This is a genomic window from Nostoc sp., assembly GCF_036916735.1.
Lineage (GTDB): Bacteria > Cyanobacteriota > Cyanobacteriia > Cyanobacteriales > Nostocaceae > Nostoc.
Genome location: NZ_JBALFV010000053.1, coordinates 57672 through 101026 on the forward strand (window position 1 = coordinate 57672; position 43355 = coordinate 101026).

Annotated in this window: 40 protein-coding genes, 1 other RNA gene and 2 pseudogenes (1 of these 43 only partly in view); 27 read left to right on the forward strand and 16 right to left on the reverse strand. The window is 40.8% G+C overall.

Annotated elements, in window-relative coordinates; genetic code table 11:
• From groL to rnpB, 4 genes are all read left to right on the forward strand, one after another.
• Window positions 1-592: the final stretch of a chaperonin GroEL gene (gene groL / locus V7L20_RS13370; protein ID WP_334744545.1), read on the forward strand. 1109 nt of this gene lie to the left of the window's left edge; the window shows 592 of its 1701 coding nt (coding positions 1110-1701); its start codon lies beyond the left edge, outside the window; its stop codon occupies window positions 590-592.
• A 291-nt stretch (window positions 593-883) separates the two neighbouring features.
• On the forward strand, window positions 884-2020 hold the full coding sequence (gene corA, locus V7L20_RS13375) for a magnesium/cobalt transporter CorA (RefSeq protein ID WP_334744546.1): 1137 nt from the start codon (window positions 884-886) through the stop codon (window positions 2018-2020).
• 60 nt (window positions 2021-2080) lie between these two features.
• Complete coding sequence (locus V7L20_RS13380) at window positions 2081-2767, forward strand: hypothetical protein (RefSeq protein WP_334744547.1); 687 nt, start codon at window positions 2081-2083, stop codon at window positions 2765-2767.
• Window positions 2768-3044: 277 nt separating this feature from the next.
• An RNA gene (gene rnpB, locus V7L20_RS13385) (RNase P RNA component class A) lies at window positions 3045-3476 on the forward strand.
• Window positions 3477-3529: 53 nt separating this feature from the next.
• Here the strand turns inward: rnpB and V7L20_RS13390 are convergent.
• Window positions 3530-3730 (reverse strand): DUF7453 family protein, encoded by a 201-nt coding sequence (locus V7L20_RS13390; RefSeq protein WP_334744548.1) that lies wholly within the window; start codon window positions 3728-3730, stop codon window positions 3530-3532.
• 463 nt (window positions 3731-4193) lie between these two features.
• Between V7L20_RS13390 and rnc the strand changes: the two genes are divergently transcribed.
• The 3 genes from rnc to V7L20_RS13405 all read left to right on the forward strand — a co-directional run bounded on the left by rnc (window position 4194) and on the right by V7L20_RS13405 (window position 7063).
• A complete protein-coding gene (gene rnc / locus V7L20_RS13395; RefSeq protein WP_334744549.1) occupies window positions 4194-4913 on the forward strand; it encodes a ribonuclease III in 720 nt (239 codons plus the stop codon).
• Between the two features lie 175 nt (window positions 4914-5088).
• Window positions 5089-6243 carry a Gfo/Idh/MocA family protein gene (locus V7L20_RS13400; protein WP_334744550.1) on the forward strand — a complete coding sequence of 385 codons (1155 nt, stop codon included), beginning with the start codon at window positions 5089-5091 and terminating at the stop codon, window positions 6241-6243.
• A 55-nt stretch (window positions 6244-6298) separates the two neighbouring features.
• Entirely contained in the window at window positions 6299-7063 is a 765-nt protein-coding gene (locus V7L20_RS13405; RefSeq protein WP_334744551.1) for a class I SAM-dependent methyltransferase, read from the forward strand.
• A gap of 43 nt (window positions 7064-7106) precedes the next feature.
• On the opposite strand, the gene V7L20_RS13410 is transcribed toward V7L20_RS13405, so the two are convergent.
• Window positions 7107-9236: a sensor histidine kinase gene (locus tag V7L20_RS13410; protein WP_334744552.1), complete on the reverse strand. Its 2130-nt coding sequence runs from the start codon at window positions 9234-9236 to the stop codon at window positions 7107-7109.
• A 291-nt stretch (window positions 9237-9527) separates the two neighbouring features.
• Between V7L20_RS13410 and V7L20_RS13415 the strand changes: the two genes are divergently transcribed.
• The 3 genes from V7L20_RS13415 to V7L20_RS13425 all read left to right on the forward strand — a co-directional run bounded on the left by V7L20_RS13415 (window position 9528) and on the right by V7L20_RS13425 (window position 12051).
• On the forward strand, window positions 9528-10268 hold the full coding sequence (locus V7L20_RS13415; protein ID WP_334744553.1) for a RibD family protein: 741 nt from the start codon (window positions 9528-9530) through the stop codon (window positions 10266-10268).
• A gap of 130 nt (window positions 10269-10398) precedes the next feature.
• On the forward strand, window positions 10399-11577 hold the full coding sequence (locus V7L20_RS13420; RefSeq protein WP_334744554.1) for a GNAT family N-acetyltransferase: 1179 nt from the start codon (window positions 10399-10401) through the stop codon (window positions 11575-11577).
• Window positions 11578-11667: 90 nt separating this feature from the next.
• A complete protein-coding gene (locus tag V7L20_RS13425; RefSeq protein ID WP_334744555.1) occupies window positions 11668-12051 on the forward strand; it encodes a DUF4346 domain-containing protein in 384 nt (127 codons plus the stop codon).
• A 66-nt stretch (window positions 12052-12117) separates the two neighbouring features.
• Here V7L20_RS13425 and psb32 read toward each other — a convergent pair whose 3' ends face one another.
• Window positions 12118-12855, reverse strand: a complete 738-nt coding sequence (psb32, locus tag V7L20_RS13430; RefSeq protein WP_334744556.1) for a photosystem II repair protein Psb32 — start codon at window positions 12853-12855, stop codon at window positions 12118-12120.
• A gap of 377 nt (window positions 12856-13232) precedes the next feature.
• Here psb32 and surE point away from each other — a divergent pair, with 377 nt between their 5' ends.
• From surE to V7L20_RS13455, 5 genes are all read left to right on the forward strand, one after another.
• Window positions 13233-13913, forward strand: a complete 681-nt coding sequence (gene surE, locus V7L20_RS13435) for a 5'/3'-nucleotidase SurE (protein WP_334744557.1) — start codon at window positions 13233-13235, stop codon at window positions 13911-13913.
• Between the two features lie 225 nt (window positions 13914-14138).
• On the forward strand, window positions 14139-14543 hold the full coding sequence (locus V7L20_RS13440) for a hypothetical protein (protein WP_334744558.1): 405 nt from the start codon (window positions 14139-14141) through the stop codon (window positions 14541-14543).
• Window positions 14534-14761 (forward strand): hypothetical protein, encoded by a 228-nt coding sequence (locus tag V7L20_RS13445; RefSeq protein ID WP_334744559.1) that lies wholly within the window; start codon window positions 14534-14536, stop codon window positions 14759-14761. Before V7L20_RS13440 ends, V7L20_RS13445 begins: the two co-directional genes overlap by 10 nt.
• A gap of 86 nt (window positions 14762-14847) precedes the next feature.
• Window positions 14848-15495 (forward strand): PAP/fibrillin family protein, encoded by a 648-nt coding sequence (locus tag V7L20_RS13450; protein WP_334744560.1) that lies wholly within the window; start codon window positions 14848-14850, stop codon window positions 15493-15495.
• Window positions 15496-15525: 30 nt separating this feature from the next.
• Window positions 15526-16302 (forward strand): MGMT family protein, encoded by a 777-nt coding sequence (locus V7L20_RS13455; protein ID WP_334744561.1) that lies wholly within the window; start codon window positions 15526-15528, stop codon window positions 16300-16302.
• 193 nt (window positions 16303-16495) lie between these two features.
• On the opposite strand, the gene V7L20_RS13460 is transcribed toward V7L20_RS13455, so the two are convergent.
• From V7L20_RS13460 to V7L20_RS13470, 3 genes are all read right to left on the reverse strand, one after another.
• Window positions 16496-17263: a hypothetical protein gene (locus V7L20_RS13460; protein WP_334744562.1), complete on the reverse strand. Its 768-nt coding sequence runs from the start codon at window positions 17261-17263 to the stop codon at window positions 16496-16498.
• A 554-nt stretch (window positions 17264-17817) separates the two neighbouring features.
• Window positions 17818-18213, reverse strand: a complete 396-nt coding sequence (locus V7L20_RS13465; RefSeq protein ID WP_334744563.1) for a hypothetical protein — start codon at window positions 18211-18213, stop codon at window positions 17818-17820.
• 710 nt (window positions 18214-18923) lie between these two features.
• Complete coding sequence (locus V7L20_RS13470) at window positions 18924-19604, reverse strand: RibD family protein (protein WP_334744564.1); 681 nt, start codon at window positions 19602-19604, stop codon at window positions 18924-18926.
• Between the two features lie 342 nt (window positions 19605-19946).
• On the opposite strand from V7L20_RS13470, the pseudogene V7L20_RS13475 reads away from it, so the two are divergent.
• A pseudogene (locus V7L20_RS13475) lies at window positions 19947-20084 on the forward strand (DUF1499 domain-containing protein); the annotation flags it as partial.
• Between the two features lie 2 nt (window positions 20085-20086).
• On the opposite strand, the gene V7L20_RS13480 reads toward V7L20_RS13475, so the two are convergent.
• Window positions 20087-20968 (reverse strand): succinate--CoA ligase subunit alpha, encoded by an 882-nt coding sequence (locus V7L20_RS13480; RefSeq protein ID WP_334744565.1) that lies wholly within the window; start codon window positions 20966-20968, stop codon window positions 20087-20089.
• A 121-nt stretch (window positions 20969-21089) separates the two neighbouring features.
• Window positions 21090-22316: a succinate--CoA ligase subunit beta gene (locus V7L20_RS13485; protein WP_334744566.1), complete on the reverse strand. Its 1227-nt coding sequence runs from the start codon at window positions 22314-22316 to the stop codon at window positions 21090-21092.
• A gap of 646 nt (window positions 22317-22962) precedes the next feature.
• Between V7L20_RS13485 and V7L20_RS13490 the strand changes: the two genes are divergently transcribed.
• From V7L20_RS13490 to V7L20_RS13505, 4 genes are all read left to right on the forward strand, one after another.
• On the forward strand, window positions 22963-24738 hold the full coding sequence (locus tag V7L20_RS13490; RefSeq protein ID WP_334744567.1) for a hypothetical protein: 1776 nt from the start codon (window positions 22963-22965) through the stop codon (window positions 24736-24738).
• Window positions 24739-25027: 289 nt separating this feature from the next.
• Window positions 25028-25774 (forward strand): bacteriorhodopsin, encoded by a 747-nt coding sequence (locus V7L20_RS13495; protein WP_334744568.1) that lies wholly within the window; start codon window positions 25028-25030, stop codon window positions 25772-25774.
• 174 nt (window positions 25775-25948) lie between these two features.
• A complete protein-coding gene (locus tag V7L20_RS13500) occupies window positions 25949-26818 on the forward strand; it encodes a formate/nitrite transporter family protein (protein ID WP_334744569.1) in 870 nt (289 codons plus the stop codon).
• Window positions 26819-26848: 30 nt separating this feature from the next.
• Window positions 26849-27454 carry a DUF421 domain-containing protein gene (locus tag V7L20_RS13505; protein ID WP_334744570.1) on the forward strand — a complete coding sequence of 202 codons (606 nt, stop codon included), beginning with the start codon at window positions 26849-26851 and terminating at the stop codon, window positions 27452-27454.
• A 483-nt stretch (window positions 27455-27937) separates the two neighbouring features.
• Here the strand turns inward: V7L20_RS13505 and V7L20_RS13510 are convergent.
• From V7L20_RS13510 to V7L20_RS13520, 3 genes and pseudogenes are all read right to left on the reverse strand, one after another.
• Window positions 27938-28327 (reverse strand): annotated as a pseudogene (locus tag V7L20_RS13510) (ABC transporter permease); the annotation flags it as partial.
• The gene (locus V7L20_RS13515; RefSeq protein ID WP_334744571.1) at window positions 28321-28935 is read right to left on the reverse strand and encodes a hypothetical protein; all 615 of its coding nucleotides are present in this window, start codon (window positions 28933-28935) and stop codon (window positions 28321-28323) included. The pseudogene V7L20_RS13510 and the gene V7L20_RS13515, both read right to left, overlap by 7 nt.
• Window positions 28936-28963: 28 nt before the next feature.
• A complete protein-coding gene (locus tag V7L20_RS13520; RefSeq protein ID WP_334744572.1) occupies window positions 28964-29740 on the reverse strand; it encodes an ABC transporter permease in 777 nt (258 codons plus the stop codon).
• Window positions 29741-30068: 328 nt separating this feature from the next.
• On the opposite strand from V7L20_RS13520, the gene V7L20_RS13525 reads away from it, so the two are divergent.
• Window positions 30069-31217, forward strand: coding sequence for a DegT/DnrJ/EryC1/StrS family aminotransferase (locus V7L20_RS13525; RefSeq protein WP_334744573.1), 1149 nt, complete (start codon window positions 30069-30071; stop codon window positions 31215-31217).
• A 63-nt stretch (window positions 31218-31280) separates the two neighbouring features.
• Here the strand turns inward: V7L20_RS13525 and V7L20_RS13530 are convergent, their stop codons facing one another.
• From V7L20_RS13530 to V7L20_RS13540, 3 genes are all read right to left on the reverse strand, one after another.
• Window positions 31281-32024 (reverse strand): DUF561 domain-containing protein, encoded by a 744-nt coding sequence (locus V7L20_RS13530; RefSeq protein ID WP_334744574.1) that lies wholly within the window; start codon window positions 32022-32024, stop codon window positions 31281-31283.
• A gap of 177 nt (window positions 32025-32201) precedes the next feature.
• On the reverse strand, window positions 32202-32744 hold the full coding sequence (locus V7L20_RS13535; RefSeq protein ID WP_334744575.1) for a Uma2 family endonuclease: 543 nt from the start codon (window positions 32742-32744) through the stop codon (window positions 32202-32204).
• A 167-nt stretch (window positions 32745-32911) separates the two neighbouring features.
• Window positions 32912-35269: a tetratricopeptide repeat protein gene (locus tag V7L20_RS13540; protein WP_334744576.1), complete on the reverse strand. Its 2358-nt coding sequence runs from the start codon at window positions 35267-35269 to the stop codon at window positions 32912-32914.
• 439 nt (window positions 35270-35708) lie between these two features.
• Here V7L20_RS13540 and V7L20_RS13545 point away from each other — a divergent pair, with 439 nt between their 5' ends.
• Window positions 35709-35936, forward strand: coding sequence for a hypothetical protein (locus V7L20_RS13545; RefSeq protein ID WP_334744577.1), 228 nt, complete (start codon window positions 35709-35711; stop codon window positions 35934-35936).
• Between the two features lie 278 nt (window positions 35937-36214).
• Here the strand turns inward: V7L20_RS13545 and V7L20_RS13550 are convergent, their stop codons facing one another.
• On the reverse strand, window positions 36215-37117 hold the full coding sequence (locus V7L20_RS13550; RefSeq protein ID WP_334744578.1) for a hypothetical protein: 903 nt from the start codon (window positions 37115-37117) through the stop codon (window positions 36215-36217).
• A gap of 314 nt (window positions 37118-37431) precedes the next feature.
• On the opposite strand from V7L20_RS13550, the gene mnmA reads away from it, so the two are divergent.
• From mnmA to V7L20_RS13575, 5 genes are all read left to right on the forward strand, one after another.
• The gene (gene mnmA / locus V7L20_RS13555) at window positions 37432-38496 is read left to right on the forward strand and encodes a tRNA 2-thiouridine(34) synthase MnmA (RefSeq protein ID WP_334744589.1); all 1065 of its coding nucleotides are present in this window, start codon (window positions 37432-37434) and stop codon (window positions 38494-38496) included.
• Between the two features lie 352 nt (window positions 38497-38848).
• Complete coding sequence (uvrA, locus tag V7L20_RS13560; protein WP_334744579.1) at window positions 38849-41734, forward strand: excinuclease ABC subunit UvrA; 2886 nt, start codon at window positions 38849-38851, stop codon at window positions 41732-41734.
• 76 nt (window positions 41735-41810) lie between these two features.
• Window positions 41811-42143 (forward strand): DUF6883 domain-containing protein, encoded by a 333-nt coding sequence (locus V7L20_RS13565; protein ID WP_334744580.1) that lies wholly within the window; start codon window positions 41811-41813, stop codon window positions 42141-42143.
• Between the two features lie 17 nt (window positions 42144-42160).
• Window positions 42161-42379 (forward strand): DUF4926 domain-containing protein, encoded by a 219-nt coding sequence (locus V7L20_RS13570; protein WP_334744581.1) that lies wholly within the window; start codon window positions 42161-42163, stop codon window positions 42377-42379.
• 231 nt (window positions 42380-42610) lie between these two features.
• Entirely contained in the window at window positions 42611-42829 is a 219-nt protein-coding gene (locus tag V7L20_RS13575; RefSeq protein ID WP_334744582.1) for a hypothetical protein, read from the forward strand.
• 92 nt (window positions 42830-42921) lie between these two features.
• Here V7L20_RS13575 and V7L20_RS13580 read toward each other — a convergent pair whose 3' ends face one another.
• Window positions 42922-43173, reverse strand: coding sequence for a helix-turn-helix domain-containing protein (locus tag V7L20_RS13580; RefSeq protein ID WP_334744583.1), 252 nt, complete (start codon window positions 43171-43173; stop codon window positions 42922-42924).
• Window positions 43174-43355: the final 182 nt, after the last annotated feature.

The following is a 43355-nucleotide window of genomic DNA, read 5'->3' on the forward strand; positions in this document are numbered from 1 at the left end:
CGCTGGCGGTGTGGCAGTGATTAAAGTGGGTGCGGCAACCGAAACCGAACTCAAAGACCGCAAGCTGCGGATTGAAGACGCGTTGAACGCAACTAAAGCCGCCGTGGAAGAAGGTATTGTTCCTGGTGGTGGAACTACTCTAATTCACTTAGCTAAAAGGGTAGAAGCAATTATAAACAGCTTTGAAGACGAGGAAGAAAAAATTGGGGCTGATATTGTTGGACGAGCGCTAGAAGCTCCCTTGCGCCAAATAGCAGAGAACGCTGGTGCTGAAGGTTCTGTGATCGTTTCTAGAGTCCGGGATACCGACTTCAACATTGGCTACAACGCCGCTACTGGCGAATTTGAAGACTTGATCGCTGCGGGTATTATCGACCCTGCCAAAGTCGTGCGTTCAGCTTTGCAAAACGCTGGCTCTATTGCTGGTTTGGTTTTAACCACTGAGGCGATCGTTGTTGAAAAGCCGGAGAAGAAATCCGCAGCTGCTGCCCCTGATATGGGCGGTATGGGCGGTATGGGCGGCATGGGCGGCATGGGCGGCATGGGTGGCATGGGTGGCATGGGCGGCATGGGCGGCATGGGCATGTTCTAACTTCTGCTCACCCAAATAAATATTTTTTAAGCAGTTTGTCTTGTCAAGGCAAACTGTTTTTTTATATGATTGCTGATTCAGAGACGATATGCTATATCAATTCGTAATTCGTAATTGAGATTCTTCAGACTAAATCTTCTTAATAAGCAAACTAGCTGCCTAAATAATTATGTAATTTAGAAATTACTCTGTTTATATTAAATTTTGTAAAATTATATATAAACGGTTATTAGTAACTAGTCAATTATTTTTACTAATGACAAATGACAAATGACTATTAGGTAATATTGTATGGCACGAAAACTGCATCGCCTTCCCAAAACAGAGCTATACGAAGACGAGTTCTATCACCAACCGGGTACTCTACCTGGAACTATTTTTATTAATGCAGATGCTCCACCGCCGATAATTTTTTTGATTGACTATAACCAAACCAATTTCACCCGTGAACAAATAGCAACTCCAGAAGAATGTATCCCATATCTGGAGAAGGAATCGATTTCTTGGATAGACGTACAAGGTTTAGGCAGTCAAGATATATTACAACGATTGGGTAAAGTTTTTAAGTTACATCCTTTAGTTTTAGAAGATGTAGTAAATGTACCAGAACGCCCTAAAATAGAGGATTATGAAGACCAATTGTTATTCATTGCCCGCATGGTAGTACCAAAGGAAAGAACATGTGGTTTTTACAGCGAACAAGTGAGTTTGATATTAGGGAAAAACTATTTGCTGACAGTCCAAGAAGAACCAGATCATGATTGCTTTGAACAGGTGCGATCGCGGATTGAAAAAAGCAAAGGTACCATTCGCAAACAGGGAGCCGATTATTTAGCTTATGCTCTATTAGATGCGATTATTGATGGGTTTTTCCCAGTACTGGAGCTTTATGGGGAGCGAATCGAGGAGTTAGAAGAGGAGGTAATAGTTAAACCTACCCCACAAACACTACAAAATATTTATCAAATTAGGCGAGAATTACTGCAACTACGTCGTGCTATCTGGCCCCAGCGAGATGCAATTAATTCCTTAATTCGAGATGCTTCAGATTTGATTAGTGAAGAAGTACGAATTTACCTACGAGATTGTTATGACCATACGGTGCAAGTGATGGACATGGTGGAAACTTACCGAGAACTAGCATCTGGATTAATGGATGTGTACCTTTCAGCAGTGAGTAATAAAATGAATGAAATCATGAAGGTATTAACGATAGTTTCAACAATTTTTATTCCACTGACTTTTATTGCTGGAGTATATGGGATGAATTTCAGTACTGAAAAATCGCCATATAATATGCCTGAATTGAATTGGTATTGGGGCTATCCACTTTGCTGGGCAGTGATGTTAGCGATCGCATTTGGTTTGTTATTCTTTTTTTGGCAACGAGGCTGGCTACAAAATTCTGTAACAATTAAGCGTAATTAAAAATTGTAGATGGAGCATGACTCAAGTATACATTAGCACCGGGAGTTAATATTTTAAGTTATGAGGAGTAGCGACCAGAATTTAGTAGTTTTAACGATTTATATTATCGGTGTTTCCTATGTTTTTAACCGCATGGTTGAATCCATTGATGATCAAATTAAATTTGAGTTTAAAAAAGGAATCGTTGATGAGCAACTCAAAGAACAAAATCTCGATGATAAAATTGGGATTTCCTTTAAACTCAAATCTTCATACCCAATTGACGATTTGAAAGATTTAGGAATTAGCATTGAAAATAAATCTGATAATGTTGCTGTATACGTTGACTGGGACAACAGTTCTTTAGTAGTTGAACATAGCAAGCAATCGCGCCGTGTAATTCGGAAATCACCAGACTTAACCCGCGACTTAGCAGTACCCCAAAGTCCTAGCCTGATTGCCCCTAAGAAAACACTTTCTGAAACCGTGACAGCAGAAGATGTTTTCCAGCGCGATCAAGTAACTGGAACTTATTCAGCAAAAAAACCACTAATTGATATCAAGGGGCTGCAAAAAAAATTGTACAACGACTTTATTAACAGAAGAAAGGAGTTGGACTTTTCCCTGCAACTAGTGATCAGGATATCTGAGGTGCGTTTAGGTCTAGCTCCAGGTCGTGATTTTCCTCCCATTAGCATTATCAATTGTCCTTTCACAGTCAGGAAACTACCTTGGACTTACGCTTTACCTTGGAATAAAAAAAAGTAATGCCATGTCAACCCCTTCCCCACGGGACGCACTCGCGTTCGGGGAAGTCACGCATTCACGCATTCACGCATTCAAAAATTTTGAACCTTATAAATAAATTTACTTGCTCTGTAACAATGAGCTTCGGCAAAGACACTCCGCCTTTGCGCTGTATTTCTTGCGCTGTGCCACTTGTTATACATTTTTTATTTTTCTATAAATAAATTTACCTGCTCTGTACCTTTTTCTTTCTGGTCAACATACTACGTCAACCAAAGATTACACTGGATCTAAGGAAAGAGTAGGCGCAGGCGGTTGCAGATCAGTCATAGTTACTGATTTGAGGAAAGTCCGGACTCCCGAAAGACCAAACTTGCTGGATAACGTCCAGTGCGAGCGATCGTGAGGATAGTGCCACAGAAAGATACCGCCAAAACAGTTAGGAGTTAAGAGTTAGGAGTTAGGAATTATTAATTCTTAACTCTTAACTCATCACTCATAACTCCTAACTAAATTTGGTAAGGGTGCAAAGGTGCGGTAAGAGCGCACCAGCAGTATCGAGAGGTGCTGGCTCGGTAAACCCCGGTTGGGAGCAAGGCGATAGGAACTATGGTTGGTCTTTTACCAGTTCCGCTCAATGAGAGCCGCTAGAGGCGTTTGGTAACAAGCGTCCCAGATAGATAACTGCCCTCGCAAGAGAACAGAACCCGGCTTATGTCCTGCTCTCTCCTTTCAAATGGAGTATTAAACTTTTTAGGTTTGTACTCCATTATTTTTTGTTTTTCAGTTTGCCCTGAGCATGAAACCTGCACCAAAAGCACCAGAAGCTAATATGCTTGAGACTGAAGAAGGTTCTGAGACTGGGACAAGTGTTGCAATGTAGATTCCTTCGGAACCGTCTGTAAAGTTGGCAGTAAAGGCTATTTGATTGCCGCTTAGACCCTCTCTTCCAATACGTAAATCCTTGATCTGCTTACTATCCAAAAGTTCGTCCGAAGCAATGACTTTCGCCAGCTCGCCGCTAATAGTTGTGTAGATGCCGAACTGCTCAAAATTACCACCTCTAAACGCTACATTCCCATTGTTCAGTGAAGGGCTATCCAGGGCGAAAAAAACTTCTTCAAAGTTTCCTGTTATCTAAAGAGATGTGAGTTGCACGGGTTGAAAAAAATGGCACAAAAAAGGTGTTCGTCTGTAATAAAAATTTTGAGTAAACTGATTAATAGCATACTTATACCAAAGATATGCTACACATATTACTGGTAACATTAATTAATAGCCCAACATTACGATTAATTTACACAAAATTTGTAAGTTTTGAAAAATAGTAAGCCCAAATGTGTGTAATATCGTTAATCTGTAAGTCACCCGGCTTACTAGCAACTCTCTCTTTAATTGTGAATAACCAATAACTAATTAATTATTAATCACTTTTGACTAATAACTGATGACCCTAGCTTATCCACGCCGTCAGCGACAACTCGAAAGCCTAGTCAAAAAATTTGGTTTGCCAACAGAAGCACCAATAAAATGGCAACTATTAGACTTAGCACTAACTCATCCCACTGTTTCTGAGTCAGCAAATTATGAACAGTTGGAGTTTGTCGGCGATGCAGTGGTACGCTTGGTGTCGGCTGTTGTGTTATGGGAAAATTATCCCGATTGTCCAGTAGGGGATTTTGCGGCAATTCGTTCGGTATTGGTGAGCGATCGCATCCTCGCCCAATTGGCCAGAGTTTATGGTTTAGAGTTATACTTACTAGTCGCAGGTAGTGCTACTGCCGATAAAGTTGGTCAAGAGTCACGACTAGCAGATGCTTTTGAAGCAGTTCTGGGTGCGCTTTACTTAAGCACTCAAAATCTGGAACTGATCCGCTCTTGGCTAGATCCCCACTTCCAACAACTAACAACAGAAATTCGCCTCGATCCTGCCAGACTTAATTACAAAGCTGCTCTCCAAGAATGGACTCAGGCACAATTTAAAGTTTTACCAGAGTATCGGGTTGTGGAAGTCACCCAATCGTACCGAAATCAAGAACGTTTCGTAGCTGAAGTATGGCTGCACGGAAACAAGCTTGGAGTTGGTAAAGGACGCTCAATCAAAACTGCTGAACAAGCCGCAGCTAAGGTAGCCTTTTTAGCAATTCCTCAACCGGAAATACCCTGAACCAAAAATACTGCTGATAAACTGATAATTCAGTTGATTGTCAGTGGTCATTTGTCCCAAGTCCCTTGCATACTAATGACAAATGACTAATACTTCGGCTTCTTTCGACTTACCTTAGCAACGCTTGGCACAAGCCGCTCAGTACAAGTCGCTCAGTACAAGTGACAAATAACAAATGACAAACCAAATTAAAATTGCTGTCATCGGAGTTGGGCGTTGGGGAGTACATCTGCTGCGGAATTTCTTAGCACATCCCCAAGTAGATGTAGTTGCTGTAGTAGACCCCCATCCAGAACGATTAGCGGCGATAAAACAGCAGTTTAAGTTAGACGATACTGTAGTATTAACAACGCAGTGGCAGGATTTAAAGAAAGTTGCAGGGTTGACAGGGGTGGCGATCGCAACTCCAGCTACTACCCACTATGCTTTAATTAAAGATGCTCTCCACCAGGGATACCATGTTTTAGCTGAAAAACCCCTAACTCTCAACCCAGCAGAATGTCGGGAACTTTGCCATTTGGCAGAGCAGCATCATTTAATACTAATGGTTGACCATACTTACTTGTTTCACCCAGCAGTTGAGCGAGGAAAAACTGTAGTACAAGCGGGTAAATTAGGTAATTTACGCTATGGCTATGCGACGCGCACCCATTTGGGGCCTGTTCGGCAAGATGTTGATGCACTGTGGGACTTAGCTATTCACGATATAGCTATCTTTAACGCTTGGCTAGGTCAGACTCCTGTGAAAGTACAGGCAACGGGTACGGTGTGGCTACAGGGAGCAGGGGAGCAGGGGAGCATACTTCGACTGCGCTCAGTAACCGGGGGAGCAGAGGAGCGGGGGAGCAGGGGAGCAGAGGGGAAAAAAGATACAAATTCTCCTCTGCCTCAAGGTTTGGCTGACCTAGTGTGGCTGACACTTACATATCCAGATGGCTTTCAAGCTTATATTCACTTGTGTTGGCTAAATCCTGATAAGCAGCGACGGGTGGGGATTGTGGGGAGCCTTGGTAGTTTGATTTTTGATGAGATGTCGCAATCATCACCTCTCACCCTATTACATGGAGAGTTTCAACAGCAGGGCAATCAATTCCTTCCTGTAAATCAAAAGCAGGTGGTGCTGGAATTAGAGCCAGGTGAACCATTGGGGCGGGTTTGCTCCTGCTTTATTGTCTCTGTTCTCAACAATACTCTCTCAGAGATTTCGTCTGGCTGGGTAGGTACTGAGTTAGTAGAAATTCTTGCTGCTTTAACAGAATCTCTTCAGCAAGGTGGTCAACCTGTTTTTCTGAATGATAATCAAGGAGTAAAAGTCACAAATTACAGATGACCCGACCATTGTTCACGATACATTCAAACAGTTTTAGCGTGACAGATTTTCTCTTGTGGCCCAAAAATATGATGAAGCGATCGCTGCTATAACTTCTCAGGTGAATGAAGCCATATTGGATGCCGTAGGAGCAAAGTGTGATTTGAGATTGCTGGATGTAGCTTGCAAGACTGGCTGGCTTAGTGCCGCAGCATTAAAGCGGGAGGCTATAGTAACAGGATTAGACTATACAGAGAATATGGTGGCTATTGCCAGAGTGCGATGCCCTCAAGCATCATTTTATAACGGGGATGCTGAGAATCTTTCTTTTGAGTCGGGCCAGTTTGACGCGATTGTTTGTAGCTTGGGCATCCTCCATTTCCCTAACCCAGAACGAGCGATCGCCGAATCCTTTCGCGTACTAAAATCGGGAGGACGCTATGCCTTTACCTGTTGGACACCACCAACGTGCAATCCGTTTATGGCTCTAATACTGGGTTCGATTCAAACTTATGGCAGCATGGATGTGGATCTACCTCCGGGACCACCCTTGTTCCGCTTCGGCGAAAGAGGCGAATGTGAAAGGGTTTTGCTCGCTAAGGGATTCACTGAGGTGTTTGTCACTGAGTTGCCTGTGAAGTGGACTTTTTCTACACCTGAAGATGTGATGGCAAAGGTTGTTGTAAGTACCGCACGTCTTGGCCCAATGTTGGCAATGCAAACCCTTGAGCAACGGCGCAATATCGAGAATGCTATTATCGACGGAGCATCAAAGTATGCCACGGACAGTGGTGTAGAAATTCCCGCTTCTATGATGCTAGCTGTAGGTTACAAACCATGAGGTAGAACAACTCTAGTTAAATTACTTAAAGTAGTTGAGAAAATTACCTCTTTAAAGTGAGGCTTGCACAAACTCCCCCTTTTGGAAGGCTTACTAAGAGAGTTTGCTGCGGCGAAAGACTAATTTCGTAAGTCTCGTTCCCCAGTAACACCTGGAACTTTGAGGACTTCTCTTTGTCTACATCTGCTTTTACAGATTTGTTAATACTCAAGGAAGGACTTATCTCAGACTCCTGTAGGCTAAGGTAGTGACTTGCTTTTGCCGCATCATTCACAGAGGAAAATCCAAGATCCCCTATATTTTCTTCTTTCTTGGGAACAGGTAACAGCGAGATATCAATCAAAGGTAAGGTAATCTTTAGTGTCGTACCTTGATGAAGTCCCGTACTCTCAAGAGTAATGCTACCTCCCATCAGTTCAATTAAGTTTCGTGAAATTGCTAGTCCTAGTCCAGTCCCTTCAAACTGGCGGCTGGTTGTACCATTCACCATTACAAAGGGGCGAAATAGTTTGTGCTGTTGAGTGGGATCAATTCCTATACCTGTATCTTTAACTATTACCACCACTTGAGATTTACCATTACTATGTTGAATTTCTGTAGCAATAGTGATGCTTCCTACGTCAGTGAACTTAGTGGCGTTGCCGATAACATTAATCAGCACTTGCTTCAGTTTTGCTGCGTCTGCCTTAATTGGTATTGCTTGAGAATCTAACTCGCATTTCAATTGCAAGCCCTTTTGCTGAACATTAACTGATTGTAAATTAATCACCTCTAACAATATTTGTCGGAGGTCAACAGGTGTAGTGACTACAGAAAGCTTACCTGCTTCGATTTTAGAAATGTCGAGTAAATCATTAATAATATTTAGCAAATGAAGTGTTGTTTCATCGGCACGTTTGAGAAACTCCATTTCTTCTTCCCGGCTATCACATAAGCCATCTTCAACCAGGCGAATACAGTTAATAATAGTATGTAATGGGTTTCTCAATTCATGGGAAGTTGTAGCCAAAAACTGGCTTTTAATCTGGTTAGCATTCTTTGCTTCTTTCCAAGCTATTTCCAATTCTTCTGACCCAGCTTTGAGCCGTTCTACCATTTGGTCTAATGCTTGGGCCAGTTGATTGAATTCCCGGATTTGAAAATTGTGTGGAACTGGTTGTGCAGCGTGGTGAGAGTGAATATTTAGAGCGTAGTCTCGCAACTCTTCTACAGGACGCGCCAAGTAAGGAGCTAGATATAAAGATGCTAACAAACTTGCACCAATCAAACCAACCGTCAAAACGATGAGAATTAGTTTGATTTCCTCTAAACCAAAAAGTGCATTATCGACACTAGTAACAGCTAAGACTATCCATTTTTGGTGCTGCTGTTGGGTAAGTGGATTTGCAATAGCCGTATAACCAGCTACTAATTCGTTTCCCTGTATAAAAGACAAATTTATCGAATTGTTTTGCCCCACAATTGCATTTTTAATTATGCTCTTGAGTTGGGAAACATTTGGGTGCTGATTAATATTAGTTCCCACCCAGTCTGTGAATGGGTGTGCCAAAATTGTGCCATCTTCAGCAATCACTACCATAGCGCCTGTGAGCGATCCCGGCGGATTTTTGATTTGTTGGTACAATGCAGACTGAATACTTAACCTGTAAACCAAATTTTTTCGGCTATCGGAGACTGGTGCAGATAACACTACTTGCAATTGATTTTGTGTGTTTCTTTTTCCAGTGATTCCTGCCTTTGGCGGAAAGATTGCTTTGACATCAACTCCGTCGCTAGGCAAAGGTAACGTCAATTCTCCAATTGCTTGCTCCCCACAGCTACTAGCAATTATTTTCTGGCTTAACAGATTTGTTAATTGGATGCATTCAATACTAGCTGGAAGTTGTTGCCTTAACTGCGTGAGAATTTCTTGCTCTTGTATAGGCGAATCTGACGGAATAACCGTTGTTTTACTTACACTCAGCAAATTAGCTTTTAAGATAGCGATCGCATCTCCAATTCTCTCTCCTTTACTGATAGCACTTTCTGTTAAATTTTGCCGTGCATTTCCCAATATACTAGAACGTGCCTTATTTAAGGCAACAATCTCGCCTATAAGTAAAACTGGAACGAACAGAAGCAGTATTCTCGTTACTAAAATTCGACGAAAGGAAGATTGATGGTAATTAGTCATCGAGTGTCTCACTTTGCATCTGCAAACCACAACAGCAAAGATATGTAATTAGATAAGCTAGATGAGACATTTTATTAAATAATCAGAATTTTATTTTCAATGTTTAAAATTAACAAATTGCTATGATTTAAAAAGAAACGTGGTATACCAAAATTAAGATATGCTAGATTTAAAAGCGTTTTGTATTGCATAGAAATAGAGTGGTAAGTTGTAAAACAGTAGGTTGCAGGCATGGATTTTTTTTGAGAATCTACACACTAGCAAAGAAAATATTTAAATCAAATCAATTTAATGTTGCAACATCGTCCTCACACTACAGTTGTTTTAGCAATGAGTGCAGATGGTAAAATAGCAGATTTTAGGCGATCGCCTGCTCGGTTTGGCTCAAAGGTTGATAAAGCACATTTAGAAAAACAAATCGCTGCTTCTGATGCGGTTTTATTCGGTGCTGGTACTCTGGCCGCCTACGGAACAACACTTACTATATCAAATCCAACTCTAGTCAAACTTCGGGCGCAAGGAGGGAAGCCTCCGCAGCCAGTTCATATAGTGACTACACACTCTGCAAACCTCAATCCGGAAATTAAATTTTTTAAGCAATCGGTTAGACGCTGGCTACTCACGACAACAGCAGGATCGCTTTCATGGAAAGAACGTTTAAGGACGCTTCCCTCAACTCTGGAAATCAAAGCACAGGAATGCTTTCCAGAATTTGAGCAAATTCTGGTTTTTGAAACACCAACGCGAGAAATTGACATTTCCGCAGCTTTAAAGCATCTAGCCACTCTACATATAACACGCTTGGCGGTTTTGGGTGGAGGTGAATTAGTCGCTTCCTTGCTGGGATTAAATTTAATTGATGAATTATGGCTGACTGTCTGTCCGTTGATTTTAGGTGGTAATAACGCACCCACACCCGTAGATGGGAAAGGATTTTTAGCCGATTTAGCTCCCAAGCTACAACTTCTAGAAGTTCATGCAGTCGAGCAAGAAGTGTTTTTGCACTATCGCCTGCAACGACCAGCAGATTAGATTACGCTAAATAAGGGATTGGGGACTGGGGATTGGGGATTGGGTATTCTCCTTATTCTCCTACTCCTAGTCCCCAGTCCCCAGTCCCCCAATCCCTAGTCCCCAATCCCTAGTCCCCAGTCCCTAAAAAGTGGAACAACTTAAACCTCGTTATTCAGTCGTTTGGACGAACAAAATTGCTGAAGTACCCCAAAATGCCTGGAATGCTTTGGCAATGCCACTCAAAACACCGTTTTTAGAATGGGAGTGGCTAAACAATATCGAAACCTCCCATAGTGCTACTGCTAAAACTGGTTGGTTGCCTAATCACTTAACATTGTGGCGAGATAGAACGCTGATTGCTGCTGCGCCACTTTATCTCAAAGGACATAGTTCTGGTGAATTTATTTTCGATCATCAATGGGCAGAGTTAGCCGATCGCATCGGAATCCAATATTACCCAAAATTGCTGGGAATGACACCATTTACCCCAGCTGAAGGTTATCGGTTCTTAATTGCCACAGGAGAAGATGAGGACGAAATCACCGCGATTATAGTGCATGAAATTGACACTTTTTGCTCCAAAAATCGAATTTCTGGGTGCCATTTTCTCTATGTCGATCCCCAATGGCGTCCAATGCTGGAACGACATGGTTTTACAACATGGCTGCACCACAGCTACGTCTGGGAAAATGCTGGCTTTAAAACTTTTGATGACTACTTGAAAGTTTTCAACGCCAATCAGCGCCGCAATATCAAGCGGGAACGCAAAGCTGTGGAAAAAGCTGGTTTACGATTGCAACCTCTAACTGGTGATGAAATTCCTCAGTCTTTATTTCCCTTGATGTATCGGTTCTATGTTGACACCTGTGATAAGTTTGGCTGGTGGGGTAGCAAGTATCTCACACGGCGGTTTTTTGAGCAGTTACACGCCGATTATCGCCATCGAGTCTTGTTTTTTGCTGCATATAGCGAACAAGATAACTCTCATCCTTTAGGGATGTCTTTTTGTTTGTTTAAAGGTGACAAACTTTATGGACGCTATTGGGGAAGTTTTCAAGAAATAGATTGCTTACATTTTGATGCTTGCTATTATGCGCCGATTGAATGGGCGATCGCTAACAATATCCAACTTTTTGATCCTGGCGCGGGTGGGCGTCACAAAAAACGCCGTGGTTTCCCTGCTATGCCCAATCATAGTTTGCACCGCTTTTACAATAATCGTTTAAGACAAATTTTACGTCCCTATATTAAAGAAGTGAATCAACTCGAACAGCAGGAGATTGAGGCAATTAATGCACAGTTGCCATTTAGTAACCGAGATTCTTAAAAGTTTGCCAAGGCAGAGGGTGAACGACGAATTACACTTGATATAGAGTGAAAAAACCCTCAATAAAGAAATTTTCTTTTTATAGTGCTTATGGATTTGATGGTTGAAAATTTAGCTGCAATTGATGATAAACTTTCCCAGCGTCATATTGACCTTGATCCAGGTGGATATTTCATTATTTACTTGGATCGAGATGCAGGATTAATTTATGCCAAACATTTTACAAATGTGATTGACGATCGCGGTTTAGCTGTAAATCCAGAAACGGGAAAGGTAATTCCTGCAAGAGAAAAGGTAGAACGAACCCATACAACCGTTTTTAGTGCGAGGACGGCAAAAGAACTTTGCGTGAAGATTTTTGAGGAAACTCAGCCCTCTCCTGTAACTCAATTAAATCATGCAGCTTATTTGGGTCGAGAATTTGTTCGGGCTGAGGTAGCTTTAGTTACAGGGCAAGAGTATGTTCAAGATTAAAGTTAGGAGTGAGGAGTTAAAAGTTAAGAGTTAGAAACTTTTAACTCCTAACTCCTAACTCTTTCATTACCCACCAGATGAAGGCTGATTTATCTGATAGATATAGTAAGTCGCCATTGGGATAACGGTGGCGGCAATTAACAATCCTACTACCCAAGCAGTAGCGTTACCTTGGTCAGTTTCTTCTGCTTTCTTGAACGTGCCTTCTACCTGCACATTGTCAGCGATTTGAGGTGGCCCTGGATCGGCTTTGCCAGAGAGGACAGCCACAAGGCGATCGCTTGCATCTAGAAATGCCTGATTGTATTTATTACCATCGCGTAACGGCACACTTACTGTTTCAGTAGCTACACTCTCGGCAATAGAGTCAGTGAGCAAAGGCTTAACTTGATCCCCAGTAATAATGGCAGTACCATTAGTAACCGTATCAATAACCAATAAGGTTTCATTAGCTTGGGCTTGTTTTGTCGGAAACCATTTTTCAAACAGTTCTTTGGCGAAGCTTTCTGGTGTTTCACCGTAGTCAAGGCGGCGAACAGTAATAATTCTAACTTCCTTACCTGTTTGTTTTGCCAAATCCTCGAAAGCGCTGTTAATCTTACCTTCATTCAGACGGCTGATAACTTCACCTTGATCCACAACCCAGGTGTTATTCCCTGCTGTGAGGTTGGGTATTTGATTCACACCTGTGGCAAAAGCAGGTGTAGCAAACAGCGAAGCTGCTAAAATAACCGTCACCAAAGGGAGAATTAGCCAAATGAGGTGTTTTTGACTGCTAAATACTTGTTTGAGGAGCTGTTTCATCGTATGAACCCTAAGACAGACTTGCACCAAAAATACTACAGAACTACTGCCAAAATCTTCTCATTCCCGGTTTTTTCCAGTATCAAATTTCTGCTATTGCCAGCAGATATATATTTTACGGGATTTTTTGATTGCACAAACTTGTTCTGAGGGCGATTGCAAGCATTAAATTGACAAGAAATACCGCCCATTTTGGAGATTAACCCAAAAACTTAGGGCGGAATTTGCAAACCATCTAGAAATGATATCGTATAATCAATATTTTTAGCAGAATTAAGTATATTTTTTCATATCTGCAAGTAGCTTTTCCTACTATATCCATTGATGGGTTGATATCTGCATTTTTCAGAAATTTTAGCTAAATTTATATCAATAATATGACCATAATTTTAACTAACGACGACGGTATTGATGCCCCCGGCATCCGAGCGCTGCTCAAAGCTGTAAACGGCAAAAATGCGATTATCGCTGCTCCTGTCGCTCATCAGTCTGGCTGTGGACATCAAGTTACTACCACTCGTGCCATCAACCTCCAGCGACGTTCTGAGACTGAGTATGCGATCGCAGGCACTCCCGCCGATTGTGTGAGAATCGCGATAACACAAATTCCCACAGATGTCAAATTTGTGGTTTCAGGTATCAACGCTGGGGGCAATTTGGGAGTAGATGTATACATTTCTGGCACAGTGGCTGCGGTGCGGGAAGCCGCAATGCACGGTATTCCTGGAATTGCCATTTCTCAATATCGCAAAGCCAAGCAGAATTTTGATTGGGATCTGGCCGCCAAATTCACGGTTGAAGTTTTAGCGGACTTACTCCAGCGTCCCCTAGAACCGGGAAGCTTTTGGAATGTAAACTTGCCGCATCTGCAACCAGGAGAACCAGATCCAAATATGGTGTTTTGCCAACCTTGTAACAGACCTCTGCCTGTAAACTATCGAATTGAAGGCGATAATTTTTATTATGTAGGCGAATATGGCAAACGCGATCGCACTGCTGGTAGCGATGTGGATGTATGTTTTTCCGGCAATATTGCAATAACTCAGTTAAGGGTTTGACGATAAATCCAGAATCCAAAATTGGTATGGGACTTCCAAATAAAAAATACTCAAAAAACTCTCTCCTCCTTATGCCTCTGTGTCTCTGTAGTTCGTTTATTTAGATAATTTATTTTTTGGAAGTCCCCATTAGTCATCTAACGTTTCAATTTAGGATATATTTCAAGGTTTTGAAATCTGGTAAAGTTTCAGTAGCACTGAACACTAATTTCAAAAAAAAGAAAAATGCAGTTTCTCAAAATTGTTCTTGTCGCTCTCGTGTTGATAGTAAACCTGTTAATTGCTCAACCCTCTTGGGCGGGCAAGGATTTTACTAAAGGGGCTGACTATGCTGAGGTAACTCAGGCGCTCAATCAACTTCTAACCGTAAAAGATACACCTGAGCAAGCGGGTTATACACCTGAGCAATTCCAAAAGCGACTGGCACAATTACAGCTTCAGAAAAATGTCATTGAAACAGCTAGAAAACGGGCGCAGTGCCGCAATGAAACAGGAAAGACGTTGGCTGTCTATGCCAATAAACCAAAAAATCTCCAACCCAAATCTACTTCTTGGGCGCAGGAACAATCACAGATGATGACTGGGATTGCGATGGCATTTACTTACCCGCAGGTTCTCAAGTGGTTCTAGGCCCGAACGCTCAACCACAAGAACTAGCCCAACCAATCGCTGTCAAGTTTGTGGATGTTACACAGTCTATTGCAAGAACTAATCCAGTCACTAGTGCAATTGAATTAAATGTTGAACCTGCCAAAGTATTTAAGGCGAGTGAGAGCAGCTGGTTACTTCCCAATTTCTCTCAAGCAAATATTGATACGCAAATTCCCACCCCACAACTCATTGACTAATCTCATTTAGATAATTCAACTTTGATGCAAGAATTGTATAAAATTTGAATTAAACCAATAGAATATTAAAGGAAAATATACAGCCCTTGAACAATCAACTTTTAATTAAGGAAAAATTGCAAGCCACGCTTGAAAAGATTCAAACCAAGATTGATGGCTCTCCCATTACTGATTTACAGTTAGACAAAACCCTAGCCGAAGAAATTGCACAATTGACGACACAACTAGAGAGTGTCAATCCCAATCTCAATCCTCTTCTCTATGCTACTTCTTTGCTAGAGGGAACTTGGCAACTGCAATACTCCACTGCGAGAGAAATCCGTACTTTAGTTTCTCTCCCATTAGGATTAAAGCTGGGTAAAGTTTATCAAGTAATTGATGTTGCAAATAAATTATTTTTCAATCTAGCTAAAGTTAAACATTCTCTAGGGCTAGTATCGGGATATGTCAAAGTGACAGCTAGCTTTGAACCAGCCAAAGAAGATTTAGAACCTTTAGCGAATAAACGTATCAACGTTTATTTTGACAAACGCTACTTATCGATTGAGAAGATTGTTAATATTAATACTCCTCAACTCAACCCATTTAAGGTTGTTCCAGCGAATAATCCTACTAACAGAACTGCAACACTGGACATTACTTACTTAGATGAAACCTTGAGAATTGGACGTGGAGGAGATGGAAGTTTATTTATTCTTAGTAAATCTGATGATTTACCTGACTTCAACTCCTAAATTTTAAATGGATTGCGCTACAGAATAAATATGGCTCTCTCAATAACTCATCTTTTTACTAAGATAAAACCAGGTTCTGCGATGGTAGAGCTTAAAACATTAAATTTAAAAGTAGGTTATGGTATAGAAGGAGATATTAATGCCGATTATATAAGTCCAAGACAAGTTTTAATTGTTAGGTATGAAGATATTTTAGACTTATCAATTGAACCAGGAGAATTACGAGAAAATATTGTAGTTACAGGTATAGAATTTGATAATTTTATTCCTGGTTCTCTGCTAACCTTTGAAAGTGGTGCGGCAATTCGTCTAACTTTTCACTGCGAACCCTGTAAGCGAATAGCCCACTTGGTAGAATCATTAAAGAGCATTCAAGGAAAAAGAGGAATTTTAGGCGTAGTTATTAAATCAGGTAAAATCCAGGTTGGTGGTAGTTTTCAAGTTCAAGCTAATAAATTTCCAGCATTATCTGAAAATCCATATCAACGATTTCTAAATTTTATCATCAAAATCCCTAGTGGCAAAGTTGTTACATATAAACAAATAATTAAAGGCATGGGAGTAGATAATAGTTATTTAAGAGCTATTCCTACATATCTGAAAAAAACCTCGGCTGCTGATTATCCAGTACATAGAATATTAGACTCTAAAGGTCATTTGATAAATTATGTTAACCAACAAAAAAATAAGTTGGAACATGAAGGAGTTATAATTTTTTCAAAGACAAATTTAATAACAAATTTAAACAAAAACTTTGTATATATTAAAGATTATTTATGGGAAGATGACACTATTTATTTAGAATAGAGATTACTTACTTGAATTGTAATAATTTATGAGTCAAAAATAGTTAAAAAGTCAGAATAATATTTCATACATGAATTTACCAATCGGACTGCATTCCTTTTAAATACTGACTCTTGGGTGCTGAATCCTTGCCTTTTCTTTTCATAGTAATTACAATATTTAGTATAAAAATGCTTCGCTTTATTAAGTTTAATTAAGATGAACCCTGATTTTTTATTTGTTTAGATGTGGCTTCCATAAAGTCGATAAAAACTTTTATAATCTTATGAATTCCCTCACTACCTCCTGCAATTAAACCTCCTGTCAGCAATGCATCTAAACAACGAAAAATAACTACTTGTATTGGATTATCTAAATCAATAACTACCAGTGGCTCGATTGATCGAATACCTATTGCACTCATTAAAAGACCAAATAAAAGGGATGTCCATAGAGCAATTATTCGTGTATCAGATTTATATGCTGTTTTTTGCTGCTCCTTTTCATTTATATCATCAATTTGTGGCTTGAATATTTTTAATGGTTCTTGTTGGTTTTGTGTAAAATTTTGGATGATTTGCTGTTCTAAACTCATTCCTTCAGGTGGAAGTTCACTGATTTGATTAGATTCTAAAGAAGGATATTGGTTTTGTTGTCCTTCCATAAGTCTTATCTTTTCCGAGAGTAGAGCCTTTTTTTGCTGAAGACTAATATCTAATTGTTCAACAAATGGACCGCGCCAAGTAGTTATAAAAACTTCCAAAGAACGTTCGAGCAATAAAGAAATAAATAATTGTAACGTAAGTAGCTGGATAATATCATTAAGCCCAAATGGTTTTAAAACGAATGGTTTAGATGAGAGCCAAGTTGAAAAAGTTACTACTAGAAAACTAATAATAATTAATACAATAAATAGAGGAGATTCTGGAGAAAGCTTTAGCAACGTATCTATACTCCCGTTTCGCGTCGCAATATCTAACACAGCTTGGAGGTGAGAAGTACACCTGCTGAGTAATTTAACAACGTTAATTTGATAGAACAGTAAATAATTTATTACCCGACCATTTTTTTATCTATGTGATATGGTATGCGACTGTAGAAGCGATATCTTTGATGGTCACTTAGCTTGTCTACCACTTGCCTACGGCACGCTTTGCGAACGTGGAAGCAAGCTAGCAAGAGCGTCTCGTAGAGAAGTGCGGGCTGCGCCTACGCACCTTGTCAGAGGAAAAAGTCTTGCTATACAAGCATTACAAAAGTAAACGCTAGGCTTGAACACACTGCATGAAGCACAGCAAGGGGTGATCGCGTTAAATATGAAAAGGTGCGTTGGGGAAAGGGAGCAATGCTAGAGCAAGCGTAGCACCAATTAAAAACCCCTCCAAGGTTGAAGGGGTTAAAGTAATTTTTGTTAATGGGATGGTGATTAAGGGAAGACAGTAGCTTTTCCTGCTTTGTGAAGCATTTTCTTATCAAAGCAACGAGATGATAGTACAGCATTTTATAAATCCTTTACGAACCTCTGCAACGCTGTACTTAGTAAGATAAATTATTAGTGTTGGTGAATGATGTCAGCTGTGACTCAACGGCATTTAGGTAACCTGTATCATTCAAAGTTTGTGGTGGTAACTTTTTAGCATTGACAGCAGCTTTGACGACATCTAGTGCAGTCAGGCTTCCTATTTGGTATTGAGAAACCAAAGCACTACCACTAGGAATACCCTGTGCTTTCAAGTTACCTTGATAAGCTAGAAATGCAGCATCAAAGGGTTTGAGGTAGCTAACGTTCGTAAAATGAGTGAATAAATTGTTAGAGTTTATAGCTATAGATTCGCCATTATTGTTACTACCTATTTGAGCGCCACCGATTCCAGGTAATAAAGCAATTGAACCAACAATAAGTATAGAATCAATCAGGTTGGAGAATTTCATAAGACTATTCTTAGTTAGAGTAAAGTGCAATTGGTGTTATTGAGTAATAGAGTCTTATTTTTTATCAGTCTCAACTTCCTGCGCTCAGGTCACCTGAGTGGTTGGTTTATTCCTCACCCATTTGGGTGAGCTAATTGAGCGGAAGAACTGAAAAAATCAATCGAGAGCAAAGTTCAGGACAAACTTGAACAGATATATATTTAACTGAGGCAATCTAAAAATTTATGCAACACTGTTACTCAGTTGTAGGGGTAGCAGGAGAAGTAGGAGAAGCAGGGCAGGTAGGGGAGGCTCTTGAAGAAAGAGGGTTATTTTGTTGATACTATTTCTTCGCGAGGCTGCGCCAAACCTTTTTAATTTCTTTCTTTGTGTTCTTTGCATCCTTCTCTAACGAGACGTTGCGCGTAGCTTGCTTCTTTGTAGGAGTATGCAGTTCGTTTTTCTTCCTTACTTCAACCAAGAAATTCCTTAAGCGAACGGTATCGGGGATAGTGCAAGCCAAACATCGCATTTCTGTACTATAGAACTAATATTTGATTTCTGAAAAAGCTCGATATAACTTCAAAAGCCTAATTCCCTATTCCCTACTGCCCACTCCCTACTTCGACTACGCTCAGTACAAGTCACGGCAAGCCTGCTCCCTGCCCCTCTACCTACACACCGATAAAATATTTTTTAGTTGCAAGTCCCTTAATTCTGGCAGCGCATTTTTAATTGAGTATGCGGTAGTTTAAAAACAACTGACTTCCAACCTGACGAGTTTCAACGAGTTGGAGATGAGGAGCAGCTTGGGGAAGAAAACCCTCTCCCTCCACTGGGCTAGGGGCGTTTTTTCCTCCATAAATGATAGGCCAAATTGTCAACCACCAATCGTCAATTCGCCCTGCCTTTATTAAAGCAGCTGTTAAAGAGCCGCCTCCCAAAACAATCACTTTGTGAATACCCCGCTCTGCCATCAAGCTGTAGGCCCGATCCCAGTCTATATCTGTCTCTCCCAAATCGATTAATTCAGCCTGCTTTTGCAAGCTTGTTGCATCAGAATTACGCTTTAAACCAGTCCGTGTTGTAAATATCCATCGCTCAATGTCCTGGCTTAAAAAAGGCAAGTCCAGCGATAGGTCTAGGGAACCTGAGACAACGCAGGTAACAGGCTGGGAAGACTGACCCCGAACCTGACGTGCTGCCAAAAGTTCGGGATTGCGAATTGTATAGGTTACCCCCTCAGCCCGAATCGTCCCTGCTCCTACCAAGACTAAATCGGCAATGGAAGCTTGATACTCTAAATGTGCTTGATCTACTGGATCGGAATCACGAGGGGCTTGAGGATCTACGGCGCTAATTTTTCCATCAGCCGTCATCGCAAGAACCACAGTTGTTTGGATAGCTGACATGATTACATTCTGACGGTTCTTTATAATTTTACCTTTTTGAATTCTTTATTATGAATACTTATTACATTGTGCTTTAGATCACCTTAAAGACTAAGGGTTTAGGTGTTAAAAGAGTTGTGGTTGGATGATTGTGTTTATATAAGAGTCTAACAAAAGTCAATTTTTTTACAATTAAGAGACGGTCATGCTCAAATACATATCTATATCTACAATTGTATTTGTCTTAATTTTAATTTTGGGGTTTATATCTCCAACTCAAGCTGCAACTGTCTGTTCAACTTGGGCGGAGAATGAAATTTATCAATATAAGGGAACTCCAAAAAATAAATTATCCAATTTCTGGACTTGACTACGACTTTCCCTCCCAATGAATCACTAATTCATGTGCGATCAGCAGCTCACATGGGAGAGTCGGATCTTGGTGTTAATCACAGGCGTTTGGAGCAAATTCGTCTAGCTCTACGCGATCTAAATATTTGATTTCAGCTAATTTCCTTTCTCAATAATTCTGGAATCTGAGAAGGACGTTCAGCTACTGGAACTTCCGCTTCTTTTAAAGCAGCTAATTTACTTTGGGCTGTGCCAAAGTTAGGATCGCGTCCGATAACCGTTGCTAAAGTCCCAGTTTGACGCCAAGTTTTTCCTGGTGGTGCAAGTCTACCTGCAATGTAGGCAATTACTGGTTTATCAATTGCCTCGGTAATGTACCGTGCTGCTGCTTCTTCACTACCACCGCCAGGTTGACCAACTAAAACGATCGCCTCTGTAGTTTCATCCTCATCGAGAATTTGCAGCCATTGAAGAAAGGAGGAACCGACGATCGCATCACTACCAATACTCACACTAATCGACTGTCCCAAACCTGCTTTTGTTAATTCGTAGGCGATTTCGTAGGTAAGGGTGCTGCTACGACTAACGATCCCCACTCTCCCAGGAGTATAAAATTCGCTAGGTTGAGTACCTAAAAGAATTTTTCCCGGTACAATAATCCCCGGACTATTTGGCCCGATTACCAAAGTTTCACAGGCTTCGGCTTTGCGGAGTAATTGCACCATATCCAAAGGCGGCACGCCAGCAGTGATAATAATGATTTGGCGAATATTAGATGCGATCGCTTCTAATGCCGCATCTAGCACATCATAAGGATCGACACAGATAATTGTCGTGTCAATTACCCCAAATTGTTCTATTACCTCCTCAACTAAATCAAATACTGGCAGCCCATGCAGTTCCTGTCCACCACACCCAGGATTGACACCGGCTGTCAAGTTCGTACCATAAGCTTTCATTTGAGCAACATGAGTGCCTGATATAAATTCACAAAAGCCTTGAATTAATACTTTACTGTCTGGCGTTAAGTTCATAAAAAATTACCGTAAGTTTGGCAACCCAGTGGTCTAAGGCACTGGGTGTAAAAACGACATATTTACAGTGTCGTATTAATTCAATTTTTTTTAATTTTGAATTTGAACGAAGTGACACTCATTACCTTTTATTAGCCGTTGGTTTAGCCAGACGAACTGCTGCCGCTACTGCCTCATCTAAATTTTCTACAACCAGAAGTGCATTGCTGTAGGTTTTTAGTGTTGCTAAATACTTTTTAGCAGCATCAAATTCTGATCCGGCAAGACGAACAACTAAGGGTGAAAAATTCTGCTCTCGCCGACTTTTACTACCATTAGAATGCACAACCTGGGAGTTAAGTTCGTTGTTGTCTTGCTGCACAAACCTGGCTATAATTTCAACTACTTCCTCTGTTTGAGGAATGCTACCTAGAAAGTTAATTAATATTACTTGAATGCTGTTATCAGCCTCGAGAATTTTTAGACCTGTCTCTAGGCGATCACAAAAAGTAGTTGGTTTAGTATCTGTGAGGTAAGCATGACGTAAATTCAAACAAACACCTGGATTGCCACTGGCATTAGCAACTAAATCTAAAGTTGCCATTACTGAACCAGTACCATTACCTAAAATACCGATTTTACCGTGCATTTTCACACCATCCCAGTCGCCCAATATACCATTTATTTCAGTACTGCTATGACGGCTAATGATTTTTGCCGCCATTTGGGCCAGGTCGGGATGACGCTTGATCGACCGTTCGTTGACCCTGACTTTACCATTAAGAGCCATAACTTGACCAGTAGCACTGACTGCCAAGGGATTGATTTCGACTAAATCCAAGTCTTTTTGCACAAATAAGTGGTACATCTTCTGGAGAACGCTGCTTACGGACTCCATCAGCGTGCCTTGCAAACCCATTTTCAAAGCCAGTCGTCGGGCATAAAATGGTGAGAATTCCTGTTCCACGACAACATGGTGCATTTTTTCGCCAGCCGATTCCCAATCGATGTCTGCTTCTTTGCAACCTAAAAGTACTGGTCGGCAAACAGCAGTGTCTAAAACCACTGCAAGATAAAATTCCTGATTGGCGTCGTATTGAGATTCTGCCAGCACAACTTCTGGCAATTCGCCCCATATTGGTAAACTAAAGATATTTTGAGCAGCTGCGATCGCATCAATTGTAGTCTCCGCAAACCTGACTCCACCTGCTTTTGCCCGTTCCGCTCCATGTACTTGAGATTTTAGTACAATTGGAAAGCGAATTTTTAAACGTTTCAAATCTGTGGGATGGTCAATTCGTTGGGAAGGCAATACAGGAATGCCTATCTTGCCAAACCACTCTTTAACTTGGTACTCTAATAAATCCATTGATACACCTTGTATTCACACTTTCCCAGCCTTTGCTTAGTGCTGTCTTAATATCTTGCAGCACTTTTATTTTAGAATTAAGCTTTTGGCGGCTATAAAAATTTATTTTTCACGAATCAATTTTATCGATTTCAGCCAATGAGGGACATTAATTTTGCTCGCCAACCTGTTGGTGCTAGAGTCACAACATGTAATTTATCTCTTCAGTAAGTTTCCTAGCATAGAAGATAAGTACTATTTCTGTCAAAACCCTCTGACTTCGCATCATTTCCTTAACCTTTAGATAAATTTGTCACAACTGTGCAACTAGAATCTTGCAGAGCATTAACTCCTGTGTATTTTGTTGTCCCGACATAATGCAGGTAAAATACTCAAAAATTCTATTATTCCCATTTTTTATTTGTAATTTACATCTAAAGACAGATAATTTAACTTTGCATCTAGCAGTGTAAAAATGTAGCGACGCGAACAATAATTGCTTTTTTTATTTTTGGTGAAAAGTCCGAATGTATGTTAGAACGTTGGTCGTTCAGATTTTTAGGCTGTAGTTGGTTAAACTGTGCATTTGCACTCAACAAACCTAAAAAGTTCATTTCGTCCTCTTAAAGATAATCAAAACAATATAGAAATTAAGCGGGAAAGCTCTATGAAAGTAGCAGTCCAGCAGGAAGATTTACAGCTTTTAGCCAAAACTTTGCAGAAACAATTGCTTGCAGAAGTCTCAACAGCTCAAGTCTTCGAGGTTAAGTGTGCTGTCAATAAAGACGGGCTAATGATTTTAACGCAACACGAATCAGATATAATAGTTGATAGTCAGATAATCTTTACAGTAATAGAGGAAGTACTTCAATCTCTAGCACCCCATAGAGAGCAGCGAGTGCAATGTTTCCTTAGAGTTTTTGGTGAACAACTCCCCTATGCGAAATGTCTCTTGGCTCTGAAGCAGAGGGTGGGATGGGGAGATGGGGGAGTAGGGGAGGTAGCGAGAGCAGGGGAGGTAGGAGGAGTAGAAGGGCAATACTTTTCTACCCTTTCTTCATCAGCTATTACTTATTCTCGATCAATCGATAAGACTGATGAGGAGGAACTGTTTTACCCGTTTGCAGATGCGCCGAATTTGCCGACTTCAAAGCCAGCATCTCAAATCAAATCTATCTTACTGAGTGCAGCTTTGGTGGGAGTTGTAGTTTTAGGCGGGGGTGCTTACTTATTGACTCGCCCTTGTGTGATGTCTGAGTGTAAAGAAATACAAAATGCCGAACAATTAAAAATAAAATCCCCGCAACTGATGCGCCGGGCCAAGTCTGAAAAAGAATTAGTAGCTGTACAACAACAACTTGCAGCAGCCAGTGCAGCCTTGAATGCAATTCCTAGTTGGTCGCCTCGTTACCAAGTGTCAGAAGAACTAAAAGCAAGTTTGTCTGAACAGTCAGAAAAAATCAGCCAGGTGGTCAAGGCTCTGGAGATGGGATCTTTGGCGACACAAAAAGTTCAAACTCCTGCATATAGCCTAGAAGAATTACAAGCTACGCAACACTTATGGCGACAGGCTATAGCGCCACTAGAAACAATAAGTTCCACTAGTGAACTCTATAAACTGGTGCAAGGAAAATTACTTAATTATCGTGTCCGTTTGCACGCTGTAAATCAGCAGATAGTTACGGAGGAAAGATGGCTAAAAAAACTAACGGCAGCAAAAGCTGTAGCTAATGCAGCCCAGAATCAAGAAGCTACTGCTAAATCTTTGAATGACTGGCAAAAAGCGCAGTCTACTTGGCTAGTGGCCATTAATGCCTTGAATAGCATTCCCCTAACTAGCTCTGGATACCAAGAAGCCAAAAAGCTGTTGGTAGATTATAAACCTAAGTTAGTAGCGGCAAGCGATCGCACTACTAAAGAACGATTAGCTGTTAAAGCCTACCAACAAGCTGTTAGTACTGCCAAGCAAGCCAAAGTATATGAGCAACAAAACCAATGGCAAGCAGCAACAACATACTGGGATCAAGCTTTGCAAACTGCAAAAAAGATTTCTCAAGATAGCTTGTACTATACTCAAGCTCAATCTCTTATCGAACCTTACTCAACAGCCCTCAAACAAGCACAAGAAAAACTACAAGTTGTTAGTACTTTGCAGCAAACTCGCACTGACTTGTATAAAACGTGTATTAACAGAATTCGGATTTGCACCTTTAGCATAGATAATGCAGGAATTATTGTCCGGCTAACTCCTGAGTATGACCAAATAAGACAAAATAACTTGGCTAATCCTTATTCCAAGAACTCGAATACTGCTGTTGATATTACCAATCACTTGCAAATCTTACGGGAAGCCTTAGCTGTAATTAGTGACAATGCTAGCCTATCCCTTTTTCTCTATGATTTCCAAGGTCAGGTAATTTATACGCGGACTTTAGGCGGGTAAGTAGAAAGGTTATGAGTGAGGAGTTAAAAGTTAAAAATATAGTCTTTTGTAACTAGCTTAGGCATAGCCCAACCTAGACATCGCTTGTTTTTTCGTATCCTTTATCGACACATATTGTATTCTTTGTCAATGACAAATTCTAATTATTTATTAGAAAATTTTTCTATTTCTTGAGCTATAGAGACTTTTTCTCTCAATAGTAGGAGGCAAGAGCTATAACCATTCTCTAAATTAAAGTCACAGCTATCAACAACATAGTTGTCACAATAAATCTTTGATTGGTAATAATATGACTCAGTTTTGGCTGTGGGTTGGCTTTATTGGCATGGTCATTGGCAGTGTCTATTTTGGCTTGAAGGCAACTACCATGCGGCGTAAAGAAGGAATGGAATTTCCCCTCGAAAGCCTCTTCATTACGCTTTGGGCAGCTGCAATGTACCTGACAATGATTTTGGGTGAAACTGTTCTCAGGGATTTTAATGGTCAAAGTGAAGTATTCGTGGGACGCTACTTAGACTGGGTAGTAACTACGCCGCTGCTGTTACTCGAATTGGGTGTGATAGCTGGGTTGCGTCCCAAATTAATTGTAGGCGTAATAGGTGCAGATATATTTATGATTTTAACAGGCTTAATTGCAACTCTTGCAAGAACGCCTAACAATTACCTGTGGTACATCATTAGTTCTGGTGCTTTCCTAGCCATATTAGCATCATTATTAACTGAGTTCTCGGTTAGTGCGAAAAGACGGAATGGCAAGGTGAACAAGCTATTCCAGACGCTGAGAAATGTACTTATCGTGTTGTGGATTTGTTATCCAATTGTATGGATTTTCGGGCCGGAAGGGTTCCGCGCGATCAATGTTGGTGTTGAGACTGGACTCTACGCAATTTTAGACCTGTGTGCCAAGGTGGGCTTTGGTTTTATTCTCACATCAGCTAGCAATGAAACTCTAGCACAAGCCAGCAACAGCGATCGCATCATGGAAGCGGTTCACTCGTATATGCATGAGCAAACAGAACAGAGTCCTTATCGATAACAGCACAACAGATGTGGGGCTGTTAGGAGAAAAACAGATATTTACTTTAGTAGGTAGACTTCTATTTTCTAAGCTTTAAATTAAAGCCCTGCACGCCGAGATTTAAACACTGTCCCGTTGAAACAAACAACCGCGATTCTGAATAAAGCAATCTAACTCAAGGACAATTGGTATATGAGACGAAGCAGGGAACCACGGCGGGAGGAAGAATTACTTGAATCCCGTTCCCGCGATCTTGACTTGAGCGATTCTGAGCAGAAGGAGATTAAAGAACGCGGTCGTGCTAAGGCTGTTGTCATTCATGAGGTAATTCGCTTAGAAGGTGAGCAGGAATTGCGCCGTCCGATGTGGGCACTAGCTTGGTCTGGGTTAGCAGCCGGACTTTCTATGGGATTCTCGTTAGTTGCTGAAGGTTTAATACACGCAAGTTTACCCGATCAACCGTGGCGGTCACTCATCTCAAATCTTGGCTATACCGTTGGCTTCTTGATTGTGGTTTTGGGTAGGCAGCAGTTGTTCACAGAAAACACCTTAACTGTCATCTTACCTTTACTAAATCAACGCAATGGTAAAACTCTAATGCGAGTCCTCCGGCTGTGGACAATAGTCTTAGTTACTAATCTGATTGGGGCGCTAATATTTGCTTGGGTTATAAGTAATACTGAAATTTTTACCTTTGAAGTCCGACAAGCATTTACCGAAATTAGCTTACAGGCAATAGAAGCCAAATCCTGGGTGATTCTAGAACGAGGCATCTTTGCTGGGTGGTTAATTGCTTTAATGGTGTGGTTGCTTCCTAGTGCTGAGTCCTCACAGATAGCAATTATTATCATCCTTACCTACCTAGTAGGAATCGGCGGATTGGCACACATCATTGCTGGCTCGGTTGAGGTGTTGTACATTGTGACAACCAAAGCGATAACTTGGGGAGAGTATTTCGGTAGATTCATGATCCCAGCGCTGTTAGGCAACATTATCGGTGGAGTGTCTTTAGTCGCTGCACTCAATTACGGTCAGGTTGCACCTCAAATTAACCGGAAGTAATAACTGAACATATTGTAAGGATGATATTTGATGAATCAACAGTTGTGGGACAGCATCAACTGGACATTAGGATTAGGTGCAGAGCCAAAGACGCTAACTTTTTTACAGATGGGACTACGTGCCATCATCATATATATAGCAGGGCTAATGATGGTGCGTTTATCAGGCGATCGCCGCTTTAGTGGTAGGTTTACTGATTTCGATGTCATTCTTAGTATCACCTTCGGCTCGTTGTTAAGCCGTGCAATTAATGGCTCGGCACCATTTTGGGGAACCATAGGTGTAGGTTTTGTGCTGGTGGGCATGAATCGGCTGTTCGCTTTGATTAGCGATCGCTCCCCCAGTTTCCGCCAAATCATCACTGGTAACTCGCTAATCCTAATTCAAGATGGGGAAATTCAATCAAATAATTTGAAAAAAGCCCATGTCAGCCAAACCGATTTGATCGCATCTTTACGCAGCAATGCTCATTTATCAGATCCAAGCCAGGTAAAAATAGCACGCCTTGAACGCAGTGGACAAATCAGTGTCATTCCTACAGTGTGCGAACCACATGTGATTGAGACGACGGTTGAAGAGGGCGTGCAAACAGTGCGGGTGAAGCTAGATTACCCAGTTCAAAGAAAAAAGTACTGAGAAACTTCAAGCGACATATATAGCAATCCGATTTGATTCCTTAATCACTCGTAGAGGTAGGGAACTCTTAAGAAGGAATAAACTGTTTGCTTCGATTAGCGATCGCTCTCAGATACAAAACAGTTTTTTCCTATTCCCTGTTCCCTTCTTCGATAAATTCGTAGCGTTGTTGGGGTTTGAAATTGCGATCAAATCGTTAAATGTATAATTCACAACATTACTGTCCAAAATAATTATATAAGTAAGTGGGCGCAATAAAACCAAACTGTGTGAAAAAAAGTAAACAAGTTGTACATGAACATATCTAGAACTTACGCATTGACAGAGTGATAAAATAATATTCTAAAGAAACAGATGTCGTCTAAAAGTAGGTATTGGATAATTAAATAAATCAGCAAACCCTTGCTACACAACGCTAACGCAAACGACAGCACAATGCAATCTAGAACACTACACCCTGTTTCTGCTAGTGGATTAATTTCTTCACCTTACCAACTGCGCGGCGGAATTGAAAAATTGACGAGACAATCCCTTCGTGACTAAAAGTGTTGTCAACAAGTTAGCAAAAATAACCATGAACATAATCAAAATTTCATAGGATACAGCATCCAAAGGTTTCACACCAGCTAGTAACTGTCCGGTAGTAATTCCTGGTATTGCCACCATACCGATGAGGATCATTTGATTGAGAGTCGGAATCAATCCGGCTCTGATGGCATCTTTGCGATACTGGCTAACTGCTTGCTGGGGCGTTGCGCCTAAGCTCAAATGGGTTTCTATTTCGAGATGGCTAGAATTAATGGTGCTGACAAGACGTTCGCCTGCGATCGCAGCTGCATTGGTAGCATTACCTAAAACTATCCCAGCTAGGGGACTTTTTGTGTTTTTAATTCACATTGTTGAAAAATATAATTAACCGCCGCAAATAATTTATCTAAATCTTGAATTACATACAAATTTCTATTCCGAGTAAACACATCAGCAATCAACTTTCCGAATTGCCATATTTTCCCGTTAGAAACAATCCCAAAAATATCAGTGGCAAAATCATCATTAATTCGCTGGACTGCGATCATTTCAGCTAAACACTGACCCCAGCCTTCTTCAAATTTGTCTTGTTTAGCTTCAACCGTCAAAAAATAAGGTTTATCAAAAACAATCGTACCCAAAGGATTTCGCTGTGTTACCGTATAATCTGGAACGCCTGATAAATCTTCATCGTAAACTAATGTTTCATGACTCCAAAGTGTTAATTTACTTCGATAATTTTTCCATACTTCTTTCAATACTGGATAGATGAGATTTTCACAAATAGCATCTTCAGAATTATCAATAACTCCATCGGTAAATAACAAATCTAATTCTTCTTTGAAAGCCTGTTTAAGTGGAAACTCCACTTCTAGTATAAAATTACACTGTACATATTTGATTTGAAATTTTTTAATTACTGCGCTAATACTTTTGTAATTACTAAATGCCATTCTAATTTACCTTTTATTAAAAATGTCATTACCTGACTAACTGCGCGGCGGAATTGAAAAATTGACGACACAACCCCTTCGTGACTAAAACTGTTGTCAACAAGTTAGCAAAAGCCACCATAAACATAATCAAAATTTCGTAGGATACAGCATCTAGAGGTTTCACACCAGTTAATAGCTGTCCGGTGGTAATTCCTGGTATTGCCACCATACCGATGAGGATCATTTGATTGATAGTCGGAATCAATCCGGCTCTGATGGCATCTTTGCGATATTGGCTAACTGCTTGCTGAGGTGTTGCGCCTAAGCTCAAATGGGTTTCGATTTCGAGATGGCTAGAATTAATGGTGCTGACAAGACGTTCGCCTGCGATCGCAGCTGCATTGGTAGCATTACCTAAGACTATCCCTGCTAGGGGAATTACATACTGTGGTTCATACCATCTTTCTGGTTGAATGATCAAGAAGTTAGTGTAAAGCACTGTCAGGGCGGTACTAATTAAAATTGCACCCCACACCAAAGGCAATACATAAGGAATTTTTAGAGTAATGCGATTTCGTGCGACAATCGCCGTAATTGTCAGCATTATTGTTAATATCGCCAAAACTGCCCAAGCATTGTCCAAAGCCAAGATGAAATCTAAAATGTATCCCAATACAAGTAGTTGTAAAATGGTTCTCCCAGTAGCAAGGGCTAAGTTTAACTCTAGTCCTAATTTTTCCCAGGCAGATAAACCAATGGCGATCGCCATCAATGCCACAGCAATAGCTAAATCCACGAAATCCAGCTTAATCAACTCTTGCATGGGTTTTCTATCTCCTGGTATCTTCTTCTCAAAGCAGCCCACACAAGAGGAACTTTGATCCGATGTGTTGGATCTTGGTTGATATATATCACTTTTATCAATTCAAAATTCAAAAATGGTACAACCTTAACATGGCAAACACCTAGTATGCTTATTATCTGTAAATTAAATTTGCGGTAGTTCCTGGGGCCACAATTTAAGTAAAAACCCTAATAGATGCGTATCTTGAACGATAGTCTTTTAGTAGCTCCTTTTTGATTAACAATTCAATTAGCAAAAATTGACTCTCGAAGTGCATCCTTTGTATCTCCCAATAAAATAAGAACTCATGATCCAAAGTGTAAATCCTATCCCTGCCTTTGATATCAAGCAGCAATACACCACCATCGAAGCAGAAGTAAGTGCAACTGTCTTAGAGGTTTTGGCTTCTGGCCGCTATATTGGGGGTCCCTTAGTCGAAGGCTTTGAACAACAGTTTGCTGCTTATAATACTGTTACTGAATGTGTAGCTTGTAATTCTGGTACTGATGCGCTCTACTTAGCGTTACGAGTCTTGGAAATTGGTGCAGGCGATGAAGTGATTACAACGCCTTTCACCTTTATTGCTACGTCTGAAGTAATTAGTGCTGTGGGGGCAAAGCCTGTTTTCGTTGATATTGACGCTACTACGTTTAATTTGGATGTCGAGCAAGTAGCGGCGGCGATTAGACCGAAAACTAAAGCGATTATCCCGGTTCACCTATTTGGACAACCTGTGGATATGACATCATTGATGGCGATCGCTCAGTCTCGCAATTTATCAATAATTGAAGATTGCGCTCAGTCTACAGGCGCAATGTGGGCTAATCAAAAAGTAGGAAGCATTGGACATATTGGTTGCTTTAGTTTCTACCCTACCAAAAATCTTGGTGGTTGCGGCGATGGCGGGGCAATAACGACTAATAACCCAGCGATCGCCACTAAACTGCGAATACTACGAGATCATGGCAGTAGAATTAGATATTTACATGAAGAAATTGGTGTAAATAGCCGTTTGGATGCTCTCCAAGCAGCTATTTTGCAGATTAAGCTACGTTATTTAGATATTTGGAATGATCGCCGACGAGATATCGCCAATTATTACTATCAGTTCCTTAGTCAAGTTCCGGGAATTGTCCCACCCCAAGAATTACCCGAGGGTATTGGGGTATGGAATCAATACACTATTCGTATATCCGGCGAAGGGCGAAATGGTTCTAGTGCCAAATATCGAGATTGGGTACGTAGTCAATTGCAAGAACAGGGCGTGAGTTCGATGATTTACTATCCCCACCCTTTACATTTGCAGCCAGTTTATCAAAGCCTGGGCTATCAAATTGGGGACTTACCAGTAGCAGAGCAAGCTTGCCATGAAGTTATATCCTTGCCTATGTACCCAGAACTGACACAACAACAGCAAGACCAGGTGATTTATGCAGTGAAAGAAATTATGAATTAAAAGTTAGGAGTTAGGAGTTAGGAATGAATAAGTTCTTTCAACTCATAACTCATAACTCATAACTCATTTCATTACTGCGCTTGCTGTCGCTAAGGCTTCTACTAAGCCACGCACAGCAGCAATCATGGCTATTTCGCTATTGAGTTGGTTGATGGCTGAACCAACACCAACGCCAGCAGCACCAGCTGCGATCGCTAATGGTGCAGTAACGTTAGAAATACCTGAAGCACACAACACTGGTACTGACACCACACGGGAAATCTCAAAAGCTGCTGCCAAGGTGGGAGCAGCTTTTTCAATTAATCCTAGTGTTCCAGCGTGAACTGGGTTACTGCTAGTACCGCCTTCAGTTTGGATAATATCTGCTCCAGCTTTCACCAGTTCTTCTGCTAACTGTACCTGTTGATTTAGTTCCAAAATATGGGGAACGGTAACAGATAGAATAATTTCCGGGAGGAGAGCGCGGGTTTGCTGAGTCAGTGCTAGCACTTCTGGAGCCTCAAAGCGGCGTCCTTGAGCATAGAAGGAATCGAAATTCCCGATTTCAATTAAATCAGCACCAGCTGCGGCAGCTTGCGCAAATTTCTCTGGTTCTACTGCTGATACACAAACTGGTAAATTTGTCAAACTTTTAGCTAGTTGAACTAAGGCTACATCGGCGGCAATATCGACAAAAGTAGCACCACCAAATTCAGCAGCTTTAACAGTAGCAGCGACGCTAGCGGCGTCGAAGTTATTCAAGCCGCTAATCACTTTTAGAACGCGGCGGTTAGTAAATGCACTTTGGAGTGTGGAATGCATCGTCATAGTTTGGCTTTTGAAGCTACGAAAATTAGGTATATTCTACCGTCCCTTAGTGAATCCGGGACTAAATCACTATGGCAGTTGCCAAATTTTGATAGTTTTATCCTTTTTTTCGGATTAGCCATCGCTACTCCTATTTTTAAATATGGGTTCCCTTTCCCTGTGGTTTTCATCACTATCCTAGTCAAACTCTGGAGGCCACAAATCTGCAATTGGTACTTCCCATCCTGGGAGCAGTTCGGGAACTTTTAAAATATCGCCATCACGAAGTATTATTGCCTCTTGCCCAAAGTTATAAAGTTCAACAATCCGCTCATCTGGATTGAGCAAAATTCCTATCTTAGTTCCCAAACTCAGAAATTCTTGAATTTTGGCTCTAAGATCGTCTAAATTATCGCTAAGGGACTTCACCTCTACAGTCAAATCGGGAGCCAATTGAGCAAAAGACTTTGGACTACGACGCAAGCGTTGGGCTAAAACAAATGAGGCATCGGGTGCGCGTAAATTTGAATTCGGCAATCTGAAACCAGCACTAGAAGCTGCTGTTCGTCCCAGTTTGCGTGGTCTAACCCAGTTATCTAACTGGGCAATCATCGCGGCTGCAACTTCATCTGATTCGTATCCTGATGGACTCATAACAATAATATTACCCTTGACTAGTTCCATGCGATAGTCGGGATGCTGTTGCTGCATTTGTTCCAAGTCTTCAAGGGTCAAGGACATAAAACCTCTTTAGAAGCGATCGCTTTATTTTGCCTAGAATTACTATACTGTAATACTTATAGACCTCTCTTGGAGCGATGCCCCATGAATTCTCCAGTCATCGCCAAACCTGTTACTTCCTAGACTAGTAAAAAACAGGAATAAGCATTAAACTCGCATACTATTGCTTATTTCTCAAAACACTCCATTGCTGTTTGAACCTTCTCAACTTGTTTGGGTGCTTGCATTTCGTTAAAAAGTGCGATCGCTTGCATAAAATTTTCCCTACTATTGTCAATTTCACCCATTTTCTGATAAGTTAATGCCAATTGATAGTAAGCCTCTGCTAAATTAGATTTAGCACCTATTTTATTCAAAATTTCTATCGCTTCTGCATGATGGAAAACTGCCTTAGCAAATTCTCGTTCTTCTCTATATAATCCAGCTAAACAAGTTATAGCTTTAGCCTTAAGCTGAGTAAAGTTGTTTTCTTGGGAAGAAAATATAGCTCTTTGGCATAAATCAAAAGATTTTTTAATATTACCTAAATTTTTGTAGGTTAAACATAGGTTTATTAAGCTATGCCCCATTCCCCATAAAGTCACTTTTGTTGATGAAGATATTGCAGATAAGGCATCTTCAGCAATATAAAAAGCTTCTTCTTTAGAATTAGAACATGATTTAACAAAAGCCAAGCAGCACTGAGCATAAGCCATGTAATTATCAAGATTGCTATCTTGTTCAGCTAAGTTACAAACAGATTTGAAACAATCTTCGGCTGCTTCTAGTTCCAATAAATCAAGTTTGCAGAGTCCTGTATTGAACATCATAGATATTTTTATTAGCTTAATGTCTAAATTGTCTAATATCTCTTCTGATTTTTTATAGCAATCTATAGCTTCTCTAATACATCCGATAATTCGATATGTATAGCCTAGTATATTGTAAAGTTTAATTAGTCTTTCTTGCGATTTTACCTCGTCTATTATCCGTTTAATGACAGAAAAATTTTTTTGGAGCAGTCCCAGTTGGTAAAACGAGCAACCCAAAGGCAAACCTATACTCCACTGTTCGCCTCGTCCTTGTAAAATTACATCACCAGCTTGCTCAAAATCATTAATTTCTACATAGTGATAATAAGCTTCTAAAGCAGTTAATGCATCCGTGATATCTTTGATGGCTGTAACTCGTTTCGTCCAATATTCCGCAGCTTTTTGGTTTACTAATTCCCATTCTTCAGTGACTAATCTTAATCTACTTATTGCTTCATCACGAATTACCGAATGCAGCCAATATTGTCCTTTTTTAGCTTCTATTAAAGACAAATCTTGCAGAGCTTTAATTACACCTCTACGTTTTTTTTCTGGTACATCCCAAAGCAAATATAAAATTCCCTCAATAGGTAATGAAGGAATATCTTGATAACGATAGCATCCTAAACGACACAAGAGGCGATAGGCTTCTAAGTCATTTTCTTGGAGACGGGTAAATTGACTAGCGACTAAATCTTTTAACTCTCTTTCTATTAATAAATCTGTACAGTTTTCTCGCCAATAGGCATGGATGTCACTAGAAAAATCTGTCAATATTGCTCCTCGGAGAATTTGCATTGCTTTGGCGTTACCTCCATAAGCTCTGCACATTTCACTGAGAATAGTACAATCACAATTGATGTGGCAACTGCTGAAAAACTTTCGCCATGCTTGATCGTCTAAACCTTCGAGTGGATAGAGATGAACCTCTACACTAGACTCGCGCAAACGTTCACGACTTGTTACTAAAGTAACTGAATGCACATCCGAATCTGCTAATACTCTCAATAGCTCAACATAAGGACGACGAGATTCTAGAAACTTGCCATTTTTATCGAGAGCAGTTTCTAGATTATCGATAAATACCCCAATTTTAGATGTTTGTTTTCGGAGTTTGCGCCGTAGTCGTTCTAAGCTGATACCAAAGTCTCCTCCCGGTTCTTCGTTAAAGTATCGCCGTAGCCATTCTTCAACCACACTCTCTACAGGACTAAGGTTTTGGATTTCTGTGGCCATCCATAGCTCTAGGACAAAATTAAATTTTTGACTTTTAAAATATTTGCGTGCTAATCTGGTTTTGCCAACACCACCTTCACCCTGGATGAGGATGACTTTTTCTCCCTGACTGAATAAGGTGTGGAGTTCGGCTATTTGGCGATCGCGCCCCACAAAGTTAGTATCTAAATCTTGGGGTTTAGTGCCATTGCCCACTAGATTTGGAATATCGGTGATTTTTTGCGACTGTTGAGTTGTTCTAAACCTCTGAACCACTCCTTGGAAGGTTGATTTTGAGACTTTCTCTCCTAGCACTTTTGATAGGAAATGCCAAAGTTCCGCACCAACTGCTTTTAAATGCGCTTCTGTATAACGAACGCTGTTGGCAATATCCTGGTAAGTCCGCTTTTCATCCTCCCACAAATGACTCAAGATAATCCTTTGAGTTCTATCTAAATGTTTTCCTGTTTTGAGAAAAACCAAGTTATCTACAAACTCTAAGGCTTCTTCTACACCCATTTGCTAACTTGATGTATTATTTGTAATTCATTATAACGATATTTTTACTACTTATTCCTACCTTCCATACTACAAAATACTTTTCCATACTCGGTAAGGAAGTTACTTTATCCGACTGCAAAGCTTTTTAGAGTGTATTACTCTTGTAATTAATCCAGGCGAAGTTAAGTTAAGCGCTAATAAAACGTGGTTGAGGAGAGATTTAGAGAGCGTTACTACTGCAAGCTTAGTAAATCACAGATATTACTTGTCACTGTTCCATATTAATGACTGAAGAGGTAAGGGAGCAGGGGGCAAGGGGAAAATTTAGGATTCCCCCTGCAAAAACGGTAAAACTAATCTTTAGGCTAGGTAGGATTTCCCATAGCCTTCTTTTTTAAACTGGAAATCAAAAAGAATATTCACTGTTAACAAATCAGCTACTTTCGTGAGTAAAATTATGAATTCAAATCAAGATACGCTTCTATTTCGCTTTGCTTCTAAATCTTTGAAATATTTCTTGCTAGTGCTAGTTGGTATTGCGATCGCCTATGTTTTATCCAGTGGCTTAGGTTTTTTACAAATCATACCCATACTACTGTACTTTTTACAGCAGTTTTTGCTTCCACTGGGAATCATCCTGTTGTGTTTAATTACAACAGCAGTAATTATTGAATCCCTGCGTTAATAATCTAGGGAGTCGGGAGTGATTCAATTTTAGATTTTAGATTTTGCACTTCGACTTACCTCGGCTACTTCGACTCCTTTCGACTTCTCTACGAGACGCTACGCGTAGCTTGCTTCCCCGTAGGGGTACGCTCAAGGCAAGTCGCTCAGTACAAGTCTGCTCGGCACAAGTCACTTAGTCGAGCGATTTTGGATTGAAGGAAAAATTTAAATTAAATCAGTGAACAGTTATTAGTTAAAAATTGATAACTGATAACTGTTGAATGGCTCCTAACTTCTTCACTTTCCGTAGTAAACTCTGGCATTTTTGTATCCTATATTTCGCAGATATTTATTCCATTCCCCAGCTTGGAATCTATCAAAGAAAGGTCCGACTGCTACATGTGGCCCTCGTGGTTGCGTCCTTTCAAGAACTCCGCCAGATTGTCCTAAACCTTGGCTAAATTGGGCTAGATTTTGCCTAATTTGTTCTGCGATCGCAGGTAACTGTTCTCGAGTAGTTGGAATAACCACATAATATCTAGAGGCTTGCTTAGGAGGATTTATATTATTGCGATCGCCTCTAAAGCTTCCATTACCTGCATCTATTTCCTGTCCGTTAGTGAAGCTGATAATTCGGACGTTAAATATGCCTCGTGACTGTAACTCATTTACCCGTTGTTGGGCGTTAGATACTCTGTTAAAAACACCTGATTGAATTATACTCCGGCCTTGGTATTCTCGAATGTAAGCACTGGGTTCAATCTGACGGATTGCTTGTAGCGTTTGGAAATCACTACCATCTACGTAAACTAAGTAGCGCTCATTCTGGTTATATTGACTAAACTGTGCAGGTTGAGAGGGCTGAAAGTTCGGCGTAAATCGATTGTTTTGTATTGGTTGGGAAGGCTGAAAATCTTGCCCAGACTGATTGTTTTGCAATGATTGGGAGGGCTGAAAATCCTGCTCAATTTGACTATCCTGTACTGGTTGTAACTGCGGTGATGGCTGTTGACCAAAGGGAATTGGCGGTGGCGGTAAAATTTCACCGACTCCTTGAGCTAGTAGCACGTTGTTATTGGGAATCAGCAGTAACCATCCTCCGATTAACAAAGGGAGAAGTTTTATAGTGGGCTTCCAACTCTTAGAACTTCGACGGAGCATCTGAAACGGAATAAATTGACTTGGTAATCCTCTCGACATAGTACTTTAGAAAGTAGTCAAAGTATTTTTAAGTAATTTCATCAGGAACTAATTAGTTTACCGTTGTAGCAACTATATAGCGTTAACGTAAAATTAGCTCATCCGCGTGGTTAAAAATATATCTGTAATTAATCTTAGATAAAGGTGATGATGGAGTAAACAGCGATGTTTACGAAGGGCTATGACGCTCACGGACTCGCTTTGCGCGTCGCTATCGGCATCGCTCTTTCAGGAGCTTTAAAACTGAAGTGCTTTGGTAGCAAGGCTTTGAAAGAGTGTGTGCTACAATTGGACAACCACGCAGCTATATTGTCGTGCTTTGTATGAAAAAAGTCGTCGTTGGTCTTTCTGGTGGCGTTGACAGTTCCACCGCCGCAGCTATCCTGCACCATCAGGGCTATGAAGTGATTGGTTTGACTCTTTGGCTAATGAAAGGCAAAGGTCAATGTTGCTCTGAAGGTATGATCGACGCGGCTGAACTTTGTGAACAACTGGGCGTTCCCCATCAAGTTGTGGATATTCGGGATGTCTTTCAGACGCATATTGTCGATTATCTGGTAACTGGTTACAGTGCTGGAATCACACCTTTGCCTTGTTCTCAGTGCAATAAAACGGTGAAGTTTGGGTCAATGGTGCAGTATGCTCGTGAAGAATTGGGATGTGATCGCATTGCCACTGGTCATTATGCCCAAATTAGCTATAACGAAGCAACTGGACGTTACCAGTTATTAAGGGCTGTTGACCGCAACAAAGACCAGTCATACTTTCTCTATGATTTGGCTCAAGATTTACTTGCAGCAACTATATTTCCTCTGGGCGAACTAGAAAAAACTGACACGCGCCGCATTGCAACTGAATACGGACTGAAAACTGCTAATAAACCAGAAAGTCAAGACTTATGCTTAGTGGAAAGTAACGGTTCCATGCGGGCATTTTTGGATAAATATTTAGCCCCCAAAACAGGCGATATTATCGATGTCACGGGCAAAATTTTGGGACAGCATGATGGTGTCCATCACTACACCATTGGGCAGCGCAAAGGCTTGGGAATTGCTGCTGCCCAAGCGTTGTATGTGATTGAATTAGATGCGGAAAATAATAAAGTAGTAGTAGGCGATCGCACTAAAGTAACTCAGCCAGAATGCACTGTAGAGCGGGTAAATTGGGTTTCTATTGCTGAACCATCCACCCCAATTCATGCCGAAGTGCTAATTCGCTATCGTTCCAACCCTACACCAGTGACAGTGATTCCGTTGGAAAACTCCCGTGTGCGTTTGGTGTTTGATGAACCCCAATTTAGCATTACTCCCGGACAAGCGGCGGTGTGGTACGACGGGGAAAAAGTGTTAGGTGGCGGAATTATTGAACAATTTAGTTGAATCTCACCCCGGTTTTGGTAGAAGTCAAAACTGCCTCTCCTGTGAACTTAAGATAGGCAAAATTCGCCTTGAGTCTTGGAGGGGTATTTTTGTATTTAAATTGGAGAATTTAATAGATAGGTATAAATGAACATAAATAGGATTTACGCAAAAAGTGCTAAAAAGCTTAATTTATCGAACCGCCTTCTCTACCAGAGGCTTTTGCCAACGTGCAGCGTCTCGTTAGAGAAGAACGCCAAGAATCGTAAAGTTTGCGTAAGTCCTAAAACAGTACTACTGTTCTACAATAAACCGATTAAAGATAGTATTATTAAGGACTGTTTCATAAGAAACTCCTTCTTCGCCGCCCAATATGTCAGACCAACAGCTAGCAGCATCCTTGAATGGACATCTTCCCTACCCCAGCCACAACAGCCAGAATACGATTCGGATTCGGGGTGCTAGGCAGCATAATCTGAAAAATATTGACTTAGAATTGCCACGCGATCGCCTAATCGTATTCACTGGCGTTTCTGGTTCTGGTAAGTCTTCTCTAGCCTTTGATACCATTTTCGCTGAAGGGCAACGCCGCTATGTAGAATCCCTCAGCGCCTACGCACGGCAATTTCTCGGACAACTGGATAAGCCGGATGTAGAGGCGATTGAAGGCTTAAGTCCAGCAATTTCTATTGACCAAAAGTCAACATCTCATAATCCCCGTTCCACTGTTGGTACGGTGACGGAGATTTATGACTATTTGCGACTGTTGTTTGGTCGAGCTGGCGAACCCCATTGTCCGATATGCGATCGCTGTATTGCACCCCAGACAATCGATGAGATGTGCGATCGCATTATGGAATTACCAGACCGCACCCGCTTCCAAATCCTGGCACCTGTTGTCCGAGGCAAAAAAGGCACACAGCGTAAGCTTTTGTCAAGTCTGGCATCCCAAGGTTTTGTCCGCGTGCGGATCGATGGCGAGATCCGCGACCTGTCAGATTCGATTGAATTGGATAAAAATTTTACCCACACCATCGAAGTGGTAATTGACCGCTTAGTGAAAAAGGCCGGTATGCAGGAGCGTTTGGTTGATTCCCTGTCTACGTGTCTCAAGCAATCAGGTGGGATTGCAGCGATTCTTGTGAGTCAGCTTGGTGACGATGGACAAGAAAAAGAAGAAGAATTAGTATTTTCGGAAAACTTTGCTTGTCCAGAACATGGCGCAGTAATGGAGGAATTGTCGCCGCGCTTGTTCTCCTTTAACTCACCTTATGGTGCTTGTCCGCACTGTCACGGTATCGGGACTTTAAGAAGATTTTCGCCAGATTTGGTAGTTCCTGACCCAGAAGCGCCAGTTTATGCTGCGATCGCGCCTTGGTCAGAAAAAGATAATTCTTATTATTTAGAATTGCTCTACAGTGTTGGGCAAGCTTATGGATTTGAATTACAAACAAATTGGAGCAAGCTAACAGAAGAACAGCAGCAAACTATTTTGTATGGAGAAAAAGAAGAAACTACAAAAATAGATAAAAAACAAAGTTTTAAAGGTACTATTCCAATTTTACAACGGCAGTATGAGGGTGGCTCGGAATTAGTTAAGCAAAAATTAGAGCAGTATTTGGTCGATCAACCGTGTGAAGTTTGTCAGGGAAAACGGTTAAAACCGGAAGCCTTGGCGGTGAAGTTGGGACAATATGGAATTTTAGAATTGACTGGGGTATCGATTCGAGATTGTCGGGAGAGAATCGATCGATTGCAGTTGAGCGATCGCCAGTTGCAAATTGCTGATTTAGTCCTGAGAGAAATCAAAGCTAGATTGCAATTTTTGTTAGATGTAGGTTTAGATTACCTTACCCTTGACCGTCCCGCCATGACCCTTTCCGGTGGCGAAGCCCAACGAATTCGTTTAGCAACGCAAATTGGTTCTGGTTTAACAGGAGTTCTCTACGTTTTAGATGAACCAAGTATTGGTTTGCATCAACGAGATAATGGCAGGTTGCTGAAAACCTTAACAAAATTACGCGATTTGGGTAATACATTAATTGTCGTTGAACACGATGAAGAAACAATTCGTGCAGCCAACTACATTGTTGATATTGGGCCTGGTGCAGGAATTCACGGCGGAAATATTATCGCCCAAGGAGATTTTCAGACATTATTAGCAGCAGAAGATTCTTTGACGGGTGCATATTTATCAGGAAGACGGGTAATTACCACACCAGCAGAACGACGAGAAGGAAATGGGCGCAGTTTGATTATCAAAAATGCCCATCGCAATAATTTAAGAAATATCGATGTAGAAATTCCATTAGGTAAACTCGTCTCCATTACAGGTGTGTCTGGTTCTGGTAAATCTACCCTAATTAACGAATTACTGTACCCATCTCTGCAACACCATTTAACTAAGAAAGTTCCTTTACCTAGACATTTGGATAAAATTCAGGGATTGAATGCGATTGATAAAGCGATCGTTATCGATCAATCCCCAATTGGACGCACACCACGTTCTAACCCTGCAACTTACACAGGCATTTTCGATGCGATTCGGGATGTATTTTCCCAAACAGTAGAAGCCAAAGCTAGGGGTTACAAACCCGGACAATTTTCTTTCAACGTTAAAGGTGGACGTTGCGAAGCTTGTAGCGGACAGGGTGTGAATGTTATTGAAATGAACTTTCTCCCGGATGTTTACGTGCAATGCGAAATTTGTAAAGGTGCAAGATACAACCGTGAGACTTTACAGGTGAAGTACAAAGATAAGTCTATTTCTGATGTTTTGAGAATGACAGTTGAGGAAAGTTTAGACTTTTTCCAGAATATTCCCAAAGCGATCGCTCGTTTGCAAACTTTATTTGATGTTGGGTTGGGTTATGTCCAACTAGGACAACCTGCGACTACATTATCTGGTGGTGAAGCGCAACGGGTAAAATTGGCAACAGAACTATCTCGACGCGCCACAGGAAAGACACTCTATTTAATCGATGAACCAACAACAGGGTTATCTTTTTACGATGTCCACAAATTGTTAGATGTATTGCAACGATTGGTAGATAAAGGTAATTCAATATTAGTAATTGAACATAACTTAGATGTAATTCGTTGTTCTGATTGGGTGATAGATTTGGGGCCAGAAGGTGGCGACAAAGGCGGAGAATTGATTGCTGTAGGTACACCGGAGGAAGTTGCAAAAAATCCCAGGTCTTATACTGGGCAATATTTGCAGCAGGTGTTGAAGCAGTATCCGGCGATGAAATCTTAGTCTTTTCCAAGTAGGGTGTATTACATACAGGTCATATCCAGGTTAAAAAAGCGGAGAAGGTTGTAGCAAACGTATTATGAAACTTCCTAACCGTGAATGCGCTATCGTTGAAATAGATAAAATCGTGGGTTACTGTCTCAACCCAGAACATCCAGAGGGAAAACACAAAGCCCGTGTATTTAAATCTGCACTAGACTTAAATTTAGATGATGCAGAAGAATTACAAGCGATCCTTTTACAAGCAGTAGCAAATTATGATGCTATCCCTAGTAAAAGGAATCCATACGGTCAAAAATATATCATTGATTTTCCCCTGAATCGTTCAGATAAACAAGCAATTATTCAAAGCGTTTGGATAGTGCGTAATAATGAAGGCTTCCCCCGCCTAGTCACCTGTTATGTAATCTAAGCAATGAGGTAATACCAATGAAATTATTAGATATGGTTGCCCTAACCGAAGACTTACTAGAATTGGGATTGCATCGCGGTCAAGTAGGAACGATTGTAGAAGCTTATGAACCTGGAATTTTTGAAGTAGAATTCAGCGACTTAACAGGAAAAGCTTATGCTGTAGAAACTTTAAATGCTAACCAGCTAATGACTTTATATTATCAACCAATTGGTGGGAAAACATTATTGGTTTAACTGCCCTCCCTACGGTAGTTTTAAGGTCGGCTCAACACCCACACCACATCTGGTTCAGAGAGGCGGGATTATAGCGATATAGCTAATTCTCTACAGTAAAACCCTCATAGTGCTTATATACTAAAGGTTTTGTTAGTTTACACAAAAAAATCTTCAGTACAGTAAGAATACTATTGGATAAAAAAGCTACTCTTATAGAGAATAGATACAGAAAACATTGAGGTGTTAATAATGAGTACAAAAAATGATGACAATAATTTTGGAGAAGCAGCAGGATTTGCAGCAGGTGGTGCTGTGCTAGGAGGTAGTGCTGCGGCTACATTAGGGGGTATTGGTGTACTCGCTCCTGCCGCTGGTGTTACGATTGGTATTGGAGCCGCTCCAGTTGTAGCAGCGGGTGCTGTTATAGGGTTGGCAGCTTATGGCATCAAAAAAGCTTTTAACTGGTAACTTTTAGATCAGTATTTTTCACATAACAAAACCCTCAAAGACTAAGCACTCTGAGGGTTTTGTCGAGATTTGGCGGTATAGGGAAAAGAAAATCAACAAATAAACAAACTTGCATCAACGTGCAAAAACTTTCCCAAAGCCTCAGCTTGTTCTTTGGTGATTTCTAATTCACCATTAATGATTTTAGTAAACATCTCGCTCGAACCAAGAATTTCTACTAAATGAGCTTGTTCCAAACTCCTAGCTTCCATCAAATGCTTAAGTCTTGACCGAGGTGTTGAAACATTAAGCTGATAGTGTTTTTCTTCAAAATCCTCAATCAGTTTTACCAATAATTCCAACAAAGCATCTTCTTCAGGAGTCAGATGGGAACGATAAAGCAGTTCTTCAACAGTTTCTAAAAACTTCTCGTTCTCCTCTTCTGTCTTGATCAGGACTTACGCAACTGTCACAAGCAATGGCGCGGTTACACCGCGCCGCGCGCCAAACAATTAAGCGACAAACATAGGAACATCCGGACGTTTTA

What these genes read in the sequence shown, in the direction of transcription:
- V7L20_RS13530 (WP_334744574.1), bottom strand. Translation starts at nt 32,024, where the DNA reads ATGACGATGCATTCCACACTCCAAAGTGCATTTACTAACCGCCGCGTT.
- V7L20_RS13425 (WP_334744555.1), top strand. Translation starts at nt 11,668, where the DNA reads ATGGATTTGATGGTTGAAAATTTAGCTGCAATTGATGATAAACTTTCC.
- V7L20_RS13495 (WP_334744568.1), top strand. Translation starts at nt 25,028, where the DNA reads ATGACTCAGTTTTGGCTGTGGGTTGGCTTTATTGGCATGGTCATTGGC.
- V7L20_RS13540 (WP_334744576.1), bottom strand. Translation starts at nt 35,269, where the DNA reads ATGGGTGTAGAAGAAGCCTTAGAGTTTGTAGATAACTTGGTTTTTCTC.
- V7L20_RS13470 (WP_334744564.1), bottom strand. Translation starts at nt 19,604, where the DNA reads ATGTCAGCTATCCAAACAACTGTGGTTCTTGCGATGACGGCTGATGGA.
- V7L20_RS13515 (WP_334744571.1), bottom strand. Translation starts at nt 28,935, where the DNA reads ATGGCATTTAGTAATTACAAAAGTATTAGCGCAGTAATTAAAAAATTT.
- V7L20_RS13415 (WP_334744553.1), top strand. Translation starts at nt 9,528, where the DNA reads ATGTTGCAACATCGTCCTCACACTACAGTTGTTTTAGCAATGAGTGCA.
- V7L20_RS13500 (WP_334744569.1), top strand. Translation starts at nt 25,949, where the DNA reads ATGAGACGAAGCAGGGAACCACGGCGGGAGGAAGAATTACTTGAATCC.
- uvrA (WP_334744579.1), top strand. Translation starts at nt 38,849, where the DNA reads ATGTCAGACCAACAGCTAGCAGCATCCTTGAATGGACATCTTCCCTAC.
- V7L20_RS13480 (WP_334744565.1), bottom strand. Translation starts at nt 20,968, where the DNA reads ATGAACTTAACGCCAGACAGTAAAGTATTAATTCAAGGCTTTTGTGAA.
- V7L20_RS13565 (WP_334744580.1), top strand. Translation starts at nt 41,811, where the DNA reads ATGAAACTTCCTAACCGTGAATGCGCTATCGTTGAAATAGATAAAATC.
- V7L20_RS13400 (WP_334744550.1), top strand. Translation starts at nt 5,089, where the DNA reads ATGACAAACCAAATTAAAATTGCTGTCATCGGAGTTGGGCGTTGGGGA.
- V7L20_RS13545 (WP_334744577.1), top strand. Translation starts at nt 35,709, where the DNA reads ATGAATTCAAATCAAGATACGCTTCTATTTCGCTTTGCTTCTAAATCT.
- corA (WP_334744546.1), top strand. Translation starts at nt 884, where the DNA reads ATGGCACGAAAACTGCATCGCCTTCCCAAAACAGAGCTATACGAAGAC.
- V7L20_RS13440 (WP_334744558.1), top strand. Translation starts at nt 14,139, where the DNA reads ATGCAGTTTCTCAAAATTGTTCTTGTCGCTCTCGTGTTGATAGTAAAC.
- V7L20_RS13525 (WP_334744573.1), top strand. Translation starts at nt 30,069, where the DNA reads ATGATCCAAAGTGTAAATCCTATCCCTGCCTTTGATATCAAGCAGCAA.
- V7L20_RS13570 (WP_334744581.1), top strand. Translation starts at nt 42,161, where the DNA reads ATGAAATTATTAGATATGGTTGCCCTAACCGAAGACTTACTAGAATTG.
- V7L20_RS13485 (WP_334744566.1), bottom strand. Translation starts at nt 22,316, where the DNA reads ATGGATTTATTAGAGTACCAAGTTAAAGAGTGGTTTGGCAAGATAGGC.
- V7L20_RS13490 (WP_334744567.1), top strand. Translation starts at nt 22,963, where the DNA reads ATGAAAGTAGCAGTCCAGCAGGAAGATTTACAGCTTTTAGCCAAAACT.
- V7L20_RS13520 (WP_334744572.1), bottom strand. Translation starts at nt 29,740, where the DNA reads ATGCAAGAGTTGATTAAGCTGGATTTCGTGGATTTAGCTATTGCTGTG.
- V7L20_RS13455 (WP_334744561.1), top strand. Translation starts at nt 15,526, where the DNA reads ATGGCTCTCTCAATAACTCATCTTTTTACTAAGATAAAACCAGGTTCT.
- V7L20_RS13505 (WP_334744570.1), top strand. Translation starts at nt 26,849, where the DNA reads ATGAATCAACAGTTGTGGGACAGCATCAACTGGACATTAGGATTAGGT.
- rnc (WP_334744549.1), top strand. Translation starts at nt 4,194, where the DNA reads ATGACCCTAGCTTATCCACGCCGTCAGCGACAACTCGAAAGCCTAGTC.
- psb32 (WP_334744556.1), bottom strand. Translation starts at nt 12,855, where the DNA reads ATGAAACAGCTCCTCAAACAAGTATTTAGCAGTCAAAAACACCTCATT.
- V7L20_RS13535 (WP_334744575.1), bottom strand. Translation starts at nt 32,744, where the DNA reads ATGTCCTTGACCCTTGAAGACTTGGAACAAATGCAGCAACAGCATCCC.
- V7L20_RS13410 (WP_334744552.1), bottom strand. Translation starts at nt 9,236, where the DNA reads ATGACTAATTACCATCAATCTTCCTTTCGTCGAATTTTAGTAACGAGA.
- V7L20_RS13575 (WP_334744582.1), top strand. Translation starts at nt 42,611, where the DNA reads ATGAGTACAAAAAATGATGACAATAATTTTGGAGAAGCAGCAGGATTT.
- V7L20_RS13550 (WP_334744578.1), bottom strand. Translation starts at nt 37,117, where the DNA reads ATGTCGAGAGGATTACCAAGTCAATTTATTCCGTTTCAGATGCTCCGT.
- V7L20_RS13380 (WP_334744547.1), top strand. Translation starts at nt 2,081, where the DNA reads ATGAGGAGTAGCGACCAGAATTTAGTAGTTTTAACGATTTATATTATC.
- V7L20_RS13465 (WP_334744563.1), bottom strand. Translation starts at nt 18,213, where the DNA reads ATGAAATTCTCCAACCTGATTGATTCTATACTTATTGTTGGTTCAATT.
- surE (WP_334744557.1), top strand. Translation starts at nt 13,233, where the DNA reads ATGACCATAATTTTAACTAACGACGACGGTATTGATGCCCCCGGCATC.